Genomic DNA, 57,671 nt, shown 5'->3' on the forward strand with positions numbered 1-57,671 from the left:
CGGTTCCATGAATGTGGTTTTTCCCAAACAGGCATCACAAATTATTGCGTGGCTTACTGCCTCATGGCTTACCCCTTATGCATTTGAGGTGTCTTACGAAGAATATGTCGATAAAATTTTGTTCTTTGAACAACTCTCAACATCGCTTGGTGTTCCTGTAATGGATGAGGAAATGAAAGAGATTTATTTGACAATCGGTAGAAATGAATTTAAAAAAGAATAAAACAGTTTTTTACTGCCTTTCTAAAGGCAGTAAAATTTACAGCAATAACATACATGCGCATGTATTCAAAGAGGAGGATAACCATGTCAGAAATAATAATTAAAGTATCTGGGCTGCAAAAATCCTATAAGGAAAATCATGTATTGAAAGATGTCAGTTTCACTATTGAAAAAGGTAGTATCTTTGCCCTGCTCGGCTCAAATGGTGCAGGAAAAACGACAGTTATCAAAATTCTCTCCACACTCTTGAAAGCAGACAGTGGCAGTGCCGTTATTAATGGGTTTGATGTTGCAACAAACAGTGGCAATGTCCGTGAGTGTATCAGCCTGACAGGGCAATTTGTAGCGGTAGATGAAGTTTTGACAGGCAGAGAAAACCTGATGCTTATTGGACAACTGAAACGTCTGCCAAACCTCAAAAACACTGTAAACGAGTGGCTGTCTTTTTCGAGATTAGAGGATGCGGCCAACAAAAAAGTGTCTACCTATTCGGGAGGTATGCGACGCAGGCTTGATATAACAATGAGCCTTATGGGAAACCCTGAGGTCCTTTTTCTTGACGAGCCTACAACAGGACTTGACCCGCAAAACCGTATTGCCATGTGGGACTTGGTAAAAGATCTGGCAAAGGCAGGGACAACTGTGTTTCTCACAACACAATATTTAGAAGAAGCTGAATATCTCGCTGATACTATTGCCATTTTGCATGAAGGCAAAATCATTGCAGAGGGTACGACAAAGTATCTGAAAGAAATAATGCCTGAAAGAGGGATACGGCTTATTTTTGACAGTGAGATAAAAGCCAATACAGCGATAAAACTTTTAACCGAAAATGGAATTTCTGCGGACAGTATAGAACAAAACTTCCCCTCATTAGAAGATGTATTTTTAACACTGATTGATGAAAAAAAGGAGAGAAATCAATATGAAAAAATCCAATAAAAATATGCTTCTCGATACATGGGTGATGTTTAAACGCTGTTTGATTATATCTTTACGAAATCCTGAAACACTCCTGACAGCAACACTAATACCATTTTGCTTAATTCTTTTATTTGGTACGGTATTTGGCGGCATATCTAATGTAGGGGATTATAATTACATTGATTTTATTGTTCCGGGAATTATTTTTCAAAGTATCGCTCAGGCATCTCAATATTCGGCTATGAATGTTACAGCGGACATGACAAAAGGTATCATAAACCGTTTTCGCTGTATGTCTATTTCAAAATCTGCTGTGTTGATTGGTCATACAGGTGCCGGAGTGATACGAGGTATCATTTCAAACGCCGTCATTGTCGTAACGGCTCCCATTCTTGGCTTTAGACCACAAGCAGGGCTTGTAGATTGGATTTGGGTGATAGCACTTCTTTTGCTAATAAATATTACATTTACACTAATCGCTGTACTCTGCGGGACGATTTCAAAGTCAGTAGAGGGAGCAACTGGACTATTGTTTCCTCTCTTTATTCTGCCTTTTTTGAGTTCAGGATTTGCTCCCGTTGACACTATGCCAAACGGTATTGGTTGGTTTTCTTCAATACAACCCATGACACCGATGATTGATAGTTTGAGAGCCTTGACACTTGATTTGCCTTTGGGGAATAGTTTATGGTTGGCACTCGCATGGTGCATAGTTTTAAGTATTGCGAGCTTTGCTGTGTCAATGCGGACATACAATCGCAAATAAGCATAAAAGCGCTTTTTTGAAAACAACCAATTGCTGTGGAAAAAGACGGCTCATTAAGCAGACAATTTTATTAAATTTGTCTGCACTCTGGGCACGGCACATTTTTGCGCCGTGCCCATTTTACATTTCACCCCTGTATAAAGCCTCAGCCTCTGGAAACTTTTCTGTCAGCAGCCGGTCGGCTTCTTTCAGCCGGGCAAGATAAGCCCGATACTCAGGGCTGAGCCGCTCCATATTATGGATAAAAACCTCAGTATAGCCGCTTTCATTCTGAAACTCACGCAGTCTGCGCTCAAGCCGGGCAGCCGGTGTTTTTTGAAAGGCGTCGGATTTTTTGTATTTAAGGTAAGCGGTGATGGCCTCACCATTTTCCGCCATATAAGTGTCGATGTCCTGACAGACGGTATCCAGAGCCTGGCGGGTTTCTTCTGCCATTGATTCAGGATCCATGTCACTTGTTATCTCCTCCAGAAGGCTGGATAGCTCAGAATCCAGATAGAGCTCGATGCTGTCCAGATACTCCAGTATAGCTCTGTAGGCTGCTTTCTTTTCGTCAGACGGCAGCATCGGCAGGCCTCTTTAATTTGCATATACATTCCTCCTGTTACTGGATCAGGTCTTTTCTCTATTGTAAGGCCACCCCCTGGGGGACAGTCAAGAAAAATATCATAGTGGCTTTAACATCAAAAACCCCAGGCACACAGTTTAAATACTGTGTGCCTGGGGTTTATTTTATGCCTTTTGGAATAAGCTTCGGTTAACGGCGATGGCGCGGCGGACTGTGCTCTCTGCCGGGCCTCCGACAATGTCGCGCTGGTTAACACAGGTCTGCAGGTCGATGGCTTCGTAAATGCTCTCGTCAAAAACCGGGTCGACAGCATTGTATTCTTCCAATGTCAGCTCATCCAGGCTTTTGCCCTTTTCCAGTGCGTAGAAAACCAGCTTTCCGATAATGGCGTGGGCATCGCGGAAGGCTACGCCGTGCTTGACAAGCCAGTCGGCAGCGTCAGTCGCGTTGGAGAAGCCGCCTGCGGCCGACTTGCGCATCACCTCACCGTTGACCGTCATGGTGCCGATCATCTTCTCAAAGGTAATGGCGCATATTTTAGCCGTGTCATAGGCGTCAAAGACAGGTTCCTTATCCTCCTGCATATCCTTATTGTATGCCAGGGGAATGCCCTTCATGGTTGTTAAAAAGCCCAGCAGGTCGCCATAGGTTCGGCCGGCCTTCCCACGGACAAGCTCTGCAATATCCGGGTTTTTCTTCTGGGGCATGATGCTGGAGCCGGTGGAGAAGGCATCATCGAGTGTGATGAAGTTAAATTCTGAGGAGCACCATAAAATAATTTCTTCAGAAAAACGGCTCAGATGCATCATGAAAACAGACACAGCCTCCAGAAAGTCGATACAGAAATCCCGGTCAGACACACCGTCAAGGCTGTTCATGGACACATTTTTAAAGCCCAGCTCGCTGGCGACATAGTAGCGGTCCAGCGGGTAGGTGGTGGTGGCCAGAGCGCCGGAGCCGAGGGGAAGCGTATCCGCCATGTCGTAGACCTGATCGAGCCGCTTCATATCCCGTCTGAACATTTCAACATAAGCCATCAGGTGGTGGGCGAAGGTGATGGGCTGGGCCCGCTGCAGATGCGTGTAGCCCGGCATAATGGTTTTGGTATGTTTGCTGGCCATATCCAGCAGTGTAAGGCCAAGAGCTCTTATCAAATCCTTGAGCTCCATGGAAATGTCCTTAACGTAAAGACGCATATCGGTGGCAACCTGATCGTTGCGGCTGCGGCCAGTATGCAGTTTCTTTCCGGTTTCACCGATGCGCTCGGTGAGGATGGATTCAATATTCATATGGATATCTTCCATATCAATGGAAAACTCAATTTTTCCGGCCTCAATATCCTCTAAAATTTCACCCAGGGTTTTGACAATTAATTCAGACTCGGAAACAGAGATAATTCCCTGTTTCCCGAGCATTTTTGCGTGGGCAATGCTGCCCTTGATATCTTGTTTGTATAAACGCTGGTCGAAGGAAATAGAGGAATTGAAATCGTCTGTTAACGCATCCGTTCCTTTATTAAATCGACCGCCCCACATTTTACTCATTATTTGTTTTCCTTTTCTGCTTCTTTTTCCTTTTCTTCATGGCTCATGCGCATAAGAGCACGGACCTTAAGCGGCAGACCAAACAGGTGGATAAAACCCTCGGCATCCTTGTGGTCGTATAAATCCCCGGTGGTAAAGCTTGCAATCTCTGCGTTGTACAGGGAGTAGGGGGAGGAGACAGAGGTCAAAATGCAGTTACCCTTATACAGCTTCAATTTCACAACACCAGTGACCGTTTTCTGTGTTTCATCCACAAAAGCGGATAATGCTTCACGCAGCGGGTTAAACCACTGGCCATTGTAGGTGATTTCCGCAAATTTTACAGCAGCCTGCTGCTTAAAGGCAAAGGTTTCACGATCCAGACACATGTGCTCCAGCTCTTCATGGGCACGGTACAGGATGGTGCCGCCCGGTGTTTCATAGATACCGCGGGATTTCATACCAACCACACGGTTCTCGATAAGGTCGACCACGCCGATGGCGTTGCGGCCGCCGATTTCATTGCAGGTTTCAAGAATTTTGCGCGGGCTCATGGCTTCACCGTTGATCTTGATAGGTTCGCCATTTAAAAATTCGATTTCGATTTCTTCCGGAGTGTCCGGCGCTTCTTCCAGTGTTTTGGTTAATTTTAACAGATGGTCATATTTCGGTTCCAGTGAAGGATCTTCAAGTTCCAGGCCTTCGTGGCTGATGTGAAGCAGATTGCGGTCACGGCTGTAGCTCTGGTCATGGCTCATGCTGACTTTGATGTCATGTTCAATGCAGAAATCCATGCAGTCCTCGCGGGACTGTAAATCCCAGATACGCCACGGTGCGATAATTTTAAGCTGCGGGTCTAAAGCGCCGATCCCGAGTTCAAAACGAACCTGGTCGTTCCCTTTACCGGTAGCGCCGTGGCAGATGGCTTCCGCGCCTTCCTTGTGGGCGATATCCACTAATACCTTGGCGATCAGCGGACGGGCGAGGGAAGTCCCCAGCAGGTATTTCTTCTCATAGACGGCGTCAGCCTTGAGTGCCGGCCAGCAGTACTCTTCAACAAATTCATCGGTAACATCTTCTATATATAATTTGCTGGCGCCGGAGGATAAAGCCCGTTCTTCCAGACCTTCGGTTTCCTTACCCTGTCCAACATCGACGCATACGCAGATAACTTCATAATCATAGGTTTCCTTTAACCACGGAATGATGGTTGTGGTATCCAACCCGCCTGAATAGGCTAAAATAACTTTTTTTGCACTCATAACACTGTGCCTCCTCTTAATTGTTTTCATTTGATTTATTCTCGTGTTGCACTTACAATCTGTGAATGATTATACAATACCAAAACCGAAATTGCAAGGAATATTTGAAAAAATATGCGTAAATTATTTATAAATATTCATAAAAAGTGCTTGAATATTCAAATGATTAGGGGTATAATTACAAAATAGTTTTCATAAAAGCTATTTTATAAATGAATCATTAACAATTAATAATTAAGTATTCCGGCTTAAAATGAAACGGTCAGCATTAATTGTTCATTATTAATGATTTATCGAAAATTTATTGTACCATTTGTACAATAAAAAATAAACCTAAAATTGGAGAGATTTTATGATTAAAGCATCAGTTATCGGCGGAACCGGCTATGCCGGACAGGAATTACTCAGAATACTTTACAGACACCCGGAGGTGGAAGTCGTATCCGTTGGCTCAAGGAGCTTTGCGGGGCAGCCTTTAAAAGATATCTATCGAAACTATGAAAATGTAACAGATGCCCTGTGTGAAACAGCGGATATGGACGAATTGGTCGAAAAATCGGACGTGATTTTTATGGCGCTGCCTCACGGTATTGCCTCAAAGCAGGTGACCGAAGATGTCCTCAAAAAAACAAAGATCATTGATCTCGGCGCAGACTTCCGTCTCAAAGACGTGGATATTTATGAAGAATGGTATAAAGTCAACCATTATAATAAAGCGCTGCTGAAGGAAGCCGTCTATGGCCTGTGTGAGCTGCACCGCGAGGACATCCGGGGCGCGCGTCTGTTATCCAATCCGGGCTGCTACACCACCTGCAGCATTCTGAGCCTGGCACCGCTGCTTAAAAACCATCTGGTTGATCCGCAGAGTATTATCATCGATGCAAAGTCTGGTGTCACCGGAGCAGGGAGAAGCAGTGACACTGCATTCTCCTATTGTGAAGTCAATGAATCCATCAAGGCCTACAAGGTGGGATCACACCGCCACACGCCGGAAATTGAGCAGGAGCTGGGATTGCTTTCAGGCACGAACCTGAAGCTGCTTTTCACACCACACCTCACACCCATGAACCGCGGGATTCTGGCGCTCTGCTACGCGAACCTGGTTACCGATATGGATGAGGAAGGCCTGCGACAGGTTTACCGTGACTTTTACAAAGATGAATATTTTGTACGTCTGACAGAAGATAAGCTCCCGGAAACCAAATGGGTAAAAGGCTCAAATTACTGTGATATCGGCCTGAAGGTTGACAGGCGCACAGGCCGCGTGATCATCGTCGGCGCCATTGATAATCTGGTAAAAGGCGCGGCAGGACAGGCTGTTCAAAATATGAACCTTATGTTTGGTTTTGATGAAAAAACAGGAATTGACTTTATTACAGATTTTCCGGTTTAATTGTGAAAGGAACACGATATGAAAATAATTGATGGCGGCGTTTTAGCCGCAAAAGGCTTTAAAGCCGCTGGTATTGCCGCCGGTATAAAGGATAACGGAAATAAGGATATGGCGCTTCTGTTTGCGGATAAGCCCGCTGCAACAGCCATCATGACCACTTCCAACATGGTTCAGGCAGCGCCAGTTCAATGGGATAAGGCAGTGATGATCGAGTCCCCCTATAAGCGCGCGGTCGTGGTCAACAGCGGAAACGCAAATGCCTGCACTGGGGAAACCGGTATGCGCCATGTGGAGCAGACCGCCGGTGCTGCGGCCGAGCTTCTCGGCGTAAGCACACAGGAGGTACTGGTATCCTCCACTGGCGTCATCGGCGTGGTGATGCCCATTGACAAAATTTTAAAGGGTGTACAGACCCTGGTAGATCAGCTCGGGGATGATGCGCAGCATGCGGATGACGCGGCCCACGGCATTATCACCACAGACCTGACCACCAAATCCATTGCGGTGGAGATCGAGCTGGATGGAAAAACGGTTCATATCGGCGGGATGGCCAAAGGCTCAGGGATGATCTGCCCAAACATGGCCACCATGCTTTCCTACGTCACAACCGACGCCGCCATTGAACCGGAATGTCTGCAGAAGCTGCTCGCTAAAATCACCCAGGATACTTACAATATGATGTCTGTAGATGGCGACATGAGCACAAACGACACGGTTGTAGTGATGGCAAGCGGTGAGGCAGGAAACAAAGAAATCACACTTAATGACGTGACCTCACAGGATTTCGCCGTATTCAGTGAGGCTCTTTATTATGTCAATGAGCACCTCGCAAAATCCATCATCCGCGACGGGGAAGGGGCAACCAAATTTGTCGAGGTAACTGTCTCTGGAGCAGAGACAGATAAAGATGCCCGCATTCTGGCGAAAGCCGTTATTAAATCCAGTCTGGTAAAGACCGCTCTCTTTGGAGAGGACGCTAACTGGGGCCGCGTTCTTTCGTCACTCGGAGCGTCCGGGGTCGTTTTCGACCCGCTTAAGGTCACCCTGGTATTTTTCAGCAGCGCTGGGATGATCACACTCCTGAACGAAGGGGTACCCATCGCTTTTGATGAGGATATGGCTAAAAAAGTGCTGTCTGAAAAAGAAATCTCCATCATGGTAACCCTCAAAGAGGGCGAGGACAAAGCAACGGCCTGGGGCTGCGATTTATCCTACGATTATGTTAAAATCAACGGCGATTACCGCTCTTAATTCACATACAAAACAATCAATCAGAGAAGGAAGTAAAAATGTCAGATAATACACAGAACATGGCGCAGTACATCGAAAAGGCCAATATCCTGGTCGAAGCGCTGCCTTATATCAAACAATTCAGAAAGAAAACAGTTGTCATCAAATACGGCGGCAGCTTTATGTATGACAATGATATTAAAAAATCCGTCATGGACGACATCGCCCTCATGAAGCTGGTAGGCCTGCGCCCTATTGTGGTCCACGGCGGCGGTAAGGACATCTCCGCATTTTTAAACAACCTGGATATCCAGACCGAGTTCATTGACGGTCTGCGCGTTACCAACGACGATGTCATCGAAGTGGCTGAGATGGTGCTCTCCGGTAAAATCAACAAGGAAATTGTCCAGCTTCTGGAAGACCGAGATATTACTGCGGTCGGCATCTCCGGTAAGGACGGCGGCATGCTTAAGGTGAGGAAGAAATTTGTCAATGGTCTGGACATCGGCTTTGTCGGCGATATTGTCAGGGTAAAGAGCGATCTCCTTCAGACATTGCTCAAAAGCGACTATATTCCAGTCATTGCCCCGATCGGGAGTGACAAATACGGGCAGAGCTACAACATAAACGCAGACCATGTGGCTTATGCCATCGCCAAAGAGCTGAAGGCTGAAAAGCTGGTTTACCTCACAGATACTGACGGGGTCTACATGGACGCCAACGATCCGGACTCCATTATCCGCAGGTTAGATGTCGATGAGGTTGAACGTCTTATTGAAGAGGGAATTATATCCGGCGGCATGATCCCGAAGGTGGAAAATTCTGTGGACGCGATTCGCTCCGGGGTCAATTCTGTCCATATACTGGACGGGAAGGTTGAACACTCTCTGCTGCTCGAACTCTTTACCGCGGCAGGCTGCGGGACAATGATCCGCCAATCGCTGACACAAGCATAAATATGAACATTTAGGAGATTAAAGACATGAACAAAAGTGAAGTGCTGATTAACCGGGCAGAGAAAGTAATCATGCCCACCTACGCACGGTTTCCCATTGCTTTCGAAAGTGGCAATGGCTGTGTTTTAAAAGATGTGAACGGAAAAGAATATCTGGATTGTGTAGCCGGCATCGCGGTAGACTGTCTGGGCCATAACCACCCGGGCCTCAATGCTGCCATCGCGGACCAATGCCAGAAAATCATGCATGTTTCCAATCTTTACTGGACTGAGCCTCAGATTGACGCGGCGGAAATGCTGGTAAAGGCCAGCGGGCTGGACAAGGTTTTTTTCTGTAACAGCGGTGCCGAAGCCAATGAAGCGGCCTTAAAGCTTGCGCGGATTTACGCCAAGCAGTTTAAAAGTGAAGACGCGGTTGAGATCATCGCCATGGATCATTCCTTCCACGGCCGTACATACGGCGCCATTACCGCCACAGGCCAGGAAAAATACCATAAGGGACTAGATCCCCTGCTGCCTGGAATTTCGCATGTTCCATTCAATGACTTTGATGCCTTGAAAGCAGCGGTGACTGATAAAACCTGCGCAGTGCTGCTTGAACCCATCCAGGGCGAGGGCGGTATTTATCCGGCTGATCATGAATATTTACAGGCAGTCCGCAAGCTCTGTGACGACGAAAACCTCGTCTTGATTTTTGATGAAGTTCAGTGTGGTATGGGCCGTTCCGGAAAATTCTTTGCTTACCAGCACTACAATCTGAAACCAGATGTCGTGTGTATGGCCAAGGGCATCGCAGGCGGTTTCCCCATGGGCGGCATCATCGCCTGTGATAAGGTGGCTCAGGTCTTTACACCAGGCACCCACGCCTCCACCTTTGGCGGTAATCCACTGGCCTCGGCTGCCTCCCGCTATGTATTGAGCGTGATCACCGGCGATGGTTTTCTGGACGAAGTAGCAGAAAAGGGAAGCTATCTGATGGAAAAGCTGCGTGTACTTAAAGAAGAACATAAATGCATTACGGATGTGCGTGGTATGGGGTTAATGATCGGAGTCGCTGTTTCAGTCCCTACTGGCGAAATTATAAACAAAGCGATGGAAAAAGGTCTTCTTTTAGTAGGAGCAGGTAGTGACGCCATAAGATTTGTTCCTCCATTAACTATTAATAAAGAGGAAATTGACCGGGCCGTCGAAATTTTTGAAGAATGTCTATAAATTTTTGTTGAAAACCCCTTTAACCCATGATAATATATTATCATGGGTTTTCTTTTAAATTTTTTTTTGAAACGAACGGGTGCAAAAGACAGTGTCTGTCTTTTATGTTAAAAACAAACCTGTAAACGTCAACAAAAAAGATTGCTTTTAAGTCCAATTATTTCTTTTGCTGCTGAAAGAATCTGGGTATAAAGACAGAAGCGGTCATAAAGAATAAAGAAAATCTGAATTTGTGTGAATTTGAGAGTAAAGGTGGTGATTAAATGTCGATTCTGGATTCAATCAACAAGGCTGAAGAGCGTGCAGCAGAAATGCGTTCGGAGGCAAAAGCAAAAGCGCGTGAAACCCTGCGTCAGGCCGAGGCCGAAGCCAGGGAAAAGGGCGACGCATTGATTCTTGAGGCCAAGGAAGCTTCTGAAGCAGTTCTTCTGCAGGAGGAGGCATTGGCCGAAAAAGAAATGGAACGCGTCCTTCACGATGCGGGTCTCGCAGATGAGAAGATGGCTGAAAATGCCAGGACTCGTGTCCCGAAGGCGGTTGAATTTATTTTGGAAAGGGTAGAAACGCAATGATTATTCCAATGAAAAAAGCAAAGCTCATTGCCCTGAAGGAAGATAAGGAAGCTCTTCTGCTTTCACTTCAGAGGTGCGGTGAGTTCATGGCTATTCCACCCGACGAAGAGACAGAACAAACCGCAAAAAATGAACAGATTGATTTAGACGTACAGCAGGCAGATGCCATGCTGCGGTTTATGCAGCGTTATCAGAAAAAGAAAAGCTTTTTCAGCGACCGCCCGGTATATGGTTACGATGAGTTTATTAAGCGTAACGAAAAGGGCGAAGCTCTGGTTCAGGAAACCTCAGCGATCTCGGATAAGCTTTCAGCAGCACATTCTGAAATTATGACGTTGAAATCCGAGTGCTCCCAGCTGGAGCCATGGCTTTCGATGGATGTTCCCATCGAAGAGCTGAGACCAACGCAGTACACCAATTTTCATATTGGGTATCTGCCACCTCTCGTACATGAAGAAATCGTTGCCGCTGTGGCGGAACACAATGCTGAAATTCAGCTTTTTGGAAAAACAGCTGAAGGCCAGGCAGCTCTGATTGTCTCCTTCATGGAGGACGATGCCGCTCTTTCAGACAATATCAAGGTTCTTGGTTTTGTAGAGGCATCCCTCCCGAGAGTAACAGGAACCGCGTCTGAAATCAGCAAGAGCAATCAGGAAAAAATTGAGCTTCTGGAAAAGGATATTGAATCCTATGAAAAACAGATGGCTGAGCTGGCCGGGTCACAGCAGGAGCTTGAACTTCTGAGTGAACAGTATAAAGCCGAGCAGGAACGCCAGTCTGTAAAGTTCATGGAAACGGTTGAAACAGTTTGTGTGGAAGGCTGGGTAAGAAATGACCGGATGGAATCGGTTGAAAATGCCGTCAGCCAGGTAACAGACGTATATGATCTGGAATACAGCGACCCAAAGGAAGGCGAACAGCCCCCGACAGCACTGAAAAATAAAAAGTTCTGGAAGCCTTTTGAGTCAATTACAGATATGTACTCCCCGCCAAAGCCGGGAACCATCGATCCTACACCAGTGTCCGCACCGTGGTTTTGGGTAATTTTCGGGATGATGATGGGGGACTTTGGCTACGGAGCGCTCATGGCCATTATCTTTGGACTCATGAAAAAGATCATGAAACCAAAGGGACAGTTTGGTATGCTGGTTACACTTTTGTTTTATTCCAGCATCACAACCATGATTTTTGGGATACTTTTCGGCAGCTATTTTGGCGAAACCTTTCATCCCATTCTCTTCTCGCCGCTGGATAACCCGGTAGCGATGCTGATCTTTTCTCTGGTGATCGGGGTGCTCCATATCTTCTCGGGTATGGCCATCAAAATCGTAGAGCAGGTCCGCGCCGGCCATGTGCTGGACGCGATCTTTGATCAGGTCAGCTGGATGCTGCTGATTGCCGGCGCAGGTTTGATCTTTTTAGAACAGACCAGAACCGTGGGAATGGTCCTCGCCATTGTGGGCGCGGTCATTATCCTCTTTACAGCAGGCCGTGAAAAGAAAAATATTGTGGGCAAGGCATTCGGCGGTATTATGGGACTTTATGATGTCACCAGCTACCTGAGTGATATTCTGTCCTATGCCCGTATTCTTGCTTTAGGACTGGCCACCGGCGTTATCGCCATGGTTATGAATATTCTGGCCGGAATGGTGCAGATCAATGTGCTCGGGTTTATCTTATCCCTTGTGATCTACTTTATCGGCCATGTTTTCAATATCACAATGAGTCTCCTGTCCGCTTATGTACACGACAGCCGTCTCCAGTATATTGAATTTTTTAATAAGTTTTACGATGGCGGTGGTTATAACTTCGAACCACTGGCAATTCAGACAAAATCAATAGATGTCATTGACAATTCTAAAGAAGTTTAGGAGGAATGAAATCATGTCTTTAGGTTTAGCATTAGCTATTTTTGGTGCAGCAATCGCTGCCGGTTTAGCAGGTATTGGTTCTGCCAAGGGTGTTCAGATTAGTGGTGAAGCCGCAGCAGGCGTTGTTGCGGAACGTCCGGAAATGTTCGGTAAAATGCTTGTACTCCAGGCACTGCCAGGCACACAGGGGATCTATGGCTTTCTGACAGCGGTTCTTATCATGGTTCAGATCGGTATTTTAGGGGGCACCCCTCTTGATTTAAGTTTATATCAGGGAATGTCTTTCCTGGCAGCCGGTTTCCCAATCGGCATCGTTGGCTTACTCTCCGGGATTGCCCAGGGGAAAGCCGCTGCAGCGTCTATTCATATGACCGCCAAGGATGAATCTGCTTTCGCAAAAGGGATCACCATTACCGCGATCGTAGAAACTTACGCGATCTTAGCCTTACTCGTATCCATCCTGTTAATCTACAGCATCCAGTTATAAAAACTGCAAAACACGTGAAAGTGAGGTGACAGCGTGTGAGTGCCGATAAAATTATTGAAAAAATCCTAGAAAAGGCCAATGAAGATGTGGCTTTGATCGAACAGGAAACGGCAGAAAAGGTTCAGTCCTCTGTGGCCGCCATTGAGCGCCGTACAGAGCTGACATTGAACGCGCTAAAAAATAAAGAAAAGGCCGATGTGGAGGAAGTCCACCGCAGAAGCCAGCTGATGACCCGTTTAGATTCCAGAAAAAACATTCTGGCCGTCAAACGTAAGGTTATCGATGAAGTTTTTGACAAAGCAAGAACAGCTCTCGACACTCTTGACGAAAGCCGCTACGAAGCGCTCGTGACAAAGATTGTCGTGAATGGCTCTGAAACCGGAACCGAAAAACTGCAAGTCCCAGAAAAGGATATGAAGCGGTACAGGGACGGTCTGCTGAACAAGCTGAACGCCGCCCTTAAGGAAGCCGGAAAAATTGGAGAGCTGACCCTTGACGAAACACCGGCATCTTTTAATTCCGGCGTTATGCTCATCGGTGAAATGAGCGATGTTAATGGCTCCTTCGATGTTCTCATCGATGACGCCCGCGAAAAATATGAGCGAGAGGTTGCAGAAATGCTTTTTGAAGTGGAGGTGTAGGCCATGTCTGAAACCAGTTATCCCTATGCAATAGGGCGTATCAAGGTGCAGGAAGCAGGCCTTATCGACCGGACACGCTGGAACCGCCTCTGGGAGGCCGATGAAACCGAAGCGCTCAAGCTCCTGGATGAAATCGGCTATGGCGCAGAAGCCAAGGACCACAGCCAGCTCGATAACCTGATTGACGCAGAGCTGACCAAAACCCGGAACCTCATCAATGAGATCACCCCGGATAAGACGGTAACGGATCTTCTGCTTATCCCAACAGATGTCCATAACATCAAAGCCATATTAAAAGGACAGCTGCAGCGGGTCGAAGTCGAAAACCTTCTGCTTGAAGGCGGCGGCATTCCGCTGGATATTCTTCAGAAAGCCCTGGAGCACGGTGATTACAGTCTTTTGCCGGAATGCTTCAGAGAGCCATTGAAGCGTCTTGAGGATGTCACCGACCCCAGAGTCATCAGTGTGACCATTGATAACGCGGCTTATGCACAGATTTTAGAAACCTTATCACAGCAGAAGCATTCAAGCGAGCTGCTGAAAAAATATTACAAAGCAAAAATTGATTTTACCAATATTCTGACAGTGCTCAGAGCCAATATTCTGGACTGGGGGACCTTCAAGGTAAAACCCCTGTTGATACCAGGCGGTGAAATCGAAGAAAAGGCACTGCTTGACGCAACGGATATTCCAAATGAACAGCTGGCAAAACAGCTGGGACACGGAGAACATAGCATTCTGATCAAGTCTGTTCTTGAACGCTATGCACAGGACGGAAATTTGTCAGAAGTCGAACAGAAGTTTGAAGATGCGGCTTTCAACATGATTCACGAACGAAGGAGTGATTCCTTCAGCATCGGCCCCATCGCAAACTACCTGTTCCAACGTCAGGCTGAAGGAAAGGCCCTTCGGGTCATGTTTGCGGGTAAACGCTCCGGTATTAAAATACCGCTCGCGGAACTCGGCGTTATTTAGGAGGAAATCATGAGTGAGCAAGCTAAATTAGCCGTTATCGGCGATCAGGATTCCATCATGGTTTTCCAGGCGCTTGGAGTTCGCACCGTTTATGCCAATGCAGCGAAGGATATCGAAAAAGCCATCCACGCGCTGGCCAAAGAAGAAACAGCTGTCATTTACATTACCGAACAGGCCGCCGCCCTGGTGCCGGGAGCCATTGAAAAGTATAAAACAGAGCCCTTTCCAGCCATCATCCCAATTCCAAACCGTTTTGGAACCAACGGATTAGGCATGAAGGGGATTCAGGATAACATTGAAAAAGCCATTGGCGCAGATATTTTATAAACTATAGAAAGGGGTGGATAGAACGATGATTCAGCCCAATGAACAATCAACCATGAAGCAAGTAGGGACAATTGTCAAGGTTGCCGGTCCGCTGATTGTAGCAACCGGACTAGCCGATGTTCAGATGTTTGACGTTGTCCGAGTCAGTGAAAAACGACTCATTGGTGAAGTAATTGAATTAAGAGGTGACAGAGCCTCTATCCAGGTATATGAAGAAACCGCCGGCCTAGGCCCAGGCGAACCCGTATATGTGACAGGTGAACCCCTGTCCGTTGATTTGGCCCCTGGCCTGATTGAAAGTATTTTTGACGGTATCCAGAGACCGCTGACCACCATTTACAACGAATCCGGAGACCGTATCAGCAGAGGGATTGATGTTCCCAAGCTTGACCGCGAAAAGAAATGGCCTTTTGTACCGGCCTGCCAGAAGGGCGATGTGCTAAAACCTGGCGATGTGATCGGTACTGTGCAGGAAACACCGGCAGTGCTTCAGAAAATCATGATGCCGCCAAAACTGGAAGGAACCGTTGATTGGGTTTTCGACGGTGAAGCCAATATTGTCGAACCCATTGCCAGAATTAAGAAAAAGGACGGAGAAATCGTAGAAGTGCCCATGCTCAGAAGCTGGCCAGTGCGACGCGGCCGTCCCTATACAGAAAAAATCGCCCCCGATGAACCTATGGTCACCGGCCAGCGCGTCATTGACACGCTGTTCCCGATCGCTAAGGGCGGTATCGCCGCTATTCCAGGGCCATTTGGTTCCGGTAAAACCGTTGTACAGCATCAGCTGGCAAAATGGGCCGATGCCGACATCATTGTCTACATTGGCTGTGGCGAACGTGGTAATGAAATGACCGATGTTCTGATGGAATTCCCGGAACTGCATGACCCGCGTACCGGCCTGTCCCTGATGAAGCGTACCGTTCTTATCGCAAATACCTCAGATATGCCCGTAGCCGCCCGTGAAGCATCCATCTATACCGGTATCACAATCGCGGAATACTTCCGTGATATGGGCTATAAAGTGGCAATTATGGCCGACTCCACATCACGCTGGGCCGAGGCGCTGCGTGAAATGTCCGGCCGTCTTGAAGAAATGCCCGGTGAAGAAGGCTACCCGGCCTATCTTTCCTCCAGACTGGCAGAATTCTACGAACGTGCAGGCTTTGTCAAATGCCTTGGCTCAGAAGATCGTTATGGCGCTATTTCCGCCATCGGGGCTGTATCACCTCCGGGTGGTGACATCTCCGAACCAGTATCCCAGGCAACCCTGCGTATCGTTAAGGTATTCTGGAGCCTGAACGCCAACCTGGCGTACAAACGTCACTTCCCAGCCATTGACTGGCTGCAGAGCTACTCGCTGTACAGTGACAAAATGAATGTTTATTTTGACAAATCAGTTGAGACCGACTGGTCTGTTCATGTTCGCCAGACCATGCAGATCCTCCAGGAAGAAGCTGAGCTGGATGAAATTGTCCGTCTCGTCGGGGTAGACGCCCTGGGCTTTAAGGACCGCCTGACACTGGAGTGTGCTCAGTCGATCCGTGAGGATTACCTGCACCAGTCTGCTTTTGACGATGTTGACACCTACTCTTCACTTGAAAAACAATACGCCATGCTGAGCATGATTCTGGCCTGGTACGAAAAAGGCGTTGCCGCCCTTGAATTGAACGTGCCCTTTGCTAAAATCATCACCATGGATATCCGGGAAAAAATTGCCCGTATGAAATACGTACCGGAAGACCAGAAAGAAGAACGCTTCCCGGCCATTGCCGCCGAAATGGAAGCTGAGTTCTTAGCACTGATGGAAGGAAGTGGTGACGATGAATAAAGAGTACAAAACCATTAGTGAAGTCGTCGGCCCATTGATGCTGGTCGACCATGTGGAAGGTGTAAAATACGACGAGCTGGTCGAAATCGAGCAGGCTGATGGTGAAAAACGTCTTGGTAAAGTTCTCGAGGTCAATGGTGATAAAGCCATGGTACAGCTCTATGAAAGCTCCCAGGGCCTGCGAATCTCAAACTCAAAGGTACGTTTCCAGGGCCACGGCATTGAGCTCGGCGTGAGCAAGGATATGCTTGGCCGTGTATTTGACGGTATGGGACGCCCAACCGACGGTGGACCGGAAATTATTCCGGAAAAGAAACTGGACATCAACGGTTCACCAATGAATCCGGTTGCCCGCGACTATCCTGCTGAGTTTATTCAGACAGGCGTTTCTGCCATCGATGGTCTGAACACTCTGGTTCGTGGACAAAAACTGCCAGTATTCTCCGGCTCCGGTCTGCCGCACGCGCAGCTGGCGGCTCAGATTGCCCGCCAGGCCCGCGTTCTCGACAACGATGAAGGTTTTGCCGTTGTCTTTGCCGCCATCGGGATCACCTTTGAAGAAGCAGACTTCTTCGTCAAGGATTTCCGCCGTACAGGCGCTATCGAACGTGCAGTGCTGTTTATGAACTACGCCAACGACCCAGCTGTCGAACGTATCTCCACGCCGCGTATGGCAATCACCTGTGCCGAGTATCTGGCCTATGAGCTGGATATGCAGGTGCTGGTCATTCTGACCGATATCACCAACTACGCCGAGGCACTGCGTGAAGTCTCCGCAGCCCGAAAGGAAGTCCCAGGCCGCCGTGGCTATCCTGGCTACCTGTATACTGACCTTGCGACCCTGTATGAACGTGCCGGCCGTATGCGCGGTAAAAAAGGCTCCATAACCCAGATTCCAATCCTCTCCATGCCTGAGGATGACAAGACCCACCCGATCCCTGACTTAACCGGGTACATCACCGAAGGCCAGATTATCTTATCCAGAGATCTGTACAGAAGAGGGATTGAGCCTCCCATCGACGTACTGCCGTCGCTCAGCCGTCTGAAGGATAAGGGGATCGGGGAAGGCAAGACCCGTAAGGATCATGCGGATACCATGAACCAGCTGTTCTCAGCCTATGCCCGTGGGAAGGACGCCAAGGAGCTGGCCGTTATCCTGGGGGACGCAGCGCTGTCGGATGTCGATAAAATCTACGCGCGCTTTGCCACAGAATTTGAGGAACGCTATGTATCCCAGGGCTTTGAGACCAACCGGACCATCGAAGAAACCCTAACCATTGGCTGGGAGCTTTTATCCATCCTGCCGCGTACAGAGCTCAAACGTATTAAGGACGAATATATTGATGAATACATTCCCTCTCCGCTAAGTGAAGACGATGATATCATAGACGAGGAGGAATAAGCCATGGCTATTCGTGTAAATCCTACCCGGATGGAGCTGACCCGTCTCAAGAAAAGGCTTAAGACAGCCACAAGAGGCCATAAGCTCTTAAAGGATAAACGGGACGAAATGGTAAGGCGTTTTATGGGATATATCCGCAGAAATAAAGAACTCCGGGAAGAAATTGAAGAGCAGCTGGGTGCTGCCATGGGACGTTTTGCCATTGCCGGCGCCAGAATGGGTGAGGCAGCGGTAACCGAGGCGCTCTTGTGTCCGGCCCGTGAAGCGACCATAGAGCTTGGAAAACAAAATATCATGAATGTCGATGTGCCGACCATCAAGTACACAGCCATTGAGGGCGGTACAGATCTGCCGTACGGCTTTGCCTTTACATCAGGCGAGCTGGATGGGGCGGTACTGGACATGGCAGCCCTTTTACCGCTGCTCATCGAGCTGGCAGAGGTTGAAAAAACCTGTAACATGCTGGCTGATGAAATCGAAAAGACAAGACGCCGTGTCAACGCACTGGAACACGTCATGATTCCGGAAATGCTGGAAACCATCAAGTATATTACCATGAAGCTGGAAGATAACGAGCGTGGAAACATTACCCGTTTGATGAAGGTTAAGGAAATGATGGTAGCGGAAAATCAAAATTAATACGTTTCGTAATTAATTTTAGAAAATATAAAAATAGTCATTGCGCAACGATATGCAATGACTATTTTTTTTTATTTTACAGATTTGGTAAGCACAGCACAATTTTGCGCTGTGCCCTTTAAAAAACAAAAACATAAAATGCAAAATTAACACAATTCTGGTAGAAATCGCTTTACAAACAACAAATAATTAGTGTATAATAAACCCATAGTATAGTAATGATTACATTGATTTCAAATGGTTACCATGTCCTGAAACATCTACTCCATTTAAAAACTGAATCAGACCCTGTACAAGAAATTTTAAATGGAGGTAACTAGACACAATGGAAGATAAAACTTTAGTTTGTCAGGATTGTGGTGCTGAATTTGTATTCACTGTTGGTGAACAGGAATTTTACAAAGAAAAAGGCTTCGATAACGAACCTAAAAGATGTAAAGAATGCAGATCTAAAAGAAAACAGTCTACCAGAAGACCAAGAAACGAGTTCTAGGACTGTCCCAAATGGAATTTAAAGATCCCTCCGGGGATCTTTTTTAATGAAAAATATCATTAAGGATGACATACTGTTTATGGACAAACACTACGTGTATATATTAAAATGTAAAGATAGCAGCCTGTATACAGGTTGGACAACCGACATCGAAAAGCGCCTGAAAGCCCACAACAGCGGCAAAGGTGCCAAGTATACTAAAAGCCGCAAACCGGTTGAGCTGGTATACAAAGAGGAATTTGACAATAAAAGCGACGCGCTGCGGCGTGAAGCCGCGATCAAAAGCCTCACCCGTAAGCAAAAGCTGGCGCTCATTAATAAACATTAGAGAGGTACGTAGAATGGATAATGTAGTAAATGATCTGACCGTGCATCAGACTCTGGCAAACGGCAACGCCATTCTGATTTTTTATGATATTTTTGTCCTCTGTCTTTTTCTGTTTGAGGTGTTTTTATATATCAACAGAGAGCACTACAAAGCTCTTCTGCGCAAGAATATGGAAGCCGGGACACGGATCCGTCCAGTGCGCCGCTATCTCCTAAAATTAACCCGCTATTACGACCGTCACGGGCTTCTGACCGTAAACGCCCTGCTTTTAGTCATCTCGGTTATTGCTATCTCCATGAGCCATATGGTCACTGTGCGCGAGATTCTGGGTTTGGTGGCTACTTTCATCATCTTCATTGTTATCATGTATTTTGTGCAAAAGCTTTTTGTAGGGCTTGATCAATTTGAGGATGACATGGTCAGCCGTTATGTCGATGTTATTTTTTATCTGCTGCTGGGCCATTCCTTTGTCTATTTTGCCAGCTTTGTATCCCGGCCAAGCCTTCTCCTGACCTTTATCGGACTCCTTTTCGCCCTGTTTTTGTGCTTTTCTGTCATGATCCGCGCCATTATCAATCCCAACATTTTGATGAAGCCCACCAATGAACGGCGCAGAAACCGCGAGGCTTTTGGTATCATAAAGGGTATGGGCGCCTTGATGGGATGTGAGCTGGGAATCCTGTATTTAATGATCTACAGCTGCTGGAAAACCAACCCCTTTTTCTTTCAGCACGCCACAGAACGGCCTCTAGACTATCTGGACCTGCTCTATTATCTGTTTGTATCCTTTTCTACCATCGGATATGGCGATATTTACCCGGTTCGCGTGGAAGGCATGTTTTACAGCCAGTTTACCGCCATTGTTATTTCAGTTACCAGCATTTTCAGCACAGCCTGCTTTGTCGGCGCCATTATTTCCGGCGCTTACAGCATCGGCCAACAAAACCGGGAAAAACAGGCGAGGGAAGAAGATACAAAGGAAAAACTAATTGACCAAACCATTAAAGAAGAGGAAGAATCGTGACAAAACATAAATTTTTAGGCCTGCTGCTGACTGCAGTCTTTCTTGCTTTCTCGGTGTTCGGATGCTCCGCGCTTAAGGAGGACCCCGGGCTTTCCGTCTATGCCGATGGAACGCTGCGGGTTCACTATATTGATGTGGGGCAGGGCGACTGTACCCTGCTCCAGACACCAGACAATAAAAATATCCTGATTGATACGGGCAATCCAGAGAATTATGATACCATCAATATTTACCTGAAGGCCCAAAAAGTCGAAAAGCTTGACGTCATGCTCATCACCCATCCGCACAGTGACCATATGGGGTCTGCTGAAAAAATTCTAAAAAACTATGCTGTCGAAAGTGTCTATTTACCAAAGGTTGCACACAATACGATGCTGTTTGAAAACTTTATGAAAGCCCTTAGTGAAAAGGGCTTAAAAGCCAATGCTGCCTATGCCGGCGTCAGTATTCCGGCAGGCGATGCTGTCTCCATTGATCTTTTTTCTCCGATTGAGGGGAAAAGCTATACGGAGCTCAATGACTATTCACCCATCGCCAGGGTAGCCTATGGCGAGACATCATTCTTATTTACCGGTGACGGGGAAAATGAAGATGAGCAGGATGCCATCGCTCAGGCAGGGTTAAAGCTTAAAAGCGATGTTCTCAAGGTTGGCCATCATGGAAGCGACACCTCTACCGGAGAGCTTTTTCTTTCTCTTATTAATCCGCAGTATGCGGTGATCAGTGTTGGCAGGGATAACACCTATGGTCATCCGAGCGAAAATACTTTAAACAAACTGAGGGGAAAAACCATTTTCCAAACGGATAGAGAGGGCAATGTGGTGGCCATCAGCGACGGCCAGGGGATCAGCTTCATCACACAAAACAGCGGAAAAATGGAAACCCCGGCGTCTGCTGATGAATCCCCGGCCATCTCGGCAAAACCTATCGTCTATATTGGAAACACAAAAACTAAAAAATTTCATCTTCCAAGCTGCAGCGGGCTGCCAAAAGCCGATAATCAGACCACTTTTAAGTCGCGTGATGATGCGGTGGGGCAGGGCTATACGCCCTGTGGGATCTGCAAGCCATGATGAATTGAAGACGAGGAAAGGAATCGATCATATGGGAATTTTTAAAAAATTATTTGGCGGCAAGGCCTCTTACAAACCCGGAAAACTGGATTTAAGCCGTCCTGTACCGCTCGGCGAAATTTTTCCGGATGTCAATCTCGCACACAGCGTGTTAAATGAGCTTAATAAACGTGCGGGAAAAAAGTTATCAAACATTAACGAGGCAGTGACCATTGATGATTTAAAGGAAGTCCGCAGTCTGAAGGCGTCAGGCATGGAGATTCGTTCATTGGAGGGCATGGAATATTTATTCAAGCTACAGGAAGCAGATCTGAGCCATAACCTTATTCAGGAAATTCCCTTTAGCCTTGAGGATGTCACTCGTCTGAATAACAAATATAAAGGCGGCTTTATCTTAAGCCTCTACTCTTTTGTGCTTGATCTGAGCGATAACCGCTTCGCCGCAGTGCCTGACCTGGTTGTCCAGTACCGGGCCAAAGAAAGAAACCTGTTCATTGACCTGAGTGATAACCCGGTAATTGATCCTGAGGTCAAAAATCCTTCCGCCGAAGGCTGTGCCGAAGTCATTAAAAAGCATCACTCCGAATTGTCTGTTAAAGATTTTTCATGGCTGTTGTATTATATCAATGCCTACTATCTTGTAAAAACCCAGAAAGGACTCTCAGGTTATTCTGAAACGACTCCCGGGGATTTCACAACAGAGCCTCTTGCTTTTACCAGAGAATCAGAGCAGGTGCTTAAAAACACCATTTATCCAGAAGGCTTTAACGACCAGCACAATTTTGCGCTGGTCAATGACCGCGGGAGAGCCGCTGTCTCAGTAAAAAAGGCCGAACAGGATGCCATCAAAAAGATCATTGATTTTAAGCTGAAGGACGGACTTCTGCCGACAGGAGCTGACGAACCTTTTAACGCGACTGCTGACGGCGAAACCGTCAATGAAGCGGCTGTTTTAAATTACTATAACGAAAACACCGATAAACTCTGTCCTGAGCTGTTTTCTGATGAAATTTTATCTGACAGCCTCTCCGCAGATAAAAAGCGCGTTTTTGAACAGAAAAAACTTTTAAAGGAAGCAACCGATTGTCTTGATACAGCCATTCATAACACGAAGAACTCCGAAGTTTCAGAAAAGCTTAAAACCATCAAAAACCTTACGGAAAAAATCATGGGCCATATGGAGGAAAATCCAAAGGAGTATCATTTTTCTTTTGAGATCAACTACCTCCCTATGACACTGGACATCATACGGTCCTATAATAATCTCAACCAGACTGAGTCAGAGACAGATGAAAACAGACAGGCAAGGGAAAAGATCGAGGCCAGCCTTGACATGATCATCGAGGCTTTCAGCAACTATATCAGCCAGTTTGAACAAAACGCCACCATTGATCTCCATTCTGATATTGATTCGCTTTTATCCCTGTTTGAAAGCCATGGCTTAACCGATAAAAAATAAAAAAAGAAAAGCACTTGCGGGCCTTTCAGGCTGCAGGTGCTTTTCTTTTTATCCGTTTTTACTGTAAATTGTCTTTGAGCCGGTATCCGGCATCCTTAAGGGCATTTTCAATTTGGTGGATATGGTCATAATTGCGTGTTTCAAGCTCGATCCTGAGGTAGCAGCCGTTCACATCCGCGTTCTCGCTGGCACGTTCATGGTGGATGGACACCACGTTGCCGCCCATGTCGGCGATGATAGCAGATACGCCCTTCAGCTGTCCGGGTTTATCGACCAGCTCAATATTTAATGAACAGGTACGGCCCGATTTCAGGAGACCGCGTTTGATAACCCGTGAAAGGATCGTGACATCAATATTGCCGCCTGACAGTAAACAGACCACCTTTTTGCCCTTGATGGGAAACTTGTTGAACAGAGCGGCCGCAACAGATACGGCGCCAGCGCCTTCTGTAATCAGCTTCTGCTGTTCAATGAGGGTAAGAATTGCAGTTGATATCTCATCGTCTGTGACCGTGGCGATTTCATCCACATATTGCCCGCAGATCTCAAAGGTATGCTGGCCCGGTTCCTTTACCGCAATGCCGTCCGCAATGGTGGACACCTCATCCAGGCGCTCAATCTGTTTATCGACAATGGAGTTGAGCATACTCGGAGCCCCGCTTGCCTGCACGCCATAGATCTTGATATTCGGATTTAAGGATTTGATGGCAAAGGCAATGCCCGAGATCAACCCGCCGCCGCCAATTGGAACAATCACCGCATCCATATCCGGAAGCTGATCCAGTAACTCAAGGCCAATGGTTCCCTGACCGGCGATAACATTCTCATCATCAAAGGGATGGATAAAAGTATAGCCCATTTCCTGCTGGAGCTCCAGAGCTTTCTGATACGCGTCGTCATAGACACCCTCAACAAGACAGACATCAGCGCCATAATGCTTCGTAGCCTCAACTTTTGAAATCGGAGCGCCGTCTGGCAGGCATATCAGGGATTTAATACCATTTTTAGTCGCGGCCAGGGCCATACCCTGGGCATGGTTTCCGGCCGAGCAGGCAATAACGCCTTTTTCCTTTTCCGCATCGGTCAGCTGGGAGATTTTATAGTAAGCGCCCCTTACCTTAAAAGAGCCGGTCACCTGGAGATTTTCGGTTTTTAAATAAATTTTTCCATCCGATTTGATCCCCGGGGCGTATATCAAATCTGTTGGTCGAATCACTTTTTTTAACGTATAGGAAGCATGATAGATTTTATCGAGTGTCAGCATGGTTTTCCTTTCTTTCAATCATTCTTTTTAAGCTACTAACTGCTAATATACCTCTTGTAAATTTTTTTGTCAAGAAGTTTGGAAATATGATTGGACTTATGCGCTGCCTTATATTATAATTTTATAGTTGAAGCCAAACTGGATACCTGTGGTTCGGAAGGCTGAAGCAGTACTTCTGTCTTAGGACAGGGGATGAAAACAGGAGGAATCATCATGACTGGGATTGTGGACCGGATTGAAGGTACAGTAGCCGTCATTGAGCGTGAGGACGGTGTTTTTATAAGCGAACCGGTCTCAAGCTATAGAGCGCCCATTAAAGAAGGATATAAAGTCGACCTGGAGCGTCATAAAGTTTTAGTATCTGATTTTAATAAAGATGATTTGTCTGGCATTAACCAATATTTTAACGATTAGTTTAACGGAGGAACAAGTATGAAGTTTTATTTGGCGTTATGGTACGCTAAAGCCATTAACGGCCTCATCAATCTTGTCAGCAAGGGGAGAGGTTCTAACCTTTCCGGAGAGAAGGCCTTAAAGGTAGACCCTAGAATGGTCGAGCATTTCAAGGGGATCGACTATTCCAAGGTTGTTTTTATTACAGGAACCAATGGTAAATCAAGCACCACCAACCTGGTGACTCATATTTTACGGGAAAACGGAAAAACCGTTGTATCAAACCTGGAGGGCGCAAACCTGCTGCCTGGCATCGCCACCATTCTGGCAAAAGAGTCGACAATGACCGGAAAACTCAAGGCCGATTATTTTGTCTTTGAAACAGATGAGCGTTATTTACCCCTCATTTATGACCAGCTGCCGGCTGAAAACATGTTAATCACCAATCTGCAGAAGGACCAGGTTCAGCGCAACGGCGACCCGGATTTTATCTATCGCAAGCTCACCTCTTTTATGAATCCAAAAATGCATTTATATTTAAATAATGAAGAGCCTCGAACAAAATCCTTTGAACGTTTTACCGACCATGTCACTTATTATGGCGTGGAAAAGCATTCTGAATCCTTTGAAAAAGACGAAACCTATCCGACCTGCGCCTGTCCAAAGTGCTACCATAAGATTGATTTTGACTATTATACCATCGACAGCGTCGGGCCGTTTACCTGTACAAACTGCGGGTATTCCAGTGAGGCGGCTCCCCATTATGCCGTGAAGGATGTTGATTTTGAAAACAAGACCTTCACCGTTGAGGATGAAAGCTTTAACATGCCCTATGACCTGCCGTTTATGCTGTACAACTACAGCGGCGCTCTGGCGCTTTGCGAACGCTTTGCCGGCGTCTCTGTCAAGGACGCGGTCCCTGCCTTTAATTCTTTTAAAAACATTGGCGGCCGTTTTGAGGTGCTTCACTACAAGGATAAAACCATTAAATATATGCGAATCAAGCAGGAAAACCCGGATACACTCCAGAGCGCTTTAAACATCATGGCTTCAGACCAGGAAGAAAAAATGGTCTGTTTTGGCTTCTATGCGGTTTCAGATTTTATCCCATTCTATACCAACACCTTTTACAGCTTTGACTGTGACTTCAAGCCACTTGCGGAATCGAATGTTGAAAAATATTTTTGTTTCTCTCAAAATGTCTGCTATGATACCGCCAACCGGTTGATTTACGAAGGCGTTGAATCGTCAAAAATCGCCATCAAGGATACCGATGATATCAAAACGATTTTTGAAGAAATTGAAAAAGCAGATACTTCAAATATTTATCTGATCACATGGCTTGAAACCTTTAATAAAATGAAAAAATACATCGAGGAGGGCAATTAAATGAATGAAAAAACATTAAAGATCGGGTGGATGTTTCCCGATTCCCTGTACCTCCACGGTGACCGCGGAAATGTTCTGGCTTTAAAGCGCATGGGCGAAGCCGCAGGGTTTGAGGTGGAAATCGAAAAAATTGACTTTGACACTGAAGATTTCACCCCAATGGATTATGATTTCTTATTCTGTTCACCGGGAGAGATCGCTTCTTTTTCATCCATCATTGATTATCTTGAACCCTATGACCTTTCACTCCGCGGCTTCATTCAGGCTGGCCGTCCCATGCTTGTCACTGGAACCAGCATGGCTCTCTGGGGCAATGACATCAGGAGAGATGACGGCAGTGTCGTCAGGGGACTGGGCATCATTGACGTGGAAACCACTGAAAACAAGGCTGTCTATGGCGATGATCTTTATTTCAGCTGTAACCTGAACGGCTCACAAATGGAAATCATCGGAAACCAGATCCAGATGGCTGATTTCAGATTGACCGGCGACGACGAACCCTTTGGAAAGCTGAACTATGGATACGGTAATAACGGCAGAGACACCAATGAGGGCGTCCAGATCAAAAACGCGGTCTTTACAAATACCCTCGGTCCGGTGCTTGTCTGTAATCCCTGGATGACTGAAGCCTTTATCCGTATCATTGCGGATAATCAGGAAACAGACCTGGAAAATTTTTCTGTCAATATGACGCTTGAAGAAAAATCCTTTGAGACTAAAAAACAGTTTATTTTGAAAAAGACAACACATTTAACAAATTGTAAAAGATAAATGAGAAATAAAAAAGTAATTGTGGGATTCAGCGGCGGTGCAGACAGTGCTGCCGCTGCTCTGATTTTAAAAAACAAAGGTTACGAGGTATTGGGCGTGACCTTTGATTTTTTTGGAGATGAACCCCTTCTCAAAAAAGCCAGTGCCCTTGCAAAAAAAATCGGCATCCGGCATGAATGCATCAAAAGGCAGCTTGAGTTCAGGGAAAAGGTCATAAAACCATTTATAAGCGAATATCTCAGAGGTTATACGCCCAACCCCTGCGTCCGCTGTGACGCAGTGATGAAATTCAGAGGGCTGATGGCGTACGCCAATGAAAAAGAGGCTGAATTTATCGCGACTGGCCACTACTTAAGGCTCGAAAAACGTCATGGGCAGGTTCAGATTAAGACCAGTGCGGATAGCAGAAAAGACCAGAGCTATTATCTCTATACCCTTGATCAGGAATATCTGAGCCGTCTTATTTTTCCTCTGAGTGCTTTTCAATCAAAAGATGCGGTGCGGGCTTTTTTGGAGAAGGAGGGGATAGCGCTTCCAAAATCCGAAGAAAGTCAGGGAATCTGCTTTATCCCGGATGGAAATTATGCCCGTTTCATAAAAAAAGAAACACCATTAATGCCCGAAGGACGTTTTCGGGATCGTTTTGGTAAAATTCTTGGCAGCCATAACGGTTTTTATCACTATACGGTTGGTCAAAAGCGCGGTGTTCCGGCGATTTCCGGAAAAAAATATGTTGTTACTGCTCTGCGTCCAGAAATTAACGAGGTTATTCTCGGTGAGGAATCCGATCTTTATCAGAAGAAAATCTTTTTAAAAGAACTTCATTTTATTGACGGCAGCTTATATTCAGGAGAAATACAATTTAAAGTATGCCGCTGGGGTTACCTTTATCAGGGAACACTTCACCTGTCCGGTGACCACAGAGGTTATCTGGAGTGTGAAGAAGCCGTTCGAGCGCCTATGCCCGGACAGTCAGCAGTCTTTTATGACAGGGACACGCTTTTAGGCGGTGGAATCATCGAATATAAGTAAAAAATGATAAAATCCTTTAAATGAATTGATTTATTTTTGTTTTAAAGCTATAATAGAATTTGATTTATTCGATTTATTTGATTTATGAAATAGAGGTTAAAAAATGGGAAAATTTTTTGGTACTGATGGTGTTCGTGGTGTCTTTGGCGAGGAATTAACCACAGAATTAGCTTATCAGCTTGGACGTTATGGCGCTTATATATTATCAGAAGGCAGCCATAATCCTAAAATTGTTATTGGGAAGGATACCCGTATTTCGGGCGATCCTCTTGAAAAAGCTCTGACAGACGGTATTATCTCAGTAGGGGGTAAGGTTGTACTGGCGGGCGTAATACCAACACCTGCTGTCGCGGTCATTGCCCGCGAGATCAAGGCAGATGCCGGGATTGTCATCTCCGCATCACACAACCCTTATCAGTTTAATGGGATTAAGTTTTTTAATGGCGCGGGTTATAAGCTTTCCGATGACGTAGAAAATCAGATTGAAAAATGTATCATCGATAAGCTTACAATCAATGACCGGGCTGATGGTTCAGTCGAAACCCTTGAGCAGCCTGAAAAAATCTATGTGGAACATATCACAAAGGGGTTCGCCTGCGATTTTTCCGGCATCCGTATGGTGCTGGACTGTGCCAATGGCGCTTCCTACCGCATTGCGCCGAAGTTTTTCAGGGAAGCTGGAGCTGATGTGGTTGTGATCGGTCATGAACCAGACGGCAAAAACATCAATGACGGATACGGTTCTACCTGTCTTGACAAGCTGAGCGATCATGTCCTTTCAGAAAAAGCTGACATCGGGATTGCCTTTGACGGCGACGCAGACCGCTGTCTGGCAGTTGACAATGAAGGCCGTATCATCGATGGCGATAAGATCCTTCATCTGGTCGGCGCAAAGCTGAAGCAGGAGGGCCGGCTGAACAAGGATACAGTTGTGGTGACCGTTATGAGTAATATCGGCCTCGATATCGCTTTGAAAGACTGCGGCTGCAAAAGCGTTAAGACAAATGTCGGAGACCGCTATGTTCTGGAAGAAATGCTGAAAGAAGGGTATAATCTCGGCGGGGAACAATCTGGCCATGTTATCTTGCTGGATCACAACACCACCGGCGACGGTCTTTTAACGGCCGTATCCCTTTTAACGATCTTAAAGGAAGAAACCCGCACCTCCGCTGAGCTTTCGTCCTTAATGACCTCCTATCCACAGGTGCTTGTGAATGCAAAAGTGACCAATCAGACTAAAAATGACTATCTGACAGATGAAATTATCCAGAAGCGGATCACAGAAGTTGAAAAGCATTTTGACGGCCAGGGACGTGTATTAATCCGCCCATCAGGCACAGAACCGCTGGTGCGTGTCATGATTGAGGGCAAAGACCAGTTGGAACTTAACCGCATTGCCACAGATCTGGCTAAGCTCATTGAGGAGCGCCTGGCTTAAGAGGGTTGTAAATTTTTTTAAAATATGCTATAGTGTTCATAGAAAATGATGGCTTGGGCTGTCTGCAAAGCAAGCTGTTTTGCACATATTGACCGTTTTAAAACGGAGAGGTTCGTAACCATCCCTCTATAAAAAACTAAGGAAAGAGCGTTATAAAGGGCGTACGGTTACACGTGCGCCCTTTTTGCGTTTATCCACTGGTTAAACTTAACCGAGGAGAAAAATATCATGACAAAAAGAAAAGTAATTATTGACTGCGATCCGGGAATTGACGATGCTCTGGCCATTATGCTGGCATGCCGTTCTCCGGAATTGGAAATTTTAGGTCTTACCATTGTATCCGGTAATATCAACGGTTATCAATGCGCTGAAAATGCGCTCCATATTTTAAAGGTGATGGACCGTCTGGATATTCCGGTTTATCTTGGTGCGACGCGTCCGCTTCTAAGGGATATGGTCGCCGCTGAAGAAACACATGGGGAGGATGGTCTTGGCGGCGTTAAATTTGAAAAAATTGAAAATGTCCGTTATCACGAGGGGGCTGTCGATTTTATTCTGAATACTCTAAAGACAGAAGATAATGTCTCTGTTCTGGCCATTGGCCCTTTAACCAATATCGCTCTGGCTTTACAGACTGATAAAGCCACATTAAGCCGGATGGAGGAGCTTGTTTTAATGGGCGGAGCTTTCAAAAGCCATGGCAACTGCTCTCCGGTGGCTGAGTTTAATTTCTGGGCGGACCCGGATGCTGCCGAAATGGTCCTGAACCAGCTGGACCGACCGATTACCATGGTTGGGCTGGATGTCACCCGAGAGGTCGTTCTGACGCCAAATTACATCGAGCTGCTGCGCCAGTTTAATGATCCAGCAGCGGATTTTATTGTTGATATCACCCGGTTCTATCTGGATTTTCACTGGGAGCAGGAGCGCACTCTTGGCTGCGTCATCAATGACCCTCTGGCCATCGCTTACTTTATTGATCCCTCCATCTGTTCAGGAAAAACCTACTACGTGGATGTCGTTACCGAAGGCAAGGCGATCGGGATGAGCATGGTAGACGTGGGTGGTATTTACAAAAAAGAACCGAACTGCCTTGTCCTTACCCAGGTACATGCCAGAGCCTTTATGGAAATGTTTATGACACGCCTTTTTCCTGAGCATCAATCGGATATTACATTGGTTTTATCCAATGAGAAATACGGCTGCGAGTAGGCGGTGGCTATTGTGAAGAAGCTTACAACCAACATGCTTGTTTTTATGGCCATGGCTGTTGGATTAAATTTCGCAGGATGCTTTGTTGCGCTCGTACTTAAGCTTCCGGTCTATTTGGATTCTATGGGTACACTGCTTTCCGCAGTGCTCATGGGACCGGCAGCAGGCGCGGCCGTCGGCGGACTGACCGCACTCATTAACGGTGCAACCATTGATCCGGTTTCCCTTTACTTTTTACCAGTACAGGTAGTGGCCGGTGTATCGACAGGGCTACTGTTTAAAAGCGGCCGTTTTGAGGGCTTAAAATCCGTTCTGGCAATTGTGCTGGTAACCCTGTTTGTCTCAGTCATGTCCTCTGTTATTGTCGCCTTTGTCTTTAATGGCGTTACCTCATCAGGCTCCAGCCTGATTGTAGCCGTCCTGAAAAACTCCGGCATCAACATAGTTGCCTCCGTTTTCTCAACTCAGATTGTTACGGATCTGCTGGACAAGGCGATTTGTTTTTCAGTGGTCTTTGGCATTATTAAAGTTATGCCAGTGCCTTTAAAAAATAAATTAGTAAAGCATTATTAAGAAAAAGAAGGCTCCGGCCTTTCTTTTTTTGTCAATTTTTTCCCTGTACTCCTGTTTTTGCTTCATTGACAATACAGCTGGTCAGCGGTAGACTTTAAGTTACATGGTAAAATGCTTATAAAGGAGGACGTGCATAAAAATGAAAGACATCTTGAATAATTTAATAAGCGAAATGATTGAATATGAAAAAGGAAATCCCCGCCGTGTTCAACACTTTTTAAAGGTTCATGCCTTTGCCAAAATCATTGCGGAACAGGAGGGCTTAGATGAAAGAACGCAAGATACCCTTGAAATCGCAGCTGTTTTGCATGATATCGGTATAAAGCCAAGTGTGAAAAAATATGGCTCCAGTGCCGGAAATTACCAGGAAATCGAGGGACCTCCTGTGGCCCGTCTTTTTTTAAAAAAATATAACGTATCCGATGAAATCATGGAACGCGTCAGCTTTTTGATCGCTAACCATCATACTTACGGCAGTATTCAGGCCGTTGATTACCAGGTGCTCATCGAAGCGGACTTTCTGGTCAATATTTATGAGGACAGCATGAAGCCTTCTCAAATCGAAAGCATACGTGACCGTCTGTTTAAAACAAAAACAGGAGTCCACCTTTTGGAAACCATGTTTCTCTCACAGGAGGATTAAATCGGCAGATAAATAAAACAGGGAACCGATAAGCACGGCGCAAAATTGTGCCGTGCTTCTTTTAAAATAACCCAAAAGCCGTTTTTAAAGGGAATGGATGATAAAAACTAAAAAATCTTGATATTTGATATCTTTTTTGCTATAATTGCATATAACCTACGTTATACGCAATTATAGCGATTGAAAGGAATACAAAAATGGATCTCAAACACAATACCCTTCTCGATGAGCTTGACGATTATCTGCTTTCCATTCGAGGCTTTTCACCAAACACATTAATTTCATACCGAAATGATCTGATGCAGTTTTTCCGCTTTTTAAAGGTACGGTTTCAACTGGCTGATCCAGATGCCGAATTCGACACCATTTCCATAGATGACGTGGACTTGAAAGTCATTAAACAGGTAACACTCCCGGATATTTACGCTTTTCTGAGCTATGCTACCTCCAAGCGCAGCAACATCGATTCAACCCGAAAAAGAAAAACGGCTGCCATCAAAAACTTATACCACTATCTGACAACAGTCATCGATACTAAAATGGATGATCCAACACAGCGCCTTGAAATACCAAAGGTTAAGTCGCGCGACCCTGTCTATCTTACGCTTGACGAAGCCTTAAGCCTTTTAAATGCTGTTGACGGTGAGTTTTATGAGCGGGACCTTGCGATCATCACCTTATTTTTAAACTGCGGAATTCGCCTTTCCGAACTGACCAATCTTAAAATTGAGGATATCCAGGAGGAAACCATCCATATTGTTGGTAAAGGCAATAAAGAGCGAAATATAAGGCTCAACGATGCCTGTGTCGAGACGCTGGAGGCTTATATGGCGGTGCGGCCAGAGGATACAGATGTACCCTATGTGTTTTTAAGCAAACGAAAGACCCCTCTTTCCAACCGCACAGTGCAGTCGATGGTAAAAAAATATGTTTTAAAGGCTGGCCTGAATGCCGATAAGATTTCTGTTCACAAACTCCGTCACACTGCCGCCACGCTGATGCATAAATACGGGCAGGTAGACATTCGTACGCTTCAGAAAGTCTTGGGCCATGAGAGTATTTCCACTACAGAAATCTACACACACATCGAGGTAGATGATGTTCGTGAAGCGATCTATCAGAATCCACTCGCGGGGCGAAATCCCGGACACAAAAAATAAACAAACATGGCTTCATTTTTCAAGAACAAATGTTTACTTTTGTTTTCTTTTATGTTATAATAAACCCAACAAACCTGGGGGTATCAAAAATGTACGAAGATTTAACTGAAAAACAAAAACAAATATTAGAATTTATAAAAAAACAGACAAGAGAATGTGGGTATCCGCCTTCTGTCCGTGAAATATGCGAGGCTGTGGGCTTTAAATCCACGTCGTCGGTGCACTCTCACCTTAAAACACTTGAGCAGCGTTCTTATATTCGACGAACATCACTCAAAACACGTGCCATTGATGTTATCAACAAAGATGATGATGACGGTCTTGAAAATTTCCAGACTGACCGGGAGATGGTCACACTCCCGCTGCTTGGTAAAATCACTGCCGGTGATCCTATCCTGGCAGCTGAAGATATCATGGATCAAGTTCCCCTTCCCCTTAGTTTCGTCGGAACCGGGGAACACTTTCTGTTAAGAGTTAAAGGCACCAGTATGATTAACGCGGGGATCTTAGACGGAGATGACATTATCGTCAAAAAGCAGAACACTGCCAACGACGGTGATATTGTTGTAGCCTTTTTGCTCGAAAATGAAGAGGCAACTGTTAAGACTTTTTACCGTGATCAGGATATCGTTATCCTTAAGCCTCAAAATCCAAATTTTGAACCGAGAGAACTCAAGGATACCGAGGTTCAGATTTTGGGCCGTGTAACCGGGCTTCTCCGCAAGATGTAAAACCATAAAAAGAAACCTCCAGCTCAAAAACTGGAGGTTTTAATTTTATTATTCCGGGCGATTCGAAGAGCCTTCTGGTTCCATATCCATCTGAGGTGTATCCTGATCAATCGCTTCAGGATTTTTTTTGTTTGCCTTCACCAGTTCAATCTGGCTTTCAAACAGCTGGTTTTGGAGATCAAGAATCGCCTTACGGTTAGATTCACTTTCGATTTTAGCCTGTTTCAGATGTTCACGGTATTGATTGAGCAGCTCATTCTTTTCTTCGATTTCTTTCTGGAGCTGTTCCTTCTCCTCGACAAGCTGAAGCTTACTTTCTTTAAGCTCATTGATTTCTTCGCCTGCGGTCTTTAACTCTTCCTTTACCAGATTAATATTATTGGCTTCTTCCTCCTGCTTACGCTCAGCAATAAGCACATCTTTTTTAGCTTCAAATAAAAGCTCCGTAATGTTCATACAGCCAAGAATTGCAATGCGGATATGGTTGGTGAAAGGATTGCGTTCCTTAACCCTTGTCAGTTCATCGTTAACAAAGGTTGCGATCTCGCGAATATAATCCTCACTTTCCCCAGCTTTTACAGAAAAATCATTCTCTAAGATGCGAAGTTCGACAACTTTTTTTTCTTCAGGCAATTAACTTACCTCCTGTATATAAAAATTAATTAGTTCTCTTTCTATCATTATAAGTAATCTTGTAAGAAATTTCAAATAAAATATTAAAATATTACAATTATTGTCGATTTTTAAGGATAAATTGCTTAATTTCTTCCATATTGCCAACTTGATACGCAATTCCCTCCTCAGTCATGGCATCATAACCATCGACATCGGAATTGACAATAGCATCATCGGCATAAATCGGCTTTTCGTAGGTATGGGCAAAATGCAGCGTATGAAGCGTCCCGCTGTTTCGGGCGAATTCAGATACCAGCACAAAATTAGAAGCTGCTGCCTGAAGCCGGTCTCTCTCAATAAACATGTAGGCGTTCGAAGTGGACAGAGGAGAAAATTCACTGATAATACAGCCTCCCCCTGCTATGATACGTTCTGCAAGCTCCATATTTTCGCGAGGTGTAATGGTCATTAAATTTGACGGTAAAAAGGCAACGGTTTTTCCCCCTGCCTTCAGGCAGCCGAGATGTGCTGCAGTGTCACAGCCAAGAGCCAGTCCACTGACAACGGTATAGCCCTGTTCTGCCAGGCTTTTACCACAATTATAGGCAAAATGATAACCGATATCTGACGGTACACGGGTGCCGATAACGGCCGCTCTGTTCACATTGGCAAGAGGCGACAGATCGCCTTTATAATAGATAAGATCTGGACCATCCTCAAAAAGCAATGCTTTTGGAAAATCCTCAGAATAAGAATTGATCATCTTGATATCATTTTCTTCACAGCATTTTAAAATCTCATCCGCACGCTTTCGTGCATCCAAAAAGGTACCGATCGTACTGTTGCGTGAAAAAACATTCAAGGATATACCGATTTCAACCAGCTCTAAAAGATGGTAGTCCGCTGGATTGTCAACGGATTTTAAAATGGCTTTCACTTTCTTGCGGCCAATGCCTTTTAGCTGGCAAAGCGCTATAATACTGCGATTTAAATCGTTCTTATTCATAATTCTCTTCCCTTCTATTGCTAAGGCAGACGAAGGTGCTGCCTGGTATTTAAATTTCATGCATTAAGACCGGGGCTTCTCAGCCCCGGTAAATTCCTGTAAATAGATCTTTATATAATCTTAACGCGATTCGCAAAATCTTTATACGATCTTAACACACTACTATTATACCATATTAATCCCTTAATTGGGCATTAAATCCATTTTTGAGGTCAGATAAAATTTCGTCCATTACTGGATTAATGTCATCGTCCGTCAATGTTCTTTCAGGATGACGGAATAAAATTGAATAAGCCAGGCTCTTCTTTCCCTTTTCGATCTGTTCGCCCTGGTATACATCAAAAAGCTCGACATTTTCCATAATACCCGTATCGTGGGCTTTGATAGTCGCCTCAATTTTTGAAGCCGGCACATCCTCATCCAGGACAAGAGCGATGTCTCTTGAGGAACCAGGATACTTGGGCATTTCGACAAATTTAATGGCGTCCTGCTGTAATCCGGCCATTACGTCAAAGTCCAGCTCACAGGCGTATGTGCGTTTCGGCAGATCATAGTTTTTAACAACTACTGGGTGTATCTCCCCTATCTGTCCAATGAGGGTATCCCCCACTCTTATCTCCGCCTTTCTGCCTGGGTGATAGAGGTCTGGTCCCGCCAGAACAAAGTCGTAATCAGCAATACCTGAACGGTCGAGCAGCAGCTCAACAACGCCCTTAATATCAAAATAGTCGGTATTTCCATAGGAAGAAATGACCAGGTGCTTGCGCTCAATGGGCAGTTCACCCTTATTTGGATTTTTATGGTAGGTCTGGGCAAATTCAAAGAAACGGCCCTGTGGATTTTTACGGTTATGGTTTAAGCTCACCACTTCCAGCTGGTGACCGACCAGTGTGTTGCGCATAATGCTGTTTTCCTCGCCGAGTGGGTTGATAAGCGGAACCAGATCGTCACCGCAGTCCATATTTAAAGCGTTGATACGGTTGACACTGGTGAAAGAAGTGGTAAGGGTCTGATAGTATCCAGCGCCTACCAGCAGACTCTGAAGCATATCCTGGTATTTCTGTTTAACAGTCTTTCCGCCAACGAGAGTGGTTCCACCCATAATGGTGCTTGGAATCCTGTTGTAACCGTAAATTCGCGCGACCTCTTCTGCCAGGTCTTCACGAATTTCAAGATCCTGTCGGTAGTCGGGTACCTTGACAACCAGATTACCTTTTCCCTTATTTTCAACGGTCAGGAACAGTCTTTCAAAAATACGGATGATTTCATCTTCAGAGAGATCAATACCGATGAAACGGTTGATCCAGTCCACGTTCACAGCGACCTCATGTGGCTCTTCTGGTTTGTGGTAGACATCAATTATCCCCTCCAGAACATCGCAGGCACCGATCAGATCAAACAGATAGGTTGCACGCAGAGCTGCGGTTTCAGCAAGACCTGGATAGATGCCCTTTTCATAGCGTCCAGAAGCCTCTGTACGCATGCCAAGCTTCTTAGATGTCAAACGGATGCTGGTTTTGTCAAAACAGGCGGATTCAAGAACAACATACTCCGTACTTTCTGTAATTTCTGAGTTAGCCCCCCCCATAATCCCAGCGACAGCCACAGGGTATTTTCCGTTGGTGATCATCATCATGGATTCATCAATATCACGTTCTTTGTCATCCAGTGTGACAACAGTCTTTTCCTTATTGCCGGTTTTAACCACAATCTCGTCAGAATTAAGGCTCTTGTAATCAAAGGCGTGAAGCGGCTGTCCAAGCTCTAACATAACGTAATTTGTCACGTCGACAATATTGTTAATCGGGCGGACGCCACTGTTTAAAAGCTTAAGCTGCATCCACAGCGGAGAGGGCTCAATTTTTTTAACCTTGAACATTTTAGCCACATAGCGCGGGCACAGCTCTGTTTCGACTTTAACACTCAGATAATCGGCAATTTGGTTTTGAGTTTCTTTTTTATCATAGAGTTTAACGGGAGCCACCGCCTCGTCAAGCGCTGCCGCAGCTTCACGCGCAATGCCATAAATGGACTGGCAGTCTCCGCGGTTGGCCGTTAATTCCACCTCGATGATGCTGTCATCAATCCAGAGCAGATCACGCACCTCAACACCCAGCTCCGTATTTTCAGGCAGAATATAGATACCATTTTTAATTTCAGGGGTAAACAGATCCGTATTCATCCCCAGCTCTTCAACAGAGCACATCATGCCATAGGACATAATGCCGCGAAAATCGGTACGGCTCATTTTATGACCACCGGCTACCACTGAGTTTTCTACCGCAACCGGGACAACCGCTCCTTCAAAAACATTGGTTGCACTGGTGACAATGGTCAAGGGTGACGCAGCTGCCACATCAATCTGGCAGACAACCAGTTTATCAGCATCAGGGTGCTTTTCAATTTTAACAATCTTACCAGTGATAACGCCGGAAACTTCATCCGAAATGGGATCGATTGTTTCCACCTTTGTGCCGGACATTGTCAGGATATCCCCGAAAGTTTTGGGGTCCTGTTCAATTTTTACATATTCTTTTAACCAGTTGAGTGATACTAACATATGGGGCTCCTCCTATTTGAATTGTGTCAGAAAACGCATATCGTTTTCGAAAAGCAGACGTAAATCGTTGATTCCGTATTTGGTCATGGCCACACGTTCGAGGCCCATGCCGAAAGCGAATCCGCTGTAAACCTCTGGATCAATGCCGCAGTGGCGCAGTACATTAGGATGTACCATCCCACATCCTAAAAGCTCAATCCATCCACTGTTACCGCACACTTTGCAGCCAGTGCCGCCACATTTAAAGCAGGTCACGTCCATTTCAGCACTTGGCTCGGTGAAATAGAACTGGTGCGGGCGGAATTTAGTCTGGACAGTTTCTCCGAAAAGTTTTTTTGCGAACATATCCAGGGTTCCTTTTAAATCGGCCATTGTAATGCCCTTATCAATTACGAGCCCTTCCATCTGATGGAACACCGGTGAATGGGTCGCGTCAATTTCATCGGCGCGGTAAACGCGTCCCGGAGAGATAACACGCAGCGGCGGCTTTTCATCCATCATGACACGAACCTGAACGGGGGAAGTCTGCGTTCTTAAGACAACCTCGTCATTGTAATAAAATGTTTCCTGTAAATCTCTGGCTGAATGCTCCTGTGGCATGTTAAGATAATCAAAATTATATTTTGACCATTCGATCTCTGGCCCTTCAGCAATGGAAAAGCCCATTCCCAGGAAGATTTCTTCCAGATCATTAATGATGATATTTAAGGGGTGCAAATTGCCTTCAGATGGTTTTTTACCCGGCAAAGAGACGTCCAGCTTTTCTTTTTCAATGGCTGCCATCATTTCCGCTGTCTCCAGCGCTTCCTTTTTTCCGGCCAGTCCGGTTTCAATTTCTTCCCGAACCTCATTGGCCAACTTGCCAATAACAGGGCGCTCATCCTTGGAAAGCTTGCCCATTCCTTTTAAGGCCGCGGTTAAAACACCTTTTTTACCAAGATATTTTACGCGGATGTCATCAAGCGATTTCATATCGCTGACAGTTTTCAGATCTTCCAAACAATTTTCTCTGATGCGATTTAATTCCTCTTGCATTTTTATCTCCTTTTTCATAATAACATTTTTATCGGATCGCGGCTGCAAACTAAAAAAGCCCTTCATGCAAAACTGCATAAAGGACGAATAAATTCCGCGGTACCACCTTTGTTGCCGCAACCCATTTGGCGCGGCCCCTCACGTATAACGTCACGTTGACGTTGACCACTACAAGCACCATGTGCCTTGGCAGTCAAAACTCAGGAGGGAACTTCAGTAGCACTGTTCACCAAAACCCTCTCAGCCGCCGGGGTTTTCTCTCTGTAAGTGCGCGGCGTGCCGCCTACTTTCTCCATCATCGTCTTTATCTTATTCTTTTTTTATTCGTGCATCGCCCGTGCGATATCATACATCAAAATACCTGCAGCTACCGAAACGTTTAAAGATTCAGCATGTCCGTACATGGGCAGCTTGTATAAGTCATCACACAGGTCCGCCATACTCTTTGACATTCCCTTTGACTCATTGCCAAGAATAATACCCACAGCTTTCTGTGCAGCCAGAGAAGCAGACAGACTGGTTTTTCCCTGAAGGGAGGTTCCGATCATACGTGTACCCTGCTCCTTTAGAAAAAGCACTGTCTCCTCAAGTGCGCCGGTTTGCAGCACCGGCAGGTGAAACACCGACCCCATGGCTCCGCGCAGGACTTTTTCATTGTATATGTCTGCGGTCTTTGATGAGCAGATAATACCATCAAAGCCAGCAGCATCCGCTGTTCGTATAATGGTTCCAACATTTCCCGGATCTTGCACATCATCTAATATAACATAACTCAGACATTTTTTCTCGTTTTTTTTGCATTTTTTTTCAAAAAATTTTTCAGAGGCATCAATTTTATGTGCCGTACATAAAACACCTTCCGGCATTTTCAAAGCCGACATGGCTTCAAAGACGCTGGTATCCACAGTGAAAACCGGGATACCTGTGTCTTTCAGGCGTTTAAAAGCTGACTTTACAGTCTCTTCAGCTCCCTCAATCCACTGCGGTGTTACAAAAACCGCGGTAAACTCCACCTTCCAGGCTTCAGCCTCCATGAAAAGCTTGGTCCCTTCCAAAACAAACTGCTTTTCGCGGTCTCTGTTTTTTTTCTGTTTTAGCTTGATAACATTCTTAACCGCTGCATTTTGGCGTGACGTAATTAATTCTTGGGCCATGATTTTAATTTCCAGCCTGATAGAGCCGGGTGACATCATTAATATCAGTATTATCTCCGATTACGACCAGCTTGTCACCGGCCCGGATAACATCCGTCGCCACCGGAGAAACATTCAAATGATCCTGAGACCGGATCGCAATGATATTAAGCCCGTACTTGGTACGCATATCCAGTGATTCCAGAGCCTGGTTTTCCCATTTGTGCAAAGCGTCAACCTCAACAATCGAATGGTCTGTATCCAGCTCCAGTGCATCGATAAAATCACCGGAATAAAGGCTGTGGCCAACACGTTCCCCCATATCACGCTCTGGTGAAAAGACCTTTTTTACCCCCAATTTGAGCAGAACCTTTTCGTGCTGTGCATTGTTGGCTTTTCCATAAATTTCCTGAATTCCAAGCTCCTGCGCATTGACAACCCCCATGATACTACTGTTGATATCAGAAGTAATAGAAATAATGACCGCGTCCACATTTTTTAAGCCAATGGACTTCAGAGCATTAATATCTGAGACGTCAGCCTGCACAGCATAAGTGACATAGTTGGCAATATTCTGCACCTTTTCCTCATTCTTATCAACAACGATCACGTTTGATCCCAACTCACTCAAAGTGATGGCGAGCGCTTCGCCGAAACGGCCAAGCCCCAGAATAGCAAACTGTTTTTCTTTCAATTTATGCTCCTTTTAACCAATCAAGACATTGCCTTCAGGCAGCTTGAACTGGCCTTTATTCTCAAGTTCTTTTCTTTCTTTTCTTGTAATAACATAAGCGATCGTGAGCGGCCCGACACGTCCGATAAACATTGTGATAATCAACGCAACCTTGCTGAGTGCATGTAGGTGCGGTGTTAAATCACAGGTAAGCCCAACAGTGGAGTAGGCCGAAAACACCTCAAAGGTAATGGCCATTGGGTCAGCTCCAGGTTCGCAGACCATCAAAACCATAATAATGACAATAATAATGGAAATACCGATAGTCAGCACACATGCCGCCCGCTTAATGGTAATCTCCGGGATACGACGTTTAAAACAGGTAACATCCTTCCGGCCCATCAGTTCAGTAAACAATGTGATAGCCATCATGGCCACGGCTGTTGTTTTTACCCCGCCTGCCGTCGATCCGGGTGATCCGCCGATAAACATCAGCACAATCGTCAGCACCTTGGAAACCGGGTTGAGCCCTGTCTGGCTGATGGTATTGGAACCGGCTGTACGCGGCGTTACAGACTGATAAAAGGCAGCGTAAATTTTCCCATACCATGGCAGATTCCCCATGGTTTCAGGGTTCGCATGCTCAAAAATATAAAAAAGCACAGCACCGCCCACCACCAAAATAGCGGTGATGCTTAAAACAATTTTAGAGTGCATGCTCAGCCGTCTGGTTGTCCGATAGCTCACGATTTCACTGGTAACCGCAAAACCCAGACCGCCGACAACAATAAGTGCACAAACAGTAAAGTTCAGCAAAAAGTTATTGGCATATCCTGTAAAGCTCTGGAAGCCGCCGATCAAATCAAAACCACCGTTACAAAACGAGGAAATCGAATGCCAGATACCAAAATAAATACCTTTCCCTAATCCGTAATCCGGAACAAAAACAAAGGACAGCAGCAGCGCGCCGATCCCTTCAATCACCAGGCAGGAAAAAACAATGTATTTGGTAAATTTCACAACCCCCTGTACCCTGTCTGAATTGACAGAGGATTGGATGAGCAGACGGTTTTTAATTGTAATACGCTTACCCGCCAGTACGAAAAAAATAGTCATCAAAGACATAAATCCGAGACCGCCAATTTGAATTAAAAGAATAATGACAATCTGTCCAAACAACGACCAGTAGGTCCCTGTATCCACAACTACTAATCCTGTAACACATACGCTGGAGGTCGCTGTAAATAAACAGTTCAGAAATCCCGGACTTTGACCGGAGGCACTGGAGACTGGCAGGTTCAGAATCACTGCCCCCAGAAATATCACTGCTGCAAAGCCGAACATCAGAATTTCGGCTGGAGAACGGTGCCGCATAAAGGTAGTCATACGGCCACCTTTTTTAACAATGTTTATCATTTGTCTGCTCCAAGTAAGTATTTTATTTGCTTTCACCTATTGTACCATTCTGTCAAAAAAAAGCAAGATCGTTTACTGCAACTAATGCCTTTCTAAAGGAGATTATTACCCAACAAGGTGAAAATATCACATAAAAAAAACTTCCCAAGGACTGAGAAGTTTTTTGTCTTGGTTCTTAAAGCTTAAGCCTGATGTGCTTTTGCAACATCAACTAATTTTGCGAATGCATTAATGTCATTCATTGCTAAATCAGCTAAAATTTTACGGTCCATTTCAACGCCAGCCTGTTTCAGGCCAAACATGAATTTGCTGTAGCTTAAACCATACATACGGGCACCTGCATTAATACGGGTGATCCATAATCTTCTGAAATTTCTTTTCTTTTCTTTACGACCTCTGTAAGAAGAACGAAGTGCACGCATAACTGCTTCGTTCGCTGGTCTGTATAACTTGCTTTTAGCACCATAATAGCCTTTTGCAAGTTTTAATACTTTTTTATGCTTCTTTTTGGCATTAACGCCTTTTTTAATTCTAGCCATTAAAATTTTCCTCCTTGCTCACTATTATTTCATTAACATTTTTTTGACAACTTTTGCGTCACTTGGTACTAAATAACCAGCTTTTCTAAGATTTCTCTTTCTCTTCTGGCTTTTCTTATTTAAGATGTGGCTTTTATAAGCCTTAGCGCGTTTGATCACACCTGATTTTTTCACTTTGAAGCGCTTTGCAGCACCACGATGGGATTTCATTTTTGGCATAGTCGATTCCTCCTCCCTATCTTCGTCAACTTATTTTTTTATTTATTTATATAATGAAGTATAAAAAGTTATACCATTATAGGCTTAGCTTACTTATCCTTTTTAGGGGATAAGAACATGACCATGCTGCGGCCTTCCATTTTTGGTGGCTTGTCAACCGTACCATAATCAGTTACACGTTCAGCGAAGTCAAGTAAAACACCCCTACCCTGATCCGTATAAGCCATCTCACGGCCTCTGAAACGGATGGATACTTTGACACGATTGCCCTGTTCTAAGAACTTGATACAATTTTTGATTTTAACCATGATGTCGTGTTCCTCAACCCGTACAGACATACGGATTTCTTTGATAACAACCGCTTTCTGGTTTTTCTTTGCTTCTTTAACACGTCGCATTTCTTCGTAACGGAATTTACCGTAGTCCAGAATTTTGCAGACCGGTGGTTTCGCGTTAGGAGAAACCTTAACGAGATCCAGACTCTTTTCATCTGCCAGTTTTTGTGCTTCTTTTGTCGGCATAACGCCCAGCATTTCTCCGTTTGCATCAATTACGCGGACTTCACGATCGCGGATTTCCTCGTTAATCTCGTGTTGAACTTCTCTTGCTATAGTAATACACCTCCATTTATAGGAATTTATTAAACAAAAATGCAGGTAGACATAGTCCACCTGCATTAAACAATCAATTACTTAAATTGCTATGAACCCGCCTTGTTAAAAGACCAGGTGAGAAGTGGACACCTCTGCTTTGTTTGCTTTATTTAGTATATAGCAGTCATAAATAATTGTCAAGCACTTTTTAAAATTAATCTAAAACCAGCGATTTTTTGGCAATATTCTGAGCCAGACGATATTTAAATTCATCAATTTTCAGTGTTTCCTGCTCGCCGGTATCGCGGTTACGGATACTCAGACGTCCTGATTCAACTTCCTTATCGCCAATAACCAGCATATATGGAATCTTCTGCATCTGTGCTTCACGAATACGATAACCAATTTTTTCATCCCTGAAATCAATCTCTACACGAATACCTGCTTCTTCCAGTTTTGCAGCTATTTCTTTTGTAAAAGCGTCATGGGCATCGGATACCGGAATCAACTGTACCTGTACCGGAGCCAGCCAAAGCGGAAATTTTCCTGCAAAGTGTTCGATTAATATACCGAGAAAACGCTCAATGCTGCCGAAAATCGTACGGTGCAGGATAACCGGACGATGTTTCTCTCCATCACTGCCAACATAGGTTAAATCAAAACGTTCCGGCATCTGCATATCTAACTGGATTGTACCACACTGCCAGGTACGGCCAATGCTGTCTTCCAGATGGAAGTCAATCTTAGGACCATAAAAAGCACCGTCTCCCGGGTTCAGCTGATAATCCATCCCCTTGGCCTCAAGCGCTTCGCGCAGCGCATCTGTCGCGACTTCCCAGTCTTCATCTTTACCAATGGCCTTCTCAGGCTTGGTAGAGAGCTCAACCTTATATTTAAAGCCAAAAATATCATAGATTTCATTGGCCAGATCGATGATTCCAATGACTTCATCCTTTACCTGATCCATGGTCAGGAAAATATGCGCATCATCCTGCGTAAAGGTACGAACACGCATAAGGCCATGAAGCGCGCCGTGAAGCTCATGGCGGTGTACCTGGCCCAGCTCGCCCATACGCAGTGGCAGTTCACGGTAGCTGTGCTGTCTTGTTTTGTAGACAAGCATACCGCCTGGGCAGTTCATCGGCTTGACAGCAAACTCCTGTCCATCTATTTCAGTAAAATACATATTTTCTTTATAGTTGTCCCAGTGGCCAGAGCGTCTCCACAGATCTGCGTTCAGCATAATCGGCGTCTTAATTTCTTTATAGCCTTTTTTCATATGCTCGCTGCGCCAGAAATTTTCAAGCTCATTACGCAGAACCATTCCCTTAGGATGGAAAAACGGGAAACCTGGTCCTTCTTCATGCATTGAGAAAAGATCTAGTTCTTTACCAAGTTTACGGTGATCACGTTTTTTTGCTTCTTCTAATCGCTGCAAATATTCATCAAGTTCTGATTTTTTCGGGAAAGCAATCCCGTAGACACGCTGAAGCATTTTGTTATTCGCGTCGCCATGCCAATAGGCACCTGCAAGACTCAAAAGCTTAAAAGCCTTGATCTGAGATGCATTTCGTATATGCGGTCCCGCACACAAATCCGCCCATTCCCCCTGTCCATAGAATGAAATAACTGCATCCTCCGGCAAATTGTTGATTAATTCGGTTTTATAGGTTTCCCCTTCTGCTTCTGCCCATTTCAGCGCATCCTCTCTGGATTTGGTATAATACTCAATCTCCGGCGCTTCCTTAACAATTTTTTTCATTTCCTTTTCAATCTTTTCAAGATCTTCAGGGGTTAAGGTATGCTCTAAATCAATGTCATAGTAAAAACCATTGTCAATAGCCGGACCGATGGTTAACTGCGCTTCAGGCCAGAGCCGCTTGATTGCCTGAGCCATAAGATGGGATGCAGAATGCCAGAAAGCATGCTTGCCGCCTTCAGAGTCAAAAGTCAATAAATTCAGTGTGCTGTCTTCCGTAATAGGTTTGCGGATATCCACCAGCTCGCCATTTAATTCACCGGCCATTGTGTTGCGCGCCAGACCTTCGCTGATATCCTTCGCTACATCATAAACAGTGATTCCAGGTTCATACTGTTTAACAGAACCGTCTTTTAAAGTTATGTTCATAAGATTACCTCCATAAAATTGTTACGTTAATATTGATTAAAAAAATATTTTTTCTGAATGGGACAAAATATCAAAAACGTCCCATTGTCATAGACAATGGGACGTTTATTACGCGGTTCCACCCAAATTGGTATACATGGTATACCCACTCTGATACTGATAACGGACAGTGCTCCGGTACTGCATTTGACAGCCAACTCGTGGGATGGTCTTCAGTTAAGGACCGGCTGCGGCAATTCCAGCACCATGCCTGCTCTCTGTAACCTTCATTTAACTTACTCTTCCCAGTCATCATCTTTAAATGTTTAATTTATACACACAGTATACCCCTAAACACCAAAAGATTCAACACCTTTTTGAAAATATTGATGTAAATTTAAATGATTTTAAGTTAAACTTGAGGATGGACATTTATAAGCGTCATCGTTATAATACTATAATAACCAATCATTCTATAAAGGAGCGATCATAATTGGATCTACACTTTTTAATCGGCCCTTTGGTCGGTGCTGTTATCGGTCTTATCACCAACGGGATTGCCATACGCATGTTATTCCGGCCACTGAAGCCTGTCAAAATTTTAGGATGGACACTTCCCTTCACGCCGGGGATCATTCCAAAAGAAAAACCGCGAATCGCAAAATCTGTGGGAGCTGTCATTGGATCTACATTAGTAAATGAAGAAGTTCTGAGCCGCGGACTCCTGTCGCAGGAAATGGATGCTAAAATCAACAGCTATATCGATCATAAAATTGAGGCTTACAAAGACAGTCCCATGACCATTCGTGAAGTTATTATCCACTATACCGATGAGGAAAAAACAGAAGCACTGGCGAATACAACCACTGAAAAGGCAACCGCACTGCTGTATCGTAAGGTATGCCAGATGGATGTCGGTGATATGGTTGCCGATGCTGCGATGGATGAAATCAAGAATAATTCATTGTTTTCAGCTTTTTCTTTTATGGTCAGTGATAACACCATGATCGGTATCCGTGAAAAGCTCAAGGATACTGTCAACAACATGGTCTTTGAACGCGGTGAGGAAATGATCGGTAATCTTGTAGACCGCGAGAGCCATGAAATACTGGATTACAGCATGGCTGAGCTCTACGATCGTTTCGGCTCAAGTGTACCAAAGGTAAAAGAGAGTCTGCTTAAAGCCTATCACAATCTGGTCGAAAATAATTTATCCAAGGCACTCATCGCTTTGGATATTCCTCAACTGGTAGAAGACCAAATCAATGGTTTTGATGTGTTGGAGATGGAAAAAATCATTTTGAGTATCATGAAAAAAGAATTGAATGCCATCATATGGCTCGGCGGTCTGCTGGGTATGATTATGGGATTTATAATGAATTTTTTCTAAATTAAAAAACGGTTCTGGAAAAATACCAGAATCGTTTTTTATTGCTTTATTTTTTTCTAAAAGGGTATTTTAAAAGAAAACCGTTAAGGAGTGATCTCAATTTTAAAAGCCATTAAAAATTTCTTTAAGGCATTGCCCAGAGCATTGCCAGCCATTGTCTTCGGTTTGTTTCTTATGGGAACGGTTATTCTGCTTTTTGGCAGAAATAATGCGGTTATTGCTCTTGTTTTTCTTTTATACACGCAGACCATGGTTAAAACCCGACTGTCCATTGTCAACATGCTGCTCGATTCTCTTTGGTTGGTTGGCTACGCCATTTTAGGGACTCTGGTCTCCATGCATTTTGCAGCACTGGTTATTATAGGATTTCTGCTGATTTTCTTTCTAATCTATGCCGATGCCAACGAATTTTTGAAAACAAACTATTACATCCCCGGTATGGCTTTTATTCTTGTACAGATCAGCCCCGGGACACTGAACGACCTTTTACCCCGTATCTTATCACTTCTTTATTGTCTGGCCATCTGTATTGGAATAAGTCTGCTGCTGCAAAAGCGTCAAAAGGCAGGTCCCTTCAATCCCCTTGTAAAGAAAGCACTCAGCTGCACAGGCGCCGGATTTATAGCGCTGGGTCAAGAAAGAAACTTCAAAGACGAGGCGGTTGGTAAAAAACTTGATGCTCTGTCGCTGAAGCTGAGCAGTAATATTTATCCCGCTGTTTTCAGACAAATGGGACTGATGAATGGAAGCCAGAAGTATTCCTATGGCTTAATGCTCTGCCTTGAACAACTCGGACAGGTGCTGCAGTCCTTAAGTGCTTCTGTAAAAAAGTTTTCAGAAGTTGATCGGGCTCAATTCTCTGTTTTAGGTGAACGGATGGAGGCAGCAGCGGACCCCAAAGCACTGGCAGCAGATTTACAGGTATTCTTGAAAAACTCCTCCCTGACATCCAACCAGCTGAATCAGGAATTGCTGCTGGTGCTGGAATCTCTTCGGGAACGCCTGCTGAACGACCGTCATTGCAGGGATCTCAATACTTCCATTAAGCAGGGGCTGCAGTATAAAGCTTTTACACTGCGGCATCGGTTCAGCCTTGATTTTTTCCAGATGCGTTTCGCACTCCAGACCGCCGTCATTGTCACAGTCTGTACCATCATCGCACACTTTATCCCTCATTGGTTTAATATCCCTCTTAATGAATGGCACGGTTACTGGATACCACTTATGGGGTATTTATCTTCCAGCATTTACATCCGTGACACACTAAAAAAAGCGGCTTATAAAGTGAGCGGCACAATTCTCGGAATGTTATTTTTTGTTCTTATCACACAATATATTCCCGCCTCAATACGACTGCCACTCACCATTGCCGTCGGACTGGTTTTTATGCTGACCATAAAAAGTTCAATTGTCAGTACCATGATCAGTACACAGATGACCTCCGTTATGTTTTTACCCCAGCTGGGCGTCATGGATCTGGTGCTATTTCGAGTATTTTGTGTTATCGGCGGTGTCTCTATCGCTGTACTTGGCGGGATTTTCATCTTTAGAACACGCAAACAGGATGTCTTCCGTTATGAGCTCACGAGTCTTTTTAAATCAGATTCATTTATTCTTTATAATCTGTGGAGTCTGGCTGAAAAGCAGAAGGCCGGTCCCTTGCTTTACGAAAATCTGTTAAATCTCCATCTGGTCAGTAATCAGCTGGAGAGCCTGTCAGGGGCACAAAAGCTCATGTCAAAAGAGTCCTTTAAAAAAATAATGGATAAAAGCCGGCATTTTTTAGCGGTAGCTGTTCATATGAGTATGTACTTAAGCTTAAAAGGCGTTTCTCCAGAAAAATGGCAACACATTAAAACTGAAATTCACATAGCTGGCGAGACACTTAAAAGGGCTTTTGAAACCACAAAGATTCCTTCAGAAAAAACTGGACAGGCTTGAATCTCATTTCAAGAAAAGCTATAATAAAACAGAATCATACAGGGGGAGCTCGCCGCAGCGGGCTGAGAGGAGGCTTTGTCGCTTCGACCCACAACCTGATTTGGATAATGCCAACGTAGGGACAGCATCGTATTTTATGGGGTACGCCACGTAGGCGTATCCCATTTTTTTGTCTGGAGGCTTCTATTATGGAAAAAAATCGTACGCAAAAATTGACAATGGCCGGCATTCTTATTGCTGTAGGGGTTGTCTGCTCACCCTTCAGTATTCCTTTGGGGGCGGCGCGCTGTTTTCCGGTTCAGCATATGGTCAATATTCTCTCAGCAGTATTCCTCGGTCCTTTTTATGGCGTTTCAATGGCTTTTATCACCAGTCTTATCCGGGTAATGCTTGGAACCGGCAGCCTTCTGGCCTTCCCCGGAAGTATGTGCGGCGCGCTTCTCTGCGGTTTGGTGTTTCGCTATACTGAAAAGCTGGCTTTCACCTATCTTGGTGAACTTTTTGGCACCAGCATCCTCGGGGCACTTGCAGCTTACCCGATTGCGACTGTCGTCATGGGAAAGGAAGCAGCTCTGTTTGCCTATGTAATACCCTTTTTCATCAGCTGTATCGGTGGTGTTGTTCTTGGGGCCGTTCTGGTTGCGGCCGTTCAGAAAACCGGTGTTATGGACCATATTTTAAATGATAAATCCAGATCATAGCAATAACGCTTTAAATTGGCTGCTGCCTGCAATTAATACTTGCACAGATGTATGAAATCGATTATAATATAATAAATATCACATTGTAGTGAAGCTTACCATTTCACTACACCTGCTTTATACAGCAGAGCTTCATACCTTTTGCCGGGACCCGTAAAGGTCCCATTTTTTATGCTGTCATTTTTAATGTTTCTTTAAGTCCCCTCTGTGTTTAGCAAACACTATTGATCTCCACGCTGACCAGGCTATTCTCTTCCAAAATTCAGTAGCATAAAACTCGTCGATGTTGTGACATGATAGACCTCTAGTAGTACCAGTGAATGAATTCATTATTTCCGACTTTGTCGGCTTTGTCAAGATTTTTAAAAAGAGACTGCTTATCTATAATGACAGAACCGAATAAATAAATATTGCTTTTTTCGCCTTTGTGATATAATGCTATCATTAGATTACATAAAAGGAGCACTTCGTGAAAAAGGATAAGACATCAAAAGAAAAATCTGTTAAAAATATTCAGGAAAACAAGGGGAAATTTCTGCTGTACTTGCTGTTGAGAGCCATGGTTCTTGTTGTAATGATCGCTCAGATTATAAATAAAAATTGGGATAATGTGTTCCTATGTGTATTTACACTGGTTTTATTTATGATACCTTCTTTTGTAGATAAAGAGCTGCACATCAAGATGCCTACTACGTTAGAGGTTATTATTCTTCTTTTTATCTTTTCGGCTGAAATCCTTGGTGAAATTCAGGAATATTACCTCATTTTCGACCATTGGGATGCAATGCTGCATACTATTAACGGCTTTCTGATGGCCGCAATTGGATTTTCGCTTATCGATATTCTTAACGAGAATGAAAATTTCAGCCTCAGCCTGTCCCCCATCTTTGTGGCAGTTTTTGCGTTTTGCTTTTCGATGACGATCGGTGTTTTATGGGAATTTTTTGAATTTGCAGCGGATTGGTTTTTTCATACGGATATGCAGAAAGATACCATTATCCACAGTATCAGCTCGGTGATTTTTAATCCTGAAGGTAAAAATGTCGCGGTCACCATTCCAATCGAGAGTGTAGTTGTTAATGGACAAACATGGAATTATGGCGGTTACATTGACATTGGCTTGATTGATACCATGTCCGATCTCTTTGTTAACTTTATCGGGGCAGTCGTCTTTTCAATCTTTGGTCTGTTTTACATTAAAGGACGTGGTAAGGGAACCTTTGTAAAACGCTTTATGCCAAAACTGAAAAAATATAACAAAAAAAGTCCTGAATAGGACTTTTTTTATCGCAATAAATCTATATTTTTTCTTAATCATTAAATTCAGCTTTACGAAGATACATTTCTTGTCTTCCGGTTTTTTAATTTCAGGATTATCTTATCTTTTCCGCTTTCTTTTTATTCAATTTCAACGATATTCCTTTTTCTTCCGCCATGGTCTGAAACAGCCTGACAACCTGTTTAGCGCTCTCTTTTATTGGTGTCTCGCCGGTAATTTTTTCTTTTATCTGTGCCATCACACTTTTTAAATCTTCAAGTTCTAAAAGGTTCACAGCTGTACAGTAAAAGGTTTTCCGTCTGCCGTCATTATAATGCTCTAAAAGATAACACAGAATTTCAATCTTTTCATTCAGCATTATCTTATAGTTTTCCAGGCCGTCATTCTCAGCCTTTTGAAAATCCTTTAGCACGTGGCGGTATGTAATAAAGCTGTCGTATGGACTGACAGCCTTATAGCGTTCACAGGGATAATCTCTGCATTGAAAGCAGAATTCGACATTGTCATGTTCCTGGCCGCATCTCTTAATCGCACAGGAATGATGTCCTTTTCCTCCGCAGCCGGGACAACCGGATTCTCTCACATGGTACATAGGACACAGGCCACAGTTAAGACCACACATAGAAAATTGTGGATATGCTCGTTCATTTTTTACCATTTAGCTTTGCTCCTTTAGATTTTCCATTATTTTCACCTATATTCCGGCGCCGTTTATATTTTCAGCCTTTTCAGTGCTGGCCCGATAAATTCTGGAGGATTCTCCCCAGGGATGGTAGCCAGTGCCAATATACTCATAACCATAATGCTCATAAAATCCAACAAGGTCTGTACAGACATAGAGATAAGAATACCCAGCCTTCCCGGCGTCTTTGCGCGCTCTTTCGAGCAGGCGCCATGCATAGGCATGCCCTCTGTATTTCTCTTCAATATAAACAGAACATACCCAGGGCCACAGATCCATACGGCTAACAAAATCATTGGTAATCATTCCAGCTCCGCCGATAATCTTATCATTCTCAAGCAAAAGATACCAACGCGGCAGCGGCGATTCTGTTGTAAGTCCATGAACAATACAGTCCTCATAAATCATTTTACTGCGCTCTGTTGCCCACCGGCCTTGAAAAAAATTGATGGCGGCTTGTGTATATACAGGCTCTTCCCTCAATGATATGACTCTCATGCTTCTACCTCCTGTTTATCGATTACCCTTATCTTAACACAGAAAGAGACGCGGGACAAATACCCGCGCCTCTTATACTGAGATTTCAAATTCTTATTTAGATTCCTGTGGCCCTGCATGTTTGTGCTGTGATAAGGGCATGACATGTATGTTGCTTCTCTGTTCATTTTCTGCCCAGTAAATATCGTCTGCAACCTTTGCCTCAGGATTAAAGGTAACCCCTTCAAAAATGTGTTTGATAAATTCTTTATACCCAACGCGATCAATAAGATGCCCGCCATGGAGATACTCTGGCTTATAATCCAGCGCCCAGGCTGAAAATTTCTGCCAGTTTGCAAACATTCCCAGTACGACTTCCTCTGTTACCCAGTTCATAAACAGCTTTCCCGAGCGCGGGCTCTGTTTGCCGGTACGGCCTCCAAGAGTCACGCGGTATAATTTCTTAGGATCTCTTGTCCACGCTCCAGTAGGACAAATCAAAGTGCATTCACCACAGCCTACGCAGCAGCAGACATCCTTATCAATTTTTCCATCTTTATTGAGCGTAAGCACCCCCGTAGCATGGCTCTGACAGGCATCAACACAGGATCCACAGCCAATACAGCGATCGTAGTCATAAACCTGTTTGTTAACACCCATAATACCAAAATCATTAAAGTTAGCCTTTGCGCAGTCATTTGGACATCCAGCGACAGATACTTTAATATGATAATGAGAAGGAAAAACTAACTTTTCAATTTTCTTTGCAAGTTCGTAGGTGTTTACATTTCCTTTAATACAGTGTGTATTTCCAATACACGCCATAACATTTCGGGCTCCGATGGTTGGGTATCCGTAATCGTCTGCCTCCATCTCGCAATCGCAGATTTTTACATCAACCTCTTCAATATAAGATTTGATATAACGATTTACTTCAGGAATATTTTCATATTTGACACCTGGAATATCCAGGGTTTGCCGGGTCCCCATATGAAAGGAGCCATTGCCCCAGCGTTCACAGATTTCAGCCACAGCCTTCAGATGCTTTGCCTCAATAACTGCGCCTGGCACACGCATCTGGAGCATAAATTCGCCGGGTACTTTAGACTGTCTGAAGCAGTTTGTCCGTACTTTTTTAACGTCAATATCATGATTCATTTTTGCAGCTCCCTTCCACTAATCTACCAGGTACTTAGCCTGAGTATAATTGAATACAGGACCATCCAGACAGACATAAACCTCATCAATCCGGCAGTGTCCGCATTTTCCTACCGCGCAGGACATACGGCGTTCAAAAGAAAGCCAGATTTTTTCATCCGGCACGCCGTTTTTGCCGCATTCAATACCTGTAAACTTCATCATCGGTGGCGGACCTACAAGTACAACCTCATAATTATCGCCAAACTCTGAAAAAGGAACCTGTGAAACAAATTCTGTCACAAAACCTTTATGCCATCCTTCTATTTTTTCATTATCAAGGGTATAGAGGGTTGAAAAAGATTGACGCCAGCTTTCCAATTCCTGGCGGAAAACAATTCCGGCTTCATTTTTAAAACCACAAATCAGGTTAACACTTTCAACATAATCTGGATTTTCGGTAAAAAAACGAAGCATACTGCGAACTGGCGCTAGACCAGTGCCACCGGTAATAATGACCATATGCTTTCCTTTAAACTGGTCAATCGGCCAGCCATTGCCATAGGCGCCGCGCAGGAACAACTCATCACCAGGCTGCTTTTCAAAAATCTCGTCTGTCACCTTTCCAACAGAGCGAATCGTAAAATCCAACCAGCCATCTCCAAAGGAGCTTACCGAAATGGGTGCTTCACCAATCTTTGGGAGTGAAAGCTGAAAAAACTGGCCGTGTTTTGGACGTATGTCTGTTTTTACTTTAAATGTATACTCGTGCTGGCTCTCTTTTTTGATATCCATAATTTTACAGGCCTGTGGCTGCATAATGTTTGCCATTTTAACGTACCTCCTGTGCTTTTGTTTCAGCTTGTATTTCATCAATGGCCCGGGCCATCTTACTGACTGTAGCCGTGATCGAAATAAATTCAGGACAGCGGCTGATACAGCGCCCACAGCCTACACACATATGGTAGTCTTTGAACCGTGCCTTATAATCATGAAATTTATGAAGTACCTTATAGCGCATTCTGTCGCCAGCGGTTGGTCTGAAAGACATACCACCAGCCATATCGGTAAATCCGCTGATCTGACACGACGCAGAAGTACGCTTTCTTTCCCCGACATTTGTGTTTTCATTGTAAATGACATCAGTTGTTGTAAAACAGGTACAGGTGCTGCATGCAAGCGTGCAGGCACCACAGGAGACACAGCGCTTATCAAATTCTTTCCACATGGGATGAACCTTCAGTTTATCCAAAACCTCCCGGTCATTAATTTCTGGAACCTCCAGTGTCAGATCATTTTTTTCAATAAATTCAGGTTTAAAATCGCAGGACGCAGAGCCCTCAAAATAAGGAATCAGCTCAGAATCCTTGATTTCAAGGCTTAACATATCCTGCCCCGCGCGAACAGCCGCAGCGTAATCATCTGTTTTGTTAGTCCCCATACTTACACAGAAACAGGTATCCCATCCTTCTTTGCATTCCATCAAAACAATTTTTACTCTTTCATTCATGCGCTTGTAATAGCTGTCCTCAAATCCGCCATTTTGCAGATAAATTTTCTCCTGATGGTACTTTGCATGAACATCGCAGGGCCGCATGAAAATCAATAGCTTTTTCGTGGTTCCTCTGCTTTCCATAAACGCGTCCTCTGTAAAATAAAATAGCGATTCGGAAATAGGTGTCAATACCTCCTTGGCAGGAAAATCGGATTTTTCATTAAATTCAATTTCCTCAACACAGCTTACCTTATCGTAACGGATAATATCTGTATCAGAATATCGTCCTTTTCCGATAAAGCGTTTAGGCGCCCAGATTTCATACTCTTTTTGCAGTGCATCAAAAATACTGTTTGCCTCAGAAAAACTTAATGCATAACTCACTTTGAAAACCTCCTTGATTCAAAGAAACTTAACCTTAATTTATTACCATATTCCAAGAAAATGCTGCATTATTAAACTAACAAAAGTAATGCCTATCCAACAGCAAAGCCCCAGAAAAATTGGTTTTGCACCTGTTTTCACCAACTTAATGATATTGGTGTTCAAGCCAATGGCTGCCATGGCAAAAACAATAAAAAACTTACTCAGCTCTTTAAGCGGCGTAAAGAATTCTATGGGAACATGGAAGAAGGAGGTCATTACGGTTGTAATGACCGAGGCCAGAATGAAGAACAGAATAAAAAACGGAAAGACTTGTTTAAAGCTTACCTTACCGCCCTCGGCTTCCTCCTCCTTCCGTGTTCTCCAGAAAGCCAGTACCAGTGTAATGGGAATAATGGCCAGAGTTCTTGTCAGCTTGACCGTAACGGCTTTATCCAGCGTCGCAGCGCCCAAATGATACATACTGTCCCATGTCGCTGCTGCGGCCGTGACAGACGAAGTGTCATTAATGGCTGTACCGGCGAACACACCAAAGGCTCCGCCATCAGTAGTTGAAAAGCCAAGCATGGTGCCAAATGCCGGAAACAAAACCGCTGCCAGTACATTAAACAGAAAAATAACCGAGATGGCCTGCGCCACTTCCTCATCACTGGCCTCAATAACCGGGGCAGTCGCAGCAATGGCTGACCCGCCGCAGATTGAGGAACCAACCCCTACCAGCGTCGAGATATTCCCCGGAATCTTCAATACTTTGTGGAGAACAAAAGCAAGAATCAAAGACGTCGAGATCGTCGCAATGATAATCGGAAGGGACTGCCGTCCAGTTTCAAGAACAACTGAGAGATTTAAACCAAAGCCAAGCAGGATAACCGCGTACTGCAAAATCTTTTTTGAGACAAAAGTGATCCCCTCCTGCAGGGGCTCTTTATTCTTTAGTAAGAGCGTGATCACCATTCCTGCCAGAATAGCAATAACAGGTCCGCCGATAACAGGAACCGCCTGCCCCGCAAACCATGCTGGTATTGCGATAACAAGGCAGAGCAGAATGCCTTTCCAGCTTTTTGTGATAAAATTCATGTGTCTTTTCCTCTTTCGTAAATATGTTTTATGCTATGATAAAAGGATATCACCTTTTATCAATAATGAAAAATTATTTATCTTTATGTCATCATAAAAATATGTTATAGTTAAACAAAAATATAAGAAAGAGGACAAAATGCTAGACTTTAGAATCAATACCTTTTTAACGGTTTGTCAATACATGAATTATACCCGCGCTGCAGAGGCACTTAGCATAACGCAGCCTGCTGTTTCACAGCATATTCATTTCATCGAGGAGGATTATGGCATTCGTCTTTTTGAATTTCATGGAAAAAAAATGGAACTGACACCTGAGGGTGTCCTACTGCTTCACACCGCTTCCGCCATGAAGCATGATGATCTGATTTTGAGAGAACATCTGAAAAACAGCCGTCTGCATATCCGTTCATTAAATTTTGGAGCAACCCTTACCATTGGTGAATTTGTGGTAAGCGGTATTCTATCAAGGTGTCTGGCGCAATATCCCAACGCCAAAATCCGTGTTTCAGTTGATAATACCCAGTCACTGCTCAAGCAGCTGGACAACAACGACCTTGACTTTGCTCTCATCGAAGGCTATTTTCCCAAAGAAAATTATGATTATGCGGTCTACTCGACTGAACGTTTTATTGCCGTCCAAAGCGCTGAAGCTGAGGCACTGCCAGCCCCATGCCCCATTGAAGCCTTATTTTCAAAACCGCTGCTGGTGCGGGAATCTGGTTCTGGCAGCCGCAATATCCTTGAACAGTACCTGAAACTAAATAATTATGCTCTTACAGATTTTTCAAAAATTATTGAGGTTAACAGCATCAATGCCTTAAAGGCAATGGCTGAAAAAAATTGCGGTATTACTTTTCTATATGAAGTTGCTGCCGGTCGAGAATTGGCAGGGGGCACACTGAAGGAAATTCCTATCCAAAGATTCGATATCACCCATGATTTTGCGTTCATCTGGAAAAAGGGCAGCATTTTCTCTAAAAATTACCGCGCATTGTCTGCTTTTATGTCTGGAAAAAACGAACGGGTCGTTTTGGATCCAGGGCTTTAAGCCTGTTGTTTTCTCTGTTTAAAGGGTAAATATAGAGATGTAAGCTTACCTAACCCTATAGAATAAATGGAGGATTTCTATGAAAATTATTATTCAATGCAGTGTCTGCGGAAACAAAGTAGAAATTGATGAAAAGCCAAACAGTGTGGTAGATTTCAAAAAAATACTTGATGAACACAAATTTTCCATTGATGAGGTAGCCATCGAAAATAATGCCCTTAAGTCTGTGACCATCCAGTGTAAAAACTGCAATAAAGATCATATCGAATTAACCTTTTAACAAAAATACGGCAGTAAGCTGAAAAAGAGCTTACTGCCGTATTTTTATTTATTCTTAGGAATCATAACAACTGCTTTAGTTCCCCCTCCTGGATGACT

Annotated in this window: 59 protein-coding genes, 2 riboswitches and 3 other annotated features (2 of these 64 cut by a window edge); of the genes, 37 read left to right on the top strand and 22 right to left on the bottom strand. The window is 44.6% G+C overall.

Going from position 1 to position 57,671, the window contains the following annotated elements; all coding sequences use genetic code 11:
* The 3 genes from FYJ53_RS17570 to FYJ53_RS17580 all read left to right on the top strand — a co-directional run.
* On the top strand, nucleotides 1-223 hold the 3' end of the coding sequence (locus FYJ53_RS17570; RefSeq protein WP_090412422.1) for a TetR/AcrR family transcriptional regulator. 428 nt of this gene lie to the left of the window's left edge; 223 of the gene's 651 nt are visible here — the last part of the coding sequence; its start codon lies off the left edge, out of view; its stop codon occupies nucleotides 221-223.
* 83 nt (nucleotides 224-306) lie between these two features.
* On the top strand, nucleotides 307-1,164 hold the full coding sequence (locus tag FYJ53_RS17575) for an ABC transporter ATP-binding protein (RefSeq protein ID WP_154557543.1): 858 nt from the start codon (nucleotides 307-309) through the stop codon (nucleotides 1,162-1,164).
* Nucleotides 1,148-1,912, top strand: a complete 765-nt coding sequence (locus FYJ53_RS17580; RefSeq protein ID WP_013380478.1) for an ABC transporter permease — start codon at nucleotides 1,148-1,150, stop codon at nucleotides 1,910-1,912. Before FYJ53_RS17575 ends, FYJ53_RS17580 begins: the two co-directional genes overlap by 17 nt.
* Before the next feature lie 120 nt (nucleotides 1,913-2,032).
* Here FYJ53_RS17580 and FYJ53_RS17585 read toward each other — a convergent pair whose 3' ends face one another.
* The 3 genes from FYJ53_RS17585 to FYJ53_RS17595 form a co-directional block, all read right to left on the bottom strand.
* Nucleotides 2,033-2,479, bottom strand: coding sequence for a hypothetical protein (locus FYJ53_RS17585; RefSeq protein WP_154557544.1), 447 nt, complete (start codon nucleotides 2,477-2,479; stop codon nucleotides 2,033-2,035).
* 165 nt (nucleotides 2,480-2,644) lie between these two features.
* Nucleotides 2,645-4,024 (bottom strand): argininosuccinate lyase, encoded by a 1,380-nt coding sequence (gene argH / locus FYJ53_RS17590; protein WP_090412426.1) that lies wholly within the window; start codon nucleotides 4,022-4,024, stop codon nucleotides 2,645-2,647.
* Nucleotides 4,024-5,265 (bottom strand): argininosuccinate synthase, encoded by a 1,242-nt coding sequence (locus tag FYJ53_RS17595; protein WP_013380482.1) that lies wholly within the window; start codon nucleotides 5,263-5,265, stop codon nucleotides 4,024-4,026. The genes argH and FYJ53_RS17595 overlap by 1 nt, the downstream gene beginning before the upstream one ends.
* Nucleotides 5,266-5,617: 352 nt before the next feature.
* Between FYJ53_RS17595 and argC the strand changes: the two genes are divergently transcribed.
* The 18 genes from argC (at nucleotide 5,618) to FYJ53_RS17685 (ending at nucleotide 23,177) form a co-directional block, all read left to right on the top strand.
* Complete coding sequence (gene argC, locus FYJ53_RS17600; protein ID WP_013380483.1) at nucleotides 5,618-6,658, top strand: N-acetyl-gamma-glutamyl-phosphate reductase; 1,041 nt, start codon at nucleotides 5,618-5,620, stop codon at nucleotides 6,656-6,658.
* Nucleotides 6,659-6,676: 18 nt separating this feature from the next.
* Nucleotides 6,677-7,909 carry a bifunctional glutamate N-acetyltransferase/amino-acid acetyltransferase ArgJ gene (gene argJ, locus FYJ53_RS17605; RefSeq protein WP_154557545.1) on the top strand — a complete coding sequence of 411 codons (1,233 nt, stop codon included), beginning with the start codon at nucleotides 6,677-6,679 and terminating at the stop codon, nucleotides 7,907-7,909.
* A 38-nt stretch (nucleotides 7,910-7,947) separates the two neighbouring features.
* On the top strand, nucleotides 7,948-8,844 hold the full coding sequence (argB, locus tag FYJ53_RS17610; protein ID WP_013380485.1) for an acetylglutamate kinase: 897 nt from the start codon (nucleotides 7,948-7,950) through the stop codon (nucleotides 8,842-8,844).
* Nucleotides 8,845-8,870: 26 nt separating this feature from the next.
* The gene (locus FYJ53_RS17615; RefSeq protein WP_090412430.1) at nucleotides 8,871-10,055 is read left to right on the top strand and encodes an acetylornithine transaminase; all 1,185 of its coding nucleotides are present in this window, start codon (nucleotides 8,871-8,873) and stop codon (nucleotides 10,053-10,055) included.
* Between the two features lie 263 nt (nucleotides 10,056-10,318).
* Nucleotides 10,319-10,627, top strand: a complete 309-nt coding sequence (locus tag FYJ53_RS17620) for a hypothetical protein (RefSeq protein ID WP_013380488.1) — start codon at nucleotides 10,319-10,321, stop codon at nucleotides 10,625-10,627.
* Nucleotides 10,624-12,498 carry a V-type ATP synthase subunit I gene (locus tag FYJ53_RS17625; RefSeq protein WP_154557546.1) on the top strand — a complete coding sequence of 625 codons (1,875 nt, stop codon included), beginning with the start codon at nucleotides 10,624-10,626 and terminating at the stop codon, nucleotides 12,496-12,498. Before FYJ53_RS17620 ends, FYJ53_RS17625 begins: the two co-directional genes overlap by 4 nt.
* Before the next feature lie 10 nt (nucleotides 12,499-12,508).
* On the top strand, nucleotides 12,509-12,985 hold the full coding sequence (locus FYJ53_RS17630; RefSeq protein WP_333519699.1) for a V-type ATP synthase subunit K: 477 nt from the start codon (nucleotides 12,509-12,511) through the stop codon (nucleotides 12,983-12,985).
* Nucleotides 12,986-13,020: 35 nt separating this feature from the next.
* Entirely contained in the window at nucleotides 13,021-13,626 is a 606-nt protein-coding gene (locus FYJ53_RS17635; protein WP_148428941.1) for a V-type ATP synthase subunit E, read from the top strand.
* A 3-nt stretch (nucleotides 13,627-13,629) separates the two neighbouring features.
* Nucleotides 13,630-14,601 (top strand): V-type ATPase subunit, encoded by a 972-nt coding sequence (locus FYJ53_RS17640; protein ID WP_148428943.1) that lies wholly within the window; start codon nucleotides 13,630-13,632, stop codon nucleotides 14,599-14,601.
* A gap of 9 nt (nucleotides 14,602-14,610) precedes the next feature.
* Complete coding sequence (locus FYJ53_RS17645) at nucleotides 14,611-14,928, top strand: V-type ATP synthase subunit F (RefSeq protein ID WP_154557547.1); 318 nt, start codon at nucleotides 14,611-14,613, stop codon at nucleotides 14,926-14,928.
* A 25-nt stretch (nucleotides 14,929-14,953) separates the two neighbouring features.
* Nucleotides 14,954-16,759 carry a V-type ATP synthase subunit A gene (locus FYJ53_RS17650; protein ID WP_148428945.1) on the top strand — a complete coding sequence of 602 codons (1,806 nt, stop codon included), beginning with the start codon at nucleotides 14,954-14,956 and terminating at the stop codon, nucleotides 16,757-16,759.
* Complete coding sequence (locus FYJ53_RS17655) at nucleotides 16,752-18,161, top strand: V-type ATP synthase subunit B (protein WP_013380495.1); 1,410 nt, start codon at nucleotides 16,752-16,754, stop codon at nucleotides 18,159-18,161. The genes FYJ53_RS17650 and FYJ53_RS17655 overlap by 8 nt, the downstream gene beginning before the upstream one ends.
* A gap of 3 nt (nucleotides 18,162-18,164) precedes the next feature.
* Nucleotides 18,165-18,800, top strand: a complete 636-nt coding sequence (locus FYJ53_RS17660) for a V-type ATP synthase subunit D (RefSeq protein WP_058694606.1) — start codon at nucleotides 18,165-18,167, stop codon at nucleotides 18,798-18,800.
* Between the two features lie 325 nt (nucleotides 18,801-19,125).
* Complete coding sequence (locus FYJ53_RS17665) at nucleotides 19,126-19,293, top strand: zinc-ribbon domain-containing protein (RefSeq protein ID WP_013380498.1); 168 nt, start codon at nucleotides 19,126-19,128, stop codon at nucleotides 19,291-19,293.
* Between the two features lie 46 nt (nucleotides 19,294-19,339).
* Nucleotides 19,340-19,621, top strand: coding sequence for a GIY-YIG nuclease family protein (locus FYJ53_RS17670; RefSeq protein WP_013380499.1), 282 nt, complete (start codon nucleotides 19,340-19,342; stop codon nucleotides 19,619-19,621).
* A 13-nt stretch (nucleotides 19,622-19,634) separates the two neighbouring features.
* On the top strand, nucleotides 19,635-20,645 hold the full coding sequence (locus FYJ53_RS17675; RefSeq protein ID WP_154557548.1) for an ion channel: 1,011 nt from the start codon (nucleotides 19,635-19,637) through the stop codon (nucleotides 20,643-20,645).
* Nucleotides 20,642-21,718, top strand: a complete 1,077-nt coding sequence (locus FYJ53_RS17680; protein WP_154557549.1) for a ComEC/Rec2 family competence protein — start codon at nucleotides 20,642-20,644, stop codon at nucleotides 21,716-21,718. The genes FYJ53_RS17675 and FYJ53_RS17680 overlap by 4 nt, the downstream gene beginning before the upstream one ends.
* Nucleotides 21,719-21,749: 31 nt before the next feature.
* Nucleotides 21,750-23,177: a 5-bromo-4-chloroindolyl phosphate hydrolysis family protein gene (locus FYJ53_RS17685; RefSeq protein WP_180492979.1), complete on the top strand. Its 1,428-nt coding sequence runs from the start codon at nucleotides 21,750-21,752 to the stop codon at nucleotides 23,175-23,177.
* Between the two features lie 58 nt (nucleotides 23,178-23,235).
* On the opposite strand, the gene ilvA is transcribed toward FYJ53_RS17685, so the two are convergent.
* Entirely contained in the window at nucleotides 23,236-24,441 is a 1,206-nt protein-coding gene (ilvA, locus tag FYJ53_RS17690; protein WP_154557551.1) for a threonine ammonia-lyase, read from the bottom strand.
* Nucleotides 24,442-24,654: 213 nt separating this feature from the next.
* Between ilvA and FYJ53_RS17695 the strand changes: the two genes are divergently transcribed.
* The 10 genes from FYJ53_RS17695 to lexA all read left to right on the top strand — a co-directional run bounded on the left by FYJ53_RS17695 (nucleotide 24,655) and on the right by lexA (nucleotide 33,783).
* Nucleotides 24,655-24,855: a DUF3006 domain-containing protein gene (locus tag FYJ53_RS17695; RefSeq protein WP_154557552.1), complete on the top strand. Its 201-nt coding sequence runs from the start codon at nucleotides 24,655-24,657 to the stop codon at nucleotides 24,853-24,855.
* A gap of 18 nt (nucleotides 24,856-24,873) precedes the next feature.
* A complete protein-coding gene (locus tag FYJ53_RS17700) occupies nucleotides 24,874-26,223 on the top strand; it encodes a Mur ligase family protein (RefSeq protein ID WP_154557553.1) in 1,350 nt (449 codons plus the stop codon).
* On the top strand, nucleotides 26,224-26,994 hold the full coding sequence (locus FYJ53_RS17705) for a type 1 glutamine amidotransferase (protein ID WP_090412447.1): 771 nt from the start codon (nucleotides 26,224-26,226) through the stop codon (nucleotides 26,992-26,994). It abuts the gene before it with no gap.
* Complete coding sequence (gene mnmA, locus FYJ53_RS17710; RefSeq protein WP_148428954.1) at nucleotides 26,995-28,026, top strand: tRNA 2-thiouridine(34) synthase MnmA; 1,032 nt, start codon at nucleotides 26,995-26,997, stop codon at nucleotides 28,024-28,026. It abuts the gene before it with no gap.
* A gap of 103 nt (nucleotides 28,027-28,129) precedes the next feature.
* The gene (gene glmM / locus FYJ53_RS17715) at nucleotides 28,130-29,464 is read left to right on the top strand and encodes a phosphoglucosamine mutase (protein WP_148428956.1); all 1,335 of its coding nucleotides are present in this window, start codon (nucleotides 28,130-28,132) and stop codon (nucleotides 29,462-29,464) included.
* Between the two features lie 101 nt (nucleotides 29,465-29,565).
* Nucleotides 29,566-29,610: riboswitch (PreQ1 riboswitch) on the top strand.
* An 82-nt stretch (nucleotides 29,611-29,692) separates the two neighbouring features.
* Nucleotides 29,693-30,676, top strand: coding sequence for a nucleoside hydrolase (locus FYJ53_RS17720; protein ID WP_090412456.1), 984 nt, complete (start codon nucleotides 29,693-29,695; stop codon nucleotides 30,674-30,676).
* A gap of 12 nt (nucleotides 30,677-30,688) precedes the next feature.
* Complete coding sequence (locus FYJ53_RS17725; RefSeq protein WP_148428958.1) at nucleotides 30,689-31,249, top strand: ECF transporter S component; 561 nt, start codon at nucleotides 30,689-30,691, stop codon at nucleotides 31,247-31,249.
* Nucleotides 31,250-31,388: 139 nt separating this feature from the next.
* Nucleotides 31,389-31,892, top strand: a complete 504-nt coding sequence (locus FYJ53_RS17730; RefSeq protein ID WP_013380511.1) for an HD domain-containing protein — start codon at nucleotides 31,389-31,391, stop codon at nucleotides 31,890-31,892.
* A 197-nt stretch (nucleotides 31,893-32,089) separates the two neighbouring features.
* Complete coding sequence (locus FYJ53_RS17735) at nucleotides 32,090-33,052, top strand: tyrosine-type recombinase/integrase (protein WP_013380512.1); 963 nt, start codon at nucleotides 32,090-32,092, stop codon at nucleotides 33,050-33,052.
* Nucleotides 33,053-33,141: 89 nt separating this feature from the next.
* A complete protein-coding gene (lexA, locus tag FYJ53_RS17740) occupies nucleotides 33,142-33,783 on the top strand; it encodes a transcriptional repressor LexA (protein ID WP_070081227.1) in 642 nt (213 codons plus the stop codon).
* A gap of 48 nt (nucleotides 33,784-33,831) precedes the next feature.
* Here lexA and zapA read toward each other — a convergent pair whose 3' ends face one another.
* The 11 genes from zapA to thrS form a co-directional block, all read right to left on the bottom strand.
* A complete protein-coding gene (zapA, locus tag FYJ53_RS17745) occupies nucleotides 33,832-34,416 on the bottom strand; it encodes a cell division protein ZapA (RefSeq protein ID WP_154557554.1) in 585 nt (194 codons plus the stop codon).
* A gap of 97 nt (nucleotides 34,417-34,513) precedes the next feature.
* Nucleotides 34,514-35,404 (bottom strand): DNA-processing protein DprA, encoded by an 891-nt coding sequence (locus tag FYJ53_RS17750; RefSeq protein ID WP_013380516.1) that lies wholly within the window; start codon nucleotides 35,402-35,404, stop codon nucleotides 34,514-34,516.
* A 175-nt stretch (nucleotides 35,405-35,579) separates the two neighbouring features.
* Nucleotides 35,580-37,964 carry a phenylalanine--tRNA ligase subunit beta gene (gene pheT, locus FYJ53_RS17755; protein ID WP_154557555.1) on the bottom strand — a complete coding sequence of 795 codons (2,385 nt, stop codon included), beginning with the start codon at nucleotides 37,962-37,964 and terminating at the stop codon, nucleotides 35,580-35,582.
* A 12-nt stretch (nucleotides 37,965-37,976) separates the two neighbouring features.
* The gene (pheS, locus tag FYJ53_RS17760) at nucleotides 37,977-38,999 is read right to left on the bottom strand and encodes a phenylalanine--tRNA ligase subunit alpha (RefSeq protein ID WP_073382804.1); all 1,023 of its coding nucleotides are present in this window, start codon (nucleotides 38,997-38,999) and stop codon (nucleotides 37,977-37,979) included.
* 76 nt (nucleotides 39,000-39,075) lie between these two features.
* Nucleotides 39,076-39,307: a binding site (T-box leader), on the bottom strand.
* A gap of 12 nt (nucleotides 39,308-39,319) precedes the next feature.
* Nucleotides 39,320-40,153, bottom strand: coding sequence for an RNA methyltransferase (locus FYJ53_RS17765; RefSeq protein ID WP_195840269.1), 834 nt, complete (start codon nucleotides 40,151-40,153; stop codon nucleotides 39,320-39,322).
* 4 nt (nucleotides 40,154-40,157) lie between these two features.
* Nucleotides 40,158-40,826: a TrkA family potassium uptake protein gene (locus FYJ53_RS17770; protein WP_013380520.1), complete on the bottom strand. Its 669-nt coding sequence runs from the start codon at nucleotides 40,824-40,826 to the stop codon at nucleotides 40,158-40,160.
* 12 nt (nucleotides 40,827-40,838) lie between these two features.
* The gene (locus tag FYJ53_RS17775; RefSeq protein WP_013380521.1) at nucleotides 40,839-42,221 is read right to left on the bottom strand and encodes a TrkH family potassium uptake protein; all 1,383 of its coding nucleotides are present in this window, start codon (nucleotides 42,219-42,221) and stop codon (nucleotides 40,839-40,841) included.
* Nucleotides 42,222-42,403: 182 nt separating this feature from the next.
* On the bottom strand, nucleotides 42,404-42,760 hold the full coding sequence (gene rplT, locus FYJ53_RS17780) for a 50S ribosomal protein L20 (RefSeq protein WP_013380522.1): 357 nt from the start codon (nucleotides 42,758-42,760) through the stop codon (nucleotides 42,404-42,406).
* A gap of 24 nt (nucleotides 42,761-42,784) precedes the next feature.
* Entirely contained in the window at nucleotides 42,785-42,979 is a 195-nt protein-coding gene (gene rpmI, locus FYJ53_RS17785) for a 50S ribosomal protein L35 (protein ID WP_013380523.1), read from the bottom strand.
* An 89-nt stretch (nucleotides 42,980-43,068) separates the two neighbouring features.
* Entirely contained in the window at nucleotides 43,069-43,656 is a 588-nt protein-coding gene (gene infC / locus FYJ53_RS17790; RefSeq protein ID WP_013380524.1) for a translation initiation factor IF-3, read from the bottom strand.
* Nucleotides 43,618-43,736: a sequence feature (ribosomal protein L20 leader region), on the bottom strand. (Overlaps the previous gene by 39 nt.)
* 50 nt (nucleotides 43,737-43,786) lie before the next feature.
* Nucleotides 43,787-45,700, bottom strand: a complete 1,914-nt coding sequence (thrS, locus tag FYJ53_RS17795) for a threonine--tRNA ligase (RefSeq protein WP_148428968.1) — start codon at nucleotides 45,698-45,700, stop codon at nucleotides 43,787-43,789.
* Nucleotides 45,701-45,794: 94 nt separating this feature from the next.
* Nucleotides 45,795-46,001 (bottom strand) — a binding site (T-box leader).
* A gap of 171 nt (nucleotides 46,002-46,172) precedes the next feature.
* Between thrS and FYJ53_RS17800 the strand changes: the two genes are divergently transcribed.
* From FYJ53_RS17800 to FYJ53_RS17815, 4 genes are all read left to right on the top strand, one after another.
* Nucleotides 46,173-47,069 (top strand): DUF445 domain-containing protein, encoded by an 897-nt coding sequence (locus tag FYJ53_RS17800; RefSeq protein WP_154557557.1) that lies wholly within the window; start codon nucleotides 46,173-46,175, stop codon nucleotides 47,067-47,069.
* Between the two features lie 90 nt (nucleotides 47,070-47,159).
* A complete protein-coding gene (locus FYJ53_RS21930; RefSeq protein WP_148428970.1) occupies nucleotides 47,160-49,010 on the top strand; it encodes an FUSC family protein in 1,851 nt (616 codons plus the stop codon).
* Nucleotides 49,011-49,041: 31 nt separating this feature from the next.
* A riboswitch (TPP riboswitch) is annotated at nucleotides 49,042-49,150 on the top strand.
* Between the two features lie 48 nt (nucleotides 49,151-49,198).
* Nucleotides 49,199-49,711 (top strand): energy coupling factor transporter S component ThiW, encoded by a 513-nt coding sequence (thiW, locus tag FYJ53_RS17810; protein ID WP_148428972.1) that lies wholly within the window; start codon nucleotides 49,199-49,201, stop codon nucleotides 49,709-49,711.
* A 469-nt stretch (nucleotides 49,712-50,180) separates the two neighbouring features.
* On the top strand, nucleotides 50,181-50,987 hold the full coding sequence (locus FYJ53_RS17815) for a hypothetical protein (RefSeq protein ID WP_148428974.1): 807 nt from the start codon (nucleotides 50,181-50,183) through the stop codon (nucleotides 50,985-50,987).
* Between the two features lie 97 nt (nucleotides 50,988-51,084).
* Here FYJ53_RS17815 and FYJ53_RS17820 read toward each other — a convergent pair whose 3' ends face one another.
* From FYJ53_RS17820 to FYJ53_RS17845, 6 genes are all read right to left on the bottom strand, one after another.
* Nucleotides 51,085-51,648, bottom strand: a complete 564-nt coding sequence (locus FYJ53_RS17820; RefSeq protein ID WP_148428976.1) for a DUF3795 domain-containing protein — start codon at nucleotides 51,646-51,648, stop codon at nucleotides 51,085-51,087.
* A gap of 36 nt (nucleotides 51,649-51,684) precedes the next feature.
* A complete protein-coding gene (locus FYJ53_RS17825; protein WP_013380532.1) occupies nucleotides 51,685-52,170 on the bottom strand; it encodes a GNAT family N-acetyltransferase in 486 nt (161 codons plus the stop codon).
* Nucleotides 52,171-52,263: 93 nt separating this feature from the next.
* On the bottom strand, nucleotides 52,264-53,307 hold the full coding sequence (asrC, locus tag FYJ53_RS17830) for a sulfite reductase subunit C (RefSeq protein WP_013380533.1): 1,044 nt from the start codon (nucleotides 53,305-53,307) through the stop codon (nucleotides 52,264-52,266).
* 18 nt (nucleotides 53,308-53,325) lie between these two features.
* On the bottom strand, nucleotides 53,326-54,117 hold the full coding sequence (gene asrB / locus FYJ53_RS17835) for an anaerobic sulfite reductase subunit AsrB (RefSeq protein ID WP_013380534.1): 792 nt from the start codon (nucleotides 54,115-54,117) through the stop codon (nucleotides 53,326-53,328).
* Between the two features lies 1 nt (nucleotide 54,118).
* Nucleotides 54,119-55,165 (bottom strand): anaerobic sulfite reductase subunit AsrA, encoded by a 1,047-nt coding sequence (gene asrA, locus FYJ53_RS17840; RefSeq protein ID WP_148428978.1) that lies wholly within the window; start codon nucleotides 55,163-55,165, stop codon nucleotides 54,119-54,121.
* A gap of 42 nt (nucleotides 55,166-55,207) precedes the next feature.
* A complete protein-coding gene (locus tag FYJ53_RS17845) occupies nucleotides 55,208-56,242 on the bottom strand; it encodes a YeiH family protein (RefSeq protein ID WP_013380536.1) in 1,035 nt (344 codons plus the stop codon).
* Nucleotides 56,243-56,381: 139 nt separating this feature from the next.
* Between FYJ53_RS17845 and FYJ53_RS17850 the strand changes: the two genes are divergently transcribed.
* Together FYJ53_RS17850 and FYJ53_RS17855 are read left to right on the top strand one after the other, a co-directional pair.
* Nucleotides 56,382-57,293 (top strand): LysR family transcriptional regulator, encoded by a 912-nt coding sequence (locus tag FYJ53_RS17850; protein WP_013380538.1) that lies wholly within the window; start codon nucleotides 56,382-56,384, stop codon nucleotides 57,291-57,293.
* Nucleotides 57,294-57,372: 79 nt separating this feature from the next.
* Nucleotides 57,373-57,573 (top strand): hypothetical protein, encoded by a 201-nt coding sequence (locus FYJ53_RS17855; protein WP_013380539.1) that lies wholly within the window; start codon nucleotides 57,373-57,375, stop codon nucleotides 57,571-57,573.
* Between the two features lie 44 nt (nucleotides 57,574-57,617).
* Here FYJ53_RS17855 and FYJ53_RS17860 read toward each other — a convergent pair whose 3' ends face one another.
* On the bottom strand, nucleotides 57,618-57,671 hold the final stretch of the coding sequence (locus FYJ53_RS17860; RefSeq protein ID WP_195840270.1) for a sensor histidine kinase. 1,101 nt of this gene lie beyond the right edge of the window; 54 of the gene's 1,155 nt are visible here — the last part of the coding sequence; its start codon lies off the right edge, out of view; its stop codon occupies nucleotides 57,618-57,620.

Origin of the sequence: Eubacterium sp. BL-380-WT-2B (genome assembly GCF_009696115.1) — a bacterium.
Taxonomy (GTDB): Bacteria; Bacillota; Clostridia; order Eubacteriales; family Eubacteriaceae; genus Eubacterium; species Eubacterium callanderi.

Coding starts and splice junctions, on each gene's coding strand:
- FYJ53_RS17585 (WP_154557544.1), bottom strand. CDS start 2,479: ATGCTGCCGTCTGACGAAAAGAAAGCAGCCTACAGAGCTATACTGGAG.
- asrC (WP_013380533.1), bottom strand. CDS start 53,307: ATGAATCATGATATTGACGTTAAAAAAGTACGGACAAACTGCTTCAGA.
- infC (WP_013380524.1), bottom strand. CDS start 43,656: ATGCAGGTGGACTATGTCTACCTGCATTTTTGTTTAATAAATTCCTAT.
- ilvA (WP_154557551.1), bottom strand. CDS start 24,441: ATGCTGACACTCGATAAAATCTATCATGCTTCCTATACGTTAAAAAAA.
- FYJ53_RS17735 (WP_013380512.1), top strand. CDS start 32,090: ATGGATCTCAAACACAATACCCTTCTCGATGAGCTTGACGATTATCTG.
- thiW (WP_148428972.1), top strand. CDS start 49,199: ATGGAAAAAAATCGTACGCAAAAATTGACAATGGCCGGCATTCTTATT.
- FYJ53_RS17730 (WP_013380511.1), top strand. CDS start 31,389: ATGAAAGACATCTTGAATAATTTAATAAGCGAAATGATTGAATATGAA.
- FYJ53_RS17595 (WP_013380482.1), bottom strand. CDS start 5,265: ATGAGTGCAAAAAAAGTTATTTTAGCCTATTCAGGCGGGTTGGATACC.
- FYJ53_RS17655 (WP_013380495.1), top strand. CDS start 16,752: ATGAATAAAGAGTACAAAACCATTAGTGAAGTCGTCGGCCCATTGATG.
- FYJ53_RS17620 (WP_013380488.1), top strand. CDS start 10,319: ATGTCGATTCTGGATTCAATCAACAAGGCTGAAGAGCGTGCAGCAGAA.
- rplT (WP_013380522.1), bottom strand. CDS start 42,760: ATGGCTAGAATTAAAAAAGGCGTTAATGCCAAAAAGAAGCATAAAAAA.
- FYJ53_RS17750 (WP_013380516.1), bottom strand. CDS start 35,404: ATGAATAAGAACGATTTAAATCGCAGTATTATAGCGCTTTGCCAGCTA.
- thrS (WP_148428968.1), bottom strand. CDS start 45,700: ATGAACATAACTTTAAAAGACGGTTCTGTTAAACAGTATGAACCTGGA.
- FYJ53_RS17765 (WP_195840269.1), bottom strand. CDS start 40,153: ATGGCCCAAGAATTAATTACGTCACGCCAAAATGCAGCGGTTAAGAAT.
- FYJ53_RS17625 (WP_154557546.1), top strand. CDS start 10,624: ATGATTATTCCAATGAAAAAAGCAAAGCTCATTGCCCTGAAGGAAGAT.
- FYJ53_RS17575 (WP_154557543.1), top strand. CDS start 307: ATGTCAGAAATAATAATTAAAGTATCTGGGCTGCAAAAATCCTATAAG.
- pheT (WP_154557555.1), bottom strand. CDS start 37,964: ATGTTAGTATCACTCAACTGGTTAAAAGAATATGTAAAAATTGAACAG.
- argH (WP_090412426.1), bottom strand. CDS start 4,024: ATGAGTAAAATGTGGGGCGGTCGATTTAATAAAGGAACGGATGCGTTA.
- FYJ53_RS17645 (WP_154557547.1), top strand. CDS start 14,611: ATGAGTGAGCAAGCTAAATTAGCCGTTATCGGCGATCAGGATTCCATC.
- argJ (WP_154557545.1), top strand. CDS start 6,677: ATGAAAATAATTGATGGCGGCGTTTTAGCCGCAAAAGGCTTTAAAGCC.
- rpmI (WP_013380523.1), bottom strand. CDS start 42,979: ATGCCAAAAATGAAATCCCATCGTGGTGCTGCAAAGCGCTTCAAAGTG.
- FYJ53_RS17705 (WP_090412447.1), top strand. CDS start 26,224: ATGAATGAAAAAACATTAAAGATCGGGTGGATGTTTCCCGATTCCCTG.
- FYJ53_RS17700 (WP_154557553.1), top strand. CDS start 24,874: ATGAAGTTTTATTTGGCGTTATGGTACGCTAAAGCCATTAACGGCCTC.
- FYJ53_RS17650 (WP_148428945.1), top strand. CDS start 14,954: ATGATTCAGCCCAATGAACAATCAACCATGAAGCAAGTAGGGACAATT.
- FYJ53_RS17775 (WP_013380521.1), bottom strand. CDS start 42,221: ATGATAAACATTGTTAAAAAAGGTGGCCGTATGACTACCTTTATGCGG.
- glmM (WP_148428956.1), top strand. CDS start 28,130: ATGGGAAAATTTTTTGGTACTGATGGTGTTCGTGGTGTCTTTGGCGAG.
- lexA (WP_070081227.1), top strand. CDS start 33,142: ATGTACGAAGATTTAACTGAAAAACAAAAACAAATATTAGAATTTATA.
- FYJ53_RS17670 (WP_013380499.1), top strand. CDS start 19,340: ATGAAAAATATCATTAAGGATGACATACTGTTTATGGACAAACACTAC.
- FYJ53_RS17845 (WP_013380536.1), bottom strand. CDS start 56,242: ATGAATTTTATCACAAAAAGCTGGAAAGGCATTCTGCTCTGCCTTGTT.
- FYJ53_RS17640 (WP_148428943.1), top strand. CDS start 13,630: ATGTCTGAAACCAGTTATCCCTATGCAATAGGGCGTATCAAGGTGCAG.
- FYJ53_RS17685 (WP_180492979.1), top strand. CDS start 21,750: ATGGGAATTTTTAAAAAATTATTTGGCGGCAAGGCCTCTTACAAACCC.
- FYJ53_RS17720 (WP_090412456.1), top strand. CDS start 29,693: ATGACAAAAAGAAAAGTAATTATTGACTGCGATCCGGGAATTGACGAT.
- asrB (WP_013380534.1), bottom strand. CDS start 54,117: ATGGCAAACATTATGCAGCCACAGGCCTGTAAAATTATGGATATCAAA.
- FYJ53_RS17825 (WP_013380532.1), bottom strand. CDS start 52,170: ATGAGAGTCATATCATTGAGGGAAGAGCCTGTATATACACAAGCCGCC.
- FYJ53_RS17660 (WP_058694606.1), top strand. CDS start 18,165: ATGGCTATTCGTGTAAATCCTACCCGGATGGAGCTGACCCGTCTCAAG.
- FYJ53_RS17580 (WP_013380478.1), top strand. CDS start 1,148: ATGAAAAAATCCAATAAAAATATGCTTCTCGATACATGGGTGATGTTT.
- FYJ53_RS17615 (WP_090412430.1), top strand. CDS start 8,871: ATGAACAAAAGTGAAGTGCTGATTAACCGGGCAGAGAAAGTAATCATG.
- argB (WP_013380485.1), top strand. CDS start 7,948: ATGTCAGATAATACACAGAACATGGCGCAGTACATCGAAAAGGCCAAT.
- FYJ53_RS17675 (WP_154557548.1), top strand. CDS start 19,635: ATGGATAATGTAGTAAATGATCTGACCGTGCATCAGACTCTGGCAAAC.
- pheS (WP_073382804.1), bottom strand. CDS start 38,999: ATGCAAGAGGAATTAAATCGCATCAGAGAAAATTGTTTGGAAGATCTG.
- FYJ53_RS17665 (WP_013380498.1), top strand. CDS start 19,126: ATGGAAGATAAAACTTTAGTTTGTCAGGATTGTGGTGCTGAATTTGTA.
- mnmA (WP_148428954.1), top strand. CDS start 26,995: ATGAGAAATAAAAAAGTAATTGTGGGATTCAGCGGCGGTGCAGACAGT.
- argC (WP_013380483.1), top strand. CDS start 5,618: ATGATTAAAGCATCAGTTATCGGCGGAACCGGCTATGCCGGACAGGAA.
- FYJ53_RS17850 (WP_013380538.1), top strand. CDS start 56,382: ATGCTAGACTTTAGAATCAATACCTTTTTAACGGTTTGTCAATACATG.
- FYJ53_RS17820 (WP_148428976.1), bottom strand. CDS start 51,648: ATGGTAAAAAATGAACGAGCATATCCACAATTTTCTATGTGTGGTCTT.
- FYJ53_RS17695 (WP_154557552.1), top strand. CDS start 24,655: ATGACTGGGATTGTGGACCGGATTGAAGGTACAGTAGCCGTCATTGAG.
- FYJ53_RS17855 (WP_013380539.1), top strand. CDS start 57,373: ATGAAAATTATTATTCAATGCAGTGTCTGCGGAAACAAAGTAGAAATT.